The organism is Massilia sp. CFBP9026 (assembly GCF_034045165.1).
Classification (GTDB): domain Bacteria; phylum Pseudomonadota; class Gammaproteobacteria; order Burkholderiales; family Burkholderiaceae_D; genus Telluria; species Telluria arenae.
On the sequence record NZ_JAXCWH010000015.1, the window covers coordinates 55,510 to 112,759 of the forward strand.

The 57,250-nt window shown below is 64.6% G+C and carries 48 protein-coding genes, 2 tRNA genes and 1 pseudogene (1 of these 51 cut by a window edge); 35 read left to right on the forward strand and 16 right to left on the reverse strand.

The window, feature by feature from the left end:
• From SOM28_RS25215 to SOM28_RS25240, 6 genes are all read left to right on the forward strand, one after another.
• Window positions 1-542, forward strand: partial view of a hypothetical protein gene (locus SOM28_RS25215; protein WP_320469839.1) — the 3' portion only. It extends 43 nt beyond the left edge of the window; 542 of the gene's 585 nt are visible here — the last part of the coding sequence; its start codon lies beyond the left edge, outside the window; it ends in the stop codon at window positions 540-542.
• A 142-nt stretch (window positions 543-684) separates the two neighbouring features.
• The gene (locus SOM28_RS25220) at window positions 685-1,035 is read left to right on the forward strand and encodes a hypothetical protein (protein WP_320469840.1); all 351 of its coding nucleotides are present in this window, start codon (window positions 685-687) and stop codon (window positions 1,033-1,035) included.
• 164 nt (window positions 1,036-1,199) lie between these two features.
• Window positions 1,200-1,535: a hypothetical protein gene (locus tag SOM28_RS25225; protein WP_320469841.1), complete on the forward strand. Its 336-nt coding sequence runs from the start codon at window positions 1,200-1,202 to the stop codon at window positions 1,533-1,535.
• Entirely contained in the window at window positions 1,535-1,996 is a 462-nt protein-coding gene (locus SOM28_RS25230; protein ID WP_320469842.1) for a glycoside hydrolase family 73 protein, read from the forward strand. Before SOM28_RS25225 ends, SOM28_RS25230 begins: the two co-directional genes overlap by 1 nt.
• On the forward strand, window positions 1,993-2,538 hold the full coding sequence (locus tag SOM28_RS25235; protein WP_320469843.1) for a hypothetical protein: 546 nt from the start codon (window positions 1,993-1,995) through the stop codon (window positions 2,536-2,538). The genes SOM28_RS25230 and SOM28_RS25235 overlap by 4 nt, the downstream gene beginning before the upstream one ends.
• 142 nt (window positions 2,539-2,680) lie before the next feature.
• Window positions 2,681-3,466, forward strand: a complete 786-nt coding sequence (locus tag SOM28_RS25240) for a DNA adenine methylase (protein WP_320469844.1) — start codon at window positions 2,681-2,683, stop codon at window positions 3,464-3,466.
• 349 nt (window positions 3,467-3,815) lie between these two features.
• Here SOM28_RS25240 and SOM28_RS25245 read toward each other — a convergent pair whose 3' ends face one another.
• Window positions 3,816-4,742 carry a putative phage abortive infection protein gene (locus SOM28_RS25245; protein ID WP_320469845.1) on the reverse strand — a complete coding sequence of 309 codons (927 nt, stop codon included), beginning with the start codon at window positions 4,740-4,742 and terminating at the stop codon, window positions 3,816-3,818.
• A 17-nt stretch (window positions 4,743-4,759) separates the two neighbouring features.
• Entirely contained in the window at window positions 4,760-5,662 is a 903-nt protein-coding gene (locus SOM28_RS25250; RefSeq protein WP_320469846.1) for a site-specific integrase, read from the reverse strand.
• A 229-nt stretch (window positions 5,663-5,891) separates the two neighbouring features.
• On the opposite strand from SOM28_RS25250, the gene dusA reads away from it, so the two are divergent.
• The 4 genes from dusA (at window position 5,892) to SOM28_RS25270 (ending at window position 10,055) form a co-directional block, all read left to right on the forward strand.
• Window positions 5,892-6,884: a tRNA dihydrouridine(20/20a) synthase DusA gene (gene dusA, locus SOM28_RS25255; protein ID WP_320469847.1), complete on the forward strand. Its 993-nt coding sequence runs from the start codon at window positions 5,892-5,894 to the stop codon at window positions 6,882-6,884.
• Between the two features lie 355 nt (window positions 6,885-7,239).
• The gene (locus SOM28_RS25260) at window positions 7,240-9,009 is read left to right on the forward strand and encodes a methyl-accepting chemotaxis protein (protein ID WP_320469848.1); all 1,770 of its coding nucleotides are present in this window, start codon (window positions 7,240-7,242) and stop codon (window positions 9,007-9,009) included.
• Window positions 9,010-9,102: 93 nt separating this feature from the next.
• Window positions 9,103-9,447, forward strand: coding sequence for an energy transducer TonB (locus tag SOM28_RS25265; RefSeq protein ID WP_123071003.1), 345 nt, complete (start codon window positions 9,103-9,105; stop codon window positions 9,445-9,447).
• A 197-nt stretch (window positions 9,448-9,644) separates the two neighbouring features.
• Window positions 9,645-10,055 (forward strand): YXWGXW repeat-containing protein, encoded by a 411-nt coding sequence (locus tag SOM28_RS25270; RefSeq protein WP_320469849.1) that lies wholly within the window; start codon window positions 9,645-9,647, stop codon window positions 10,053-10,055.
• Window positions 10,056-10,073: 18 nt separating this feature from the next.
• Here the strand turns inward: SOM28_RS25270 and SOM28_RS25275 are convergent, their stop codons facing one another.
• The 6 genes from SOM28_RS25275 to SOM28_RS25300 form a co-directional block, all read right to left on the reverse strand.
• A complete protein-coding gene (locus SOM28_RS25275; RefSeq protein WP_320469850.1) occupies window positions 10,074-11,636 on the reverse strand; it encodes a sensor domain-containing diguanylate cyclase in 1,563 nt (520 codons plus the stop codon).
• Between the two features lie 167 nt (window positions 11,637-11,803).
• Complete coding sequence (locus tag SOM28_RS25280) at window positions 11,804-12,472, reverse strand: pentapeptide repeat-containing protein (protein ID WP_320469851.1); 669 nt, start codon at window positions 12,470-12,472, stop codon at window positions 11,804-11,806.
• Between the two features lie 64 nt (window positions 12,473-12,536).
• A tRNA-His gene (locus tag SOM28_RS25285) sits at window positions 12,537-12,612 on the reverse strand.
• Between the two features lie 94 nt (window positions 12,613-12,706).
• A complete protein-coding gene (murI, locus tag SOM28_RS25290; protein ID WP_320469852.1) occupies window positions 12,707-13,564 on the reverse strand; it encodes a glutamate racemase in 858 nt (285 codons plus the stop codon).
• Between the two features lie 13 nt (window positions 13,565-13,577).
• Window positions 13,578-15,113: a fumarate hydratase gene (locus SOM28_RS25295; protein ID WP_320469853.1), complete on the reverse strand. Its 1,536-nt coding sequence runs from the start codon at window positions 15,111-15,113 to the stop codon at window positions 13,578-13,580.
• 38 nt (window positions 15,114-15,151) lie between these two features.
• Window positions 15,152-15,754 (reverse strand): TIGR00645 family protein, encoded by a 603-nt coding sequence (locus SOM28_RS25300; protein ID WP_123070998.1) that lies wholly within the window; start codon window positions 15,752-15,754, stop codon window positions 15,152-15,154.
• A gap of 256 nt (window positions 15,755-16,010) precedes the next feature.
• Between SOM28_RS25300 and acs the strand changes: the two genes are divergently transcribed.
• The 3 genes from acs to SOM28_RS25315 all read left to right on the forward strand — a co-directional run bounded on the left by acs (window position 16,011) and on the right by SOM28_RS25315 (window position 20,013).
• The gene (gene acs / locus SOM28_RS25305; RefSeq protein ID WP_320469854.1) at window positions 16,011-18,011 is read left to right on the forward strand and encodes an acetate--CoA ligase; all 2,001 of its coding nucleotides are present in this window, start codon (window positions 16,011-16,013) and stop codon (window positions 18,009-18,011) included.
• A gap of 251 nt (window positions 18,012-18,262) precedes the next feature.
• Window positions 18,263-18,353, forward strand: a tRNA-Ser gene (locus tag SOM28_RS25310).
• A 229-nt stretch (window positions 18,354-18,582) separates the two neighbouring features.
• Complete coding sequence (locus tag SOM28_RS25315; protein WP_320469855.1) at window positions 18,583-20,013, forward strand: diguanylate cyclase domain-containing protein; 1,431 nt, start codon at window positions 18,583-18,585, stop codon at window positions 20,011-20,013.
• On the opposite strand, the gene SOM28_RS25320 is transcribed toward SOM28_RS25315, so the two are convergent.
• Complete coding sequence (locus SOM28_RS25320; RefSeq protein ID WP_123070993.1) at window positions 20,014-20,547, reverse strand: DinB family protein; 534 nt, start codon at window positions 20,545-20,547, stop codon at window positions 20,014-20,016.
• A gap of 593 nt (window positions 20,548-21,140) precedes the next feature.
• On the opposite strand from SOM28_RS25320, the gene SOM28_RS25325 reads away from it, so the two are divergent.
• A complete protein-coding gene (locus SOM28_RS25325) occupies window positions 21,141-21,902 on the forward strand; it encodes an FxDxF family PEP-CTERM protein (RefSeq protein WP_320469856.1) in 762 nt (253 codons plus the stop codon).
• Window positions 21,903-22,002: 100 nt separating this feature from the next.
• Entirely contained in the window at window positions 22,003-22,824 is an 822-nt protein-coding gene (locus tag SOM28_RS25330) for a sterol desaturase family protein (protein ID WP_320469857.1), read from the forward strand.
• A gap of 3 nt (window positions 22,825-22,827) precedes the next feature.
• Here SOM28_RS25330 and SOM28_RS25335 read toward each other — a convergent pair whose 3' ends face one another.
• A complete protein-coding gene (locus SOM28_RS25335; protein WP_320469858.1) occupies window positions 22,828-24,174 on the reverse strand; it encodes an MFS transporter in 1,347 nt (448 codons plus the stop codon).
• Window positions 24,175-24,313: 139 nt separating this feature from the next.
• On the opposite strand from SOM28_RS25335, the gene SOM28_RS25340 reads away from it, so the two are divergent.
• The 6 genes and pseudogenes from SOM28_RS25340 to SOM28_RS25365 all read left to right on the forward strand — a co-directional run bounded on the left by SOM28_RS25340 (window position 24,314) and on the right by SOM28_RS25365 (window position 30,980).
• On the forward strand, window positions 24,314-25,567 hold the full coding sequence (locus SOM28_RS25340; RefSeq protein ID WP_320469859.1) for a CaiB/BaiF CoA transferase family protein: 1,254 nt from the start codon (window positions 24,314-24,316) through the stop codon (window positions 25,565-25,567).
• A 46-nt stretch (window positions 25,568-25,613) separates the two neighbouring features.
• Entirely contained in the window at window positions 25,614-26,966 is a 1,353-nt protein-coding gene (locus tag SOM28_RS25345) for an amidohydrolase family protein (protein WP_320469860.1), read from the forward strand.
• A gap of 106 nt (window positions 26,967-27,072) precedes the next feature.
• Window positions 27,073-28,638, forward strand: a complete 1,566-nt coding sequence (locus SOM28_RS25350) for a TerC family protein (protein ID WP_320469861.1) — start codon at window positions 27,073-27,075, stop codon at window positions 28,636-28,638.
• 66 nt (window positions 28,639-28,704) lie between these two features.
• Window positions 28,705-29,475, forward strand: a pseudogene (locus SOM28_RS25355) (TerD family protein); the annotation flags it as partial.
• A gap of 67 nt (window positions 29,476-29,542) precedes the next feature.
• Window positions 29,543-30,037, forward strand: a complete 495-nt coding sequence (locus SOM28_RS25360; RefSeq protein ID WP_320469862.1) for a VWA domain-containing protein — start codon at window positions 29,543-29,545, stop codon at window positions 30,035-30,037.
• A gap of 136 nt (window positions 30,038-30,173) precedes the next feature.
• Window positions 30,174-30,980, forward strand: a complete 807-nt coding sequence (locus SOM28_RS25365) for a fatty acid desaturase (RefSeq protein WP_320469863.1) — start codon at window positions 30,174-30,176, stop codon at window positions 30,978-30,980.
• Between the two features lie 13 nt (window positions 30,981-30,993).
• Here the strand turns inward: SOM28_RS25365 and SOM28_RS25370 are convergent, their stop codons facing one another.
• From SOM28_RS25370 to SOM28_RS25380, 3 genes are all read right to left on the reverse strand, one after another.
• Window positions 30,994-32,568, reverse strand: a complete 1,575-nt coding sequence (locus SOM28_RS25370; RefSeq protein ID WP_320469864.1) for a PepSY domain-containing protein — start codon at window positions 32,566-32,568, stop codon at window positions 30,994-30,996.
• A gap of 12 nt (window positions 32,569-32,580) precedes the next feature.
• Window positions 32,581-34,743: a TonB-dependent receptor gene (locus SOM28_RS25375; RefSeq protein ID WP_320469865.1), complete on the reverse strand. Its 2,163-nt coding sequence runs from the start codon at window positions 34,741-34,743 to the stop codon at window positions 32,581-32,583.
• 101 nt (window positions 34,744-34,844) lie between these two features.
• A complete protein-coding gene (locus SOM28_RS25380) occupies window positions 34,845-35,246 on the reverse strand; it encodes a DUF2946 domain-containing protein (protein ID WP_320469866.1) in 402 nt (133 codons plus the stop codon).
• A 185-nt stretch (window positions 35,247-35,431) separates the two neighbouring features.
• Here SOM28_RS25380 and SOM28_RS25385 point away from each other — a divergent pair, with 185 nt between their 5' ends.
• The 10 genes from SOM28_RS25385 to kdpE all read left to right on the forward strand — a co-directional run bounded on the left by SOM28_RS25385 (window position 35,432) and on the right by kdpE (window position 48,114).
• Window positions 35,432-37,045: an ABC-F family ATP-binding cassette domain-containing protein gene (locus SOM28_RS25385; protein ID WP_320469867.1), complete on the forward strand. Its 1,614-nt coding sequence runs from the start codon at window positions 35,432-35,434 to the stop codon at window positions 37,043-37,045.
• A 51-nt stretch (window positions 37,046-37,096) separates the two neighbouring features.
• Complete coding sequence (waaF, locus tag SOM28_RS25390; protein WP_320469868.1) at window positions 37,097-38,119, forward strand: lipopolysaccharide heptosyltransferase II; 1,023 nt, start codon at window positions 37,097-37,099, stop codon at window positions 38,117-38,119.
• 28 nt (window positions 38,120-38,147) lie between these two features.
• Window positions 38,148-39,158 (forward strand): ADP-glyceromanno-heptose 6-epimerase, encoded by a 1,011-nt coding sequence (rfaD, locus tag SOM28_RS25395; RefSeq protein ID WP_123070980.1) that lies wholly within the window; start codon window positions 38,148-38,150, stop codon window positions 39,156-39,158.
• 133 nt (window positions 39,159-39,291) lie between these two features.
• Complete coding sequence (locus tag SOM28_RS25400; protein ID WP_123070979.1) at window positions 39,292-40,065, forward strand: TorF family putative porin; 774 nt, start codon at window positions 39,292-39,294, stop codon at window positions 40,063-40,065.
• Between the two features lie 101 nt (window positions 40,066-40,166).
• Window positions 40,167-40,256, forward strand: a complete 90-nt coding sequence (gene kdpF / locus SOM28_RS25405) for a K(+)-transporting ATPase subunit F (protein ID WP_005668695.1) — start codon at window positions 40,167-40,169, stop codon at window positions 40,254-40,256.
• Window positions 40,256-42,010 carry a potassium-transporting ATPase subunit KdpA gene (gene kdpA, locus SOM28_RS25410; RefSeq protein ID WP_123070978.1) on the forward strand — a complete coding sequence of 585 codons (1,755 nt, stop codon included), beginning with the start codon at window positions 40,256-40,258 and terminating at the stop codon, window positions 42,008-42,010. The genes kdpF and kdpA overlap by 1 nt, the downstream gene beginning before the upstream one ends.
• A gap of 13 nt (window positions 42,011-42,023) precedes the next feature.
• Entirely contained in the window at window positions 42,024-44,123 is a 2,100-nt protein-coding gene (kdpB, locus tag SOM28_RS25415; RefSeq protein WP_320469869.1) for a potassium-transporting ATPase subunit KdpB, read from the forward strand.
• 9 nt (window positions 44,124-44,132) lie between these two features.
• Window positions 44,133-44,717, forward strand: coding sequence for a potassium-transporting ATPase subunit KdpC (kdpC, locus tag SOM28_RS25420; RefSeq protein ID WP_320469870.1), 585 nt, complete (start codon window positions 44,133-44,135; stop codon window positions 44,715-44,717).
• 3 nt (window positions 44,718-44,720) lie between these two features.
• Window positions 44,721-47,429 (forward strand): DUF4118 domain-containing protein, encoded by a 2,709-nt coding sequence (locus SOM28_RS25425; protein ID WP_320469871.1) that lies wholly within the window; start codon window positions 44,721-44,723, stop codon window positions 47,427-47,429.
• Window positions 47,422-48,114: a two-component system response regulator KdpE gene (gene kdpE, locus SOM28_RS25430; protein ID WP_123070975.1), complete on the forward strand. Its 693-nt coding sequence runs from the start codon at window positions 47,422-47,424 to the stop codon at window positions 48,112-48,114. Before SOM28_RS25425 ends, kdpE begins: the two co-directional genes overlap by 8 nt.
• Window positions 48,115-48,639: 525 nt before the next feature.
• Here the strand turns inward: kdpE and SOM28_RS25435 are convergent.
• Window positions 48,640-49,041, reverse strand: a complete 402-nt coding sequence (locus SOM28_RS25435; protein ID WP_123070974.1) for a putative quinol monooxygenase — start codon at window positions 49,039-49,041, stop codon at window positions 48,640-48,642.
• Between the two features lie 93 nt (window positions 49,042-49,134).
• Here SOM28_RS25435 and SOM28_RS25440 point away from each other — a divergent pair, with 93 nt between their 5' ends.
• The gene (locus SOM28_RS25440; RefSeq protein ID WP_320469872.1) at window positions 49,135-50,769 is read left to right on the forward strand and encodes a M28 family peptidase; all 1,635 of its coding nucleotides are present in this window, start codon (window positions 49,135-49,137) and stop codon (window positions 50,767-50,769) included.
• A gap of 39 nt (window positions 50,770-50,808) precedes the next feature.
• Here SOM28_RS25440 and SOM28_RS25445 read toward each other — a convergent pair whose 3' ends face one another.
• Window positions 50,809-53,379 (reverse strand): hybrid sensor histidine kinase/response regulator, encoded by a 2,571-nt coding sequence (locus tag SOM28_RS25445; protein WP_320469873.1) that lies wholly within the window; start codon window positions 53,377-53,379, stop codon window positions 50,809-50,811.
• Window positions 53,380-53,504: 125 nt separating this feature from the next.
• Window positions 53,505-54,035, reverse strand: coding sequence for a GNAT family N-acetyltransferase (locus tag SOM28_RS25450; RefSeq protein ID WP_320469874.1), 531 nt, complete (start codon window positions 54,033-54,035; stop codon window positions 53,505-53,507).
• A gap of 257 nt (window positions 54,036-54,292) precedes the next feature.
• Here SOM28_RS25450 and SOM28_RS25455 point away from each other — a divergent pair, with 257 nt between their 5' ends.
• The 3 genes from SOM28_RS25455 to SOM28_RS25465 form a co-directional block, all read left to right on the forward strand.
• Window positions 54,293-54,763 carry a chemotaxis protein CheW gene (locus tag SOM28_RS25455; RefSeq protein WP_183407589.1) on the forward strand — a complete coding sequence of 157 codons (471 nt, stop codon included), beginning with the start codon at window positions 54,293-54,295 and terminating at the stop codon, window positions 54,761-54,763.
• 13 nt (window positions 54,764-54,776) lie between these two features.
• On the forward strand, window positions 54,777-56,480 hold the full coding sequence (locus SOM28_RS25460; RefSeq protein WP_320469875.1) for a methyl-accepting chemotaxis protein: 1,704 nt from the start codon (window positions 54,777-54,779) through the stop codon (window positions 56,478-56,480).
• A gap of 138 nt (window positions 56,481-56,618) precedes the next feature.
• Window positions 56,619-57,250 (forward strand): IS1595 family transposase (locus tag SOM28_RS25465; protein ID WP_320469876.1); only part of this gene is annotated, 632 nt, incomplete at its 3' end.

Here is a 57,250-nt window from a genome sequence, read left to right on the forward strand (position 1 = left end):
GCGGCTTCCTGCAGGAGGTCCAGCCCGAACATGAGGCTTCGCATATTGAGGTGCACGAGAGCGTACGCATTAACTGGACGGCCTTCAGGGCGACCTCGGAGCGAACTGGCGTCGAGCCTATCGATACCCCTGTAGATGACGCTGCGATCCTGCGGGCCAAGGTCGAGAAGGCGATCGCGCAAACTTACTCGGATGTCGATGCCGTTACCTTTGCTGCCGTGGGAAACCGGGCGGAAGAATACAAAGATGCAGAGGCGGCTGCACGCGCCTTTGCTGCTGCTGGTTACGTGGGCGACGTAGACGTGGGCGTGGCGAGCTACGCGCAGTTCAATCCCACTGGCCAAGAGCAAAACCTTCAGTGGGCGGCTGATCAGATCATCCAGCGGGCCGACGTTTTTGCGCAGGCAAAGCTTGCCATGCGTACTGAGAGGTTTGCGCATCAGGCAGCTATGCGTTCTGCCGCGAACGCCGACGAGCTCGGCGCCGCGGTGTCGGCCTGGGACGCGTTTATTGCTGCGACCCGCACATCTCTGGGGGTGTGAGATGGCGGCTGGATTCGTGACTGTGCGTTTTACGACCCGGTGGCCGTGGAACCCTGCGAGCCTGATGATTGCACGCTGCTCCGGGTCCCGCTTCTTCAGCCACGTGGTTGCGATCTTGGGCGATCGCGCCTACGAGGCCTCGATGACACACGGCTGCAGGGCGACCACGGTCGACCAGGTGATGAAGGGCGTTGTCCAGTACCAGGACATGACGGTATGGGTTCCCGACCTCGGGAAGGCGATCGCATTCGGCGAAGAGCAGGATGGCCGCGGCTATGATTTCTGGGGCGCCCTGGGCATTCCCTTCCTCGCGTCGGACGATTGGAACGACACGTCGACCTGGTGGTGCAGCGAGCTGGTGTTCGCGCTGCTAATGGCCGGCGGTGCGATCCTGCTCGATCCGGCCGAGGCGCATCGGGTCACGCCGAACGACCTGTTCCAGTGCTTCCATCCGAAGCTGCAGCGGGTCGACCTCCGCAGCAGCGAAGCATGAAATAGTCCCATTTCTCCCTAGAAATGGGACCGCTAGAGCGAGAGACTGTGCGCACCCGGTAATCCGAAGTGCGCATGAATTGGACACCATGCCGGGTGACTTCTAACCACGAAAGAACCCTAATGAGTGAACCAATTTCCGGCGCGGCCGCCGGCGCAGCAAGCATGAAAATCATCGGCGGCCTGGTCGGCATGGGCATCGGCGCTGGACTTGCGTCCTTCGTTGTGATGGCCATGACACCGCCCAGCAGCAAGAAGGAGTGGCGCGTGGCATTGGCGTGCACAGTCGTCGGCTCGATCGCCGGCGGCGCCGCGCTCATCAAATACCTCGGCATCGAACACTGGTCGGATGACCTGCTGGGTCAGATCGCCCAGGGCGGTTTCATGTTCACTTGCGGCCTGCCGGCGTGGGTCATCGTTCGCGCGCTGTTCAAGTTCATTGAAAAGCGCCGCGATGCCGACCTGGCTGACCTGGTCAAGGACGTGCGGGAGATCATCTGATGCCGCCCACCGCCTTCATCGCCTTGCTGCTGCCGGCCGCCCAGCGTGTCCACCGAGAGCACGGCATCCCGGCATCGTTCACCATCGCCCAAGCTGCCCTAGAATCCGGATGGGGTTCGCGCGCTCCTGGCAATAACCTATTCGGCATCAAGGCCGACCGCTCTTGGAAAGGCAAGACCGTCGACGTACCGACCCATGAATACGTGGACGGCAAGCGCGTCAACCTGGTCGCCAAGTTCCGCGCCTATTCCAGCGTGGACGAATGCATCGCTGACCGGGCGCGCTTCTTCAAGGTGAACCCGCGCTATGCGGCTTGCTTCGATGAGACTACTGGCGAAGGTTGGGCTCGTGCCGCAGCTGCAGCCGGCTACGCGACAGATCCGAATTACGCGAAGATTCTCATCGCGGTCATGAATGGCCGGAGCCTCCAGCGCTTCGACAGCCAGGAAGCAGCAGCATGATCGTCGACCAGTTGAAGGTCGCTGCGGTTGGAGCGGCCTTGCTTGGCGCAGTAACGATCGCGGGCCTGTCTGGCTACCACTTCGGCGCCGACAATGTCCGGCTTGAATGGGAGCGAGACAAGGCGGAACGTGCGGACGCGGCCATGCACGACGTACGGATCGCGGTGGCCCATAACGAAGCCGAGCGACAACGGGACATCGCGTCGACCCGAGCCACCCTGGCCACCTACCAAAGGAATCTCAATGAAGCTGAAAAGCGTATCGCTGCTGAGCGTGCTGCTGCCGATCGTCTGCGGCTGCGCATCGCAGTCCCTGCCCGCGTGTGTGCCGCTGCCGGCGGCGCCAAAGCCCCAGGTCCCGTCGTCGCTCATGACGCCGGAGCGACCGAATACATCGAGCTACCAAAGCCGACTGAGCAGCATCTTCGAGACCTCGTCCGAGACGCAGACCTCGAGACCGAACGTCTCCGAGAAAAAGTAGGCGCGCTGCAGGACTGGGCGCGCAAGCATGGCTTCTATGAAGTAGGGGCCATCGCCCCATAGTAAAGACAGAGCGCCGGCGCGAGTTGCGCTAACAACCTGCGTCGGCCTCGATCCACTGTTCTAGCCAGTGAACCAAGCAAGGCTCTGCCACCTTCCGGAAGGCGGCGCGAGTTTAGCACAATCGCAACTGTAAGGTTTACTAATGGCAACTCCAATCATTCCATGGATCGGCGGCAAACGACGCCTGGCCGACCACATCATCCCCCAGTTCCCGGCGCACGAGTGCTACGTCGAGGTCTTCGCCGGCGGCGCCGCGCTGTACTTCATGCGGCCGCCGGCGAAGGTCGAGGTCATCAACGACATCAACGGCGAGCTGGTAAGGCTATACCGCGTCGTGCAGCATCACCTCGAGGAGTTCGTGAGGCACTTCAAGTGGGCGCTGGCCAGCCGTGAGGTCTTCAAGTGGCACCAGGAGACGCCGCCAGACACGCTTACCGACATTCAGCGCGCCGTGAGATTCTTCTACCTGCAGCATCATGCGTTCGGCGGCAAGGTGCAAGGGCAAACCTGGGGCACGGCGACGACCACGCCGCCCATCAACCTGTTGCGGATCGAAGAGAACTTGTCCGCGGCCCATTTGCGGCTATCGGGCGCCTACATCGAGAACATGGATTGGCACAAGCTGATGGAGCGGTACGACCGCCCCCATACGCTCTTCTACCTTGATCCGCCGTATTGGGAGACCGAAGGGTACGGTGTCGATTTCGCGCTCGAGGAGTACCAGAAGATGGCGGCCCTGATGAAGCGTCTGAAGGGAAAGGCGATCGTGAGCCTGAATGATCATCCTGAGATCCGTCGTGTGTTCGCGGACTTCCAGATGGACACGGTACCGATCAACTATACGGTTGGCGGCGGGAAGGGCGTTGAGCGCGCGGAGGTCATCATTTACAGCTGGGACAGGATGGCTGAGCCAGCCGGGTTGTTCTGATCGTTGAGAGTGCAGACGTTTGCACTCTCAAAAATTTGCTACACTGTATAAACATACAGGGAATGTGGCTATGCGTTTTAAAACAGCACTAACGAAGACAGATCTGCAGAGAATTCAAGCTCGGGCGGGAAATTCGGACGATATCCGAGTTCTTCTTTGGGAAATTGCGCGCCTGCGTAGTGTTGTCCTTTATGCTGACCAGCTGCAGCGAATAGTCCCTACTTTGCCAGGGCAGCAAGGTTTGGTCCTGGAAACTTTGCGTAGACGCTTATTGGATGAGCCATGTGTTAAGGAGTTCCCGAGATTGCCTTGAACTTGCACAGGCGGTGAATCTGATGAATATTTTCGTTTAATTCAAATGCGATGCCCTAGCCAGCATGAATTTGAGAAGGTGATCAGAGTTGCTTGGAAGGCGATCAAATATCTTATAGGTTTTGAAAATTAGCTTAGGGCCTGGATTCATGGTCCAGCTTTCGTAAAAAAGAAATGCAAGTTCTGCCGTTGAGAGTTGTGACTTCAGGATTTTAAAGAACTCATTTTTTTGAGCTGCTGATATGCTTCCCCTTCTTCCACTGTAAATCCATTCCATTAAGGCGACAACGGAGCTCATCGGAACTTCCAGATTATCGAGTTGCTTTCTCTTAATATTTTTCCACTCTTGTAGGATTATATTCTCCGCCAGCTTGGCGTCACTCTCATCTGCGATGTCACCAGTTGTGAGCAATTCCTGCAAGGCGTTCTTAGGTAGTCTTCCCAAGAACATTCGCGTAACTTCGCTCCCTGTTAAATAGTGCCGGTATATGTTAAATAGCGCTGACTGTCCGCTGTACTCTGGGAAGCCGGAAGAAGATACGAAGCGCAGGTCCGCGACAGTTCCGCGATAAGCGCTCAGCCAGTTGAAAAAGGTACTTTGCGACTCTTGTGCCTCGATTGACTTATTTTGCGCTTCCATTGCAGAGTTCGTATTCTTCATCTCGCGCAGCGAGTTTCTAAGTTCTAAGCGTTGTAGGCGGGCATTTAAAAGTACCAAGAAGACGGTGACAATTCCTACAATCGGGTTGAGCAAGCCGCCTAGGAAGTCGCCAAAGGTCCCCCAGTCGTCTCGTTTTTCTGTCAATGAAAAGAAGCCAAATTTATAGCAATAAATAGCGATGGCTCCTAGTGCAGCAGCTAACACAAATGCAAATGCCAAGTTGCCGTCTCTAAGCATTTTTTGAGCAAGCTGGTTGCTTACGTCCTCTTCGATCTTGCCTATCTCTTTCTCTAAGAATGACATGGATAACCCTTTTTTATTTAGCTGTTATTGTTGCGATGTAAGTCTTTTGCCTTGATTTGAGTATATCGTGCAAGCATCTTCCAGTCGCGATGGCCTGACACTAGGGCAACCTCTTGAATCTGGTAGCCCTGCTCGAACAGTCTAGAAACCCCTTCATGGCGAAGATCATGGAAGTGCAAGTCTTCAATTCCGAGGGCCTTCGTAGCCCTTGGAAAGACCGTGCTGACAGTAGCAGCCTTGACCGGAAAGATGCGGCATTCAGATGTCGGCATGTCAGGCCGCGGCTGGCGTTTGACGATGTTGAAGGCATCGCTGAGCAGCGGGACTTCCTGGTCATTACCCTTTTTCTGTCGAGGGTGCTTTCGGTCTCGAATGATGATGGTGCGATCGGCATCGTTCAAGTCGACCCAACGTAGCATCGTAATTTCCTCAATGCGCATCGCGGATGCGATCGCGAAGTGTATTAGGTCTCGCATTGGCAAGGTCGACCGGTTGTCAAGGTAATCGCAAAGGGCCGCTATCTCGTCCGGAGTAGGGCGCCGCCGACGCTCTGCAGACTTGGTCGAGATTTTTAGATGCGCCATGTTGCTTCGAGCAGCTTGCACCGGTTCGAGCGTGACCGGAAGCTTCCAAAGCTCCTTAGCTGTTTTGAAGACGCTGGCCAAGTAGGTCAGGTCGATGCTAATAGTGACTCCGCCAGCGCCGCCTTTGCGGCGCTCCCGCACGAACTTTGTCAGGTACTCATCCGTGAGCTCGTCAAGCGTCTTGTCACCGTGCTTGCTCTTCCACATCTTGAGGACGGCCGTCTTGTTCTTGCCGAATGGGTGCTCGGCGCCGATCTCCTCCTCATACCGTTCAATCGCGGTTTTTAGGGTAATATTCGCCAGCCCACGCGCATCCTTAAAGCGCTTGGCGTCCATCTCCGCTTCGATCCCTCTAGCCCACGCAACTGCTTGCGCCTTGGTCGGGAAGGTCCCCGATATCGACTTGTGTCCCGTCCGACGGATGTGTGCCCGCCATGAATCGCCGCGTTTTGAGATTGCCGCCATGGAGTAAATTTGGAGTAGTAAGTTTGAGAAACTGCGGCATTTTGCGGGAACTTAAGGGAAATGGCAAACACGCCGCTCAGAGTGAAAAGTAGATGAAATAATGGCTTACGGAAAGCGAAAACTTAGTGTAGCCCCCATGATGGACTGGACCGACCGCCACTGCCGCGTCTTCCACCGCCAGATCACCCGCCATACCTGGCTGTACACCGAGATGGTCACCACCGGCGCCCTGGTCTACGGGGACGTCGAGCGCCACCTGCGCTACGACGACGTCGAGCACCCGATTGCCCTGCAGCTGGGCGGCAGCGATCCGGCCGACCTGGCCAAAAGCGCCAAACTGGGCGAACAATGGGGCTATGACGAGATCAACCTCAACTGCGGCTGCCCGTCCGAGCGGGTGCAGAAGGGCGCGTTCGGCGCCTGCCTGATGAACGAGCCGCAACTGGTGGCCGATTGCGTAAAGGCGATGCGCGACGCGGTCTCGATCGACGTGACGGTGAAACACCGTATCGGCATCGATTACGACGAGGAATACGGCTTCGTGCGCGATTTCGTCGGCACCATCGCCGACGCCGGCTGCAAGACCTTCATCGTCCACGCCCGCAATGCCATCCTGAAAGGATTGTCGCCAAAGGAAAACCGCGAAATCCCGCCGCTGCGCTACGCCGTGGCCTACCAATTGAAACGCGAATTCCCCGAGCTCGAGATCCTGATCAACGGCGGCATCAAGAGCGACGACGAAATCGCCTTGCACCTGGAACACGTCGACGGCGTAATGCTGGGCCGCGAGGCCTATCACAATCCCTGGACCATGGCCGACTGGGACCGCCGCTTCTATGGCGACGAAGCCGGCCGACCGCGCTCAAGGGCGGACGTGCTGGAAGCGATGATCCCGTATATCGAGGAGCAGCTACGCCTGTACGGCCCGCTTGGACTGAAGCTCAACAGCATCACGCGCCACATGCTGGGCCTGATGCAGGGTTTGCCGGGCGCCCGTTCTTTCCGTCAGACTCTGTCCGATTCGAAGAAGCTGGCACTGGGCGATCCGCGCCTGTTACTCGAAGCCGCTGCCAGGATGCCCGCTGCGGCTTGAGACAATCTATCCAAAAGTAACAAAAGGGCGTGCTAAGGCACGCCTTTTTTTATTCCATGTCGACAAATCGATACATTTGATTGTCGAAACAACCACACAAGTTTCAAAATTGCTTGCTGTGTGGAAATAGTCGTTCCATAATGCAGACCTGTTCCAATGTTGCACTGTATCAAGCCTGTTGTTGTGCCGAAACAATTCGGTCGAGCAAGAGATTTTCTGACTAGCGACATGAAATCTTGATTTATCCTGTCGGAAACACTCGAAATCGTGCAGAAACACCGATTTCAGATGCGCTTCGCACGGCGCTTGTCTCTCCGAGCGAGTTTCGATCAATAAAGTTACAGGGAAAACACGAATGAATTTGAACAACATGAAGGTCGGTACCCGTCTGGCCCTCGGTTTCGCACTGATCCTGGTGCTGCTGGTAGCGGTTGCTGTAGTGGGTATCCTGCGCATGGCGCAGATCCAGGATCGCCTTGACCACGTGGTCAGCGTGAGCAATGTGTCGACCGGCCTCGTGATCGAGATGCGCAACAACGTCAACGATCGCCTGCAGTCGCTGCGCGTGCTGACCCTGATGGCCGACCCAGCCGACATGGAACCGGAGATCGCCAAGTTCAAGGAACAGACCGCCCAGTACAACGAAACCCAGCGCAAGCTGACTGCCCTGTTCGCATCGAACGGCAATGACCAGGAAAAGGCGCTGCTGGCCCAGATCAAGGAACACGAAACCGCCGCCATGCCGGCGATCGCCCGCGCTACCGAACTCTATCTGGCCGCCAACGCCATGGACGCCACCCGCGTCATGGTGCGCGAAGTGCGTCCGGTGCAGCGCAAGTGGACCGAAGCCCTGAACGCGCTGGCCGCGCAGGAAGATAAGCAGAACGCCCAGACCAAGGCCGATGCCGAAGCGGCGTTCGACAATGCCCGTAACTTCATGCTGGTGCTGCTGGCCCTGGCCGTGGTGCTGGGCGTGGCGGCCGCTGTCGTGATCACCCGCAGCCTGCTCAAGCAGCTCGGCGGCGAACCTGGCTACACCGCCAAGATCGCCGGCAGCATCGCCCACGGCGACCTGTCGATCGCCATCGAGACCAAGGAATCGGACCGCGGCAGCCTGCTGGTCGAAATGAAAGAAATGCGCAACAGCTTGGTGGACATCGTGGCCCAGGTGCGCCGCGGCACCGAAACCATCGGCACCGCCTCGCGTGAAATCGCCGCCGGCAATATCGACCTGTCGTCGCGCACCGAACTGCAGGCCAGCTCGCTGGAAAAGACCGCCTCGGCGATGGAACAGCTGACCTCGACCGTCAAGCAGAACGCCGACAATGCCCGTGAAGCCAACGCGCTGGCCGCGGCCGCTTCGGACGTCGCCAGCAAGGGTGGCGAGGTGGTGTCGCAAGTGGTGGGCACCATGGGTGAGATCAATGGCTCGGCCCGCAAGATCGCCGACATCATCGGCGTGATCGACGGCATCGCCTTCCAGACCAATATCCTGGCGCTGAACGCGGCAGTCGAAGCGGCCCGTGCCGGCGAACAGGGCCGCGGCTTCGCGGTCGTGGCGTCCGAAGTGCGCAACCTGGCCCAGCGTTCGGCTGCGGCAGCCAAAGAGATCAAGACCCTGATCGACGATTCGGTGTCGAAAGTCGATCGCGGCAGCAAACTGGTCGGCCAGGCCGGCGTGACGATGGATGAAGTGGTGTCCAGCGTCAAGCGCGTGACCGACATCATGAGCGAGATCGCCAACGCCAGCGCCGAACAGAGCGCCGGCATCGCCCAGGTCAACACCTCAATCATCGAGATGGATGGCATGACCCAGCAAAACGCCGCGCTGGTGGAAGAAGCCGCCGCGGCCGCCCAGAGCCTGCAAGACCAGGCTGGCGAACTGGCCCGCGTGGTCAGCATCTTCAAGCTGGAAGAGGGTGAACAGTTCCAATTCGAGGCGCAGGCGCCAGTCGCGACCACCACCGCGGTGGTGGTCCGTCCAGCCGCCAAGCGCTCCGCACCGCCGGCTCCTAAAAAGCCGGCCGCCGCCAGCGCCGCGGTGAATCCGGACGAGGCGGAAGTTGCGCCGAAGCCGAAAAAGGCAGCTGCCACCGTCGGTAACGACGAGTGGGAAGAATTCTAAGTACTTATTACTAGCAGTCATGCGCCGGCCAGTCGGGCGGCGCGCAGCACGCATCACGACATTTAACTCTTAAAAACCTTATTTGGGGAAATCATGAAAAACCTGTCCGCCAAGCTGTTCGTTGCACTGACCCTTACCGCTGCCGCCAGCGCCAGCTTCGCCGCCGAAACCGCGGCGTCGTTCGATCCGAAGAAGTGCACCATCGAATATCCGAAGGCATCGCTGATGAACGAAGAGCAGGGCACGACCTCGGCATCGTTCCTGGTCAACGCGGACGGCACCGTGGCAGAATCGAAGATCGACAAGTCGAGCGGCTTCAAGAACCTGGACCGCGCACTGGTCAAGGGCCTGACCTCGTGCAAGTTCAAGCCGGGCACCAAGGATGGCGCGCCAGCCCAGACCTGGACCAAGGTCGACTACGCCTTCAAGCTGGACTAATACCTTCCCCTTTACACAGCCGGCTTCCATAGCCGGCTGTGTTTTTGCAGCGACTGCTTTTCCCTCCCTCCGCAGTTCTCCCTTCGCTGTTACAAGTTTGTAGCGGCATGTATCGGCTGTAAAGACTTCCTTCAGTTCATCTTTTTGGCGCCCCGTCTGGCTATAGTGGTCTCACACCAACCGAAACGGAGAGCACCATGAAAACCATCCTCGCTACCGCCGCCGCCATCCTGATCGGCAGTGCAGCACTCGCACCAGTGCAGGCCCAGGCCGCTCATCCGCGGGCCGACGTGATCGTCATCAAGAAGGCACCGCCGGCACCCCGCCGCGAAGCCGTACCGGCCGCGCGCCGCGGCTTTGAATGGGTGTCGGGTTACTGGGACTGGAATGGCCGCCGCCACGACTGGGTCGCCGGCCACTGGGAGAAAGTGCGTCCCGGCTATGCCTACCAGCGCGCGCAATGGCGCCAGGACCGCAATGGCTGGCATCTCGAGCGCGGCGGCTGGCACCAGTCGCGCCAGGTGGCCGCGTACCGCAACCGTGACCGCGATCGCGACGGCGTCCCGAATCGCCACGACGCCCGCCCAAACAATCCTCACCGCTATTGATCGCGGCGGGCCAGCGGCTCAGGGTGCGGCGAGATCGCCGCCGCACACCTGGTTGCGGCCCGACTGCTTGGCTTGATAGAGCAGGGTGTCGGCCCGTTCCACCAGCGTGGTGGCGCTGTCCGCTGCCGTCGCGGCACTGCTGGTGTACACGCCGGCGCTGATCGTCACGATGCCGGCGCCGTTGCCGGCATGCGGGATGTCGAGCGCCATCACCGCCTGGCGAATGCGCTCGGCCACCATCCTGGCGCCGGCCGGATCGGTATCCGGCAGTAGGGCCACGAATTCCTCTCCACCATAACGCGCGGCCATGTCGGCCGGCCGCACCAGGCTGTCCTTCAAGGCCTGCGCCACCTGGCGCAAGCAGGCGTCGCCGGCCACGTGGCCGTAGGTGTCGTTGTAGCGCTTGAAGTAATCGACGTCGAACATCAGCAGCGACAGCGGCGCGCCGCTTCGGCTCGTGCGCGCGAACTCCACGTCCAGGGCTTCCTCGAAACGGCGCCGGTTGGCGATGCCGGTCAGGCCGTCATGGTCGGCCAGGACCGTCAGCGCGCGGTTATGTTCCTGCAGCAGTTCGCGCGCCTGCACCAGCTCGTGCTCGAGATGGTCGCGGATCACGATCTGGCGCACCAGGCGCCGGCCGAAATACAGCAGCAATGCAATGGCGACCGAGGTGATCAGGGCCTGGCCGAGCATCGACTTCAGCCATTTTTCCAGGATGGCGTGCTTGCTCTGCGCGGTGGCGACGATCAGCGGATAGGTTTCCAGGTGGCGGTAGCTGTACAGCCTTTCGATGCCGTCAATCTTCGAACGGAGCATGGCGGTGCCGGCCGATCCCAGGCTGCGGTACATCCGATGGACTGGACCGCTGCTGATATCGGTTCCGATCAGCTTTTCGTTGTGCGGCAGGCGGTAGACCAGGGTGCCATCGTCCAGGGTCAGCATGATCACGCCATTGCTGCCCACGTCGAAGGTCTTGTACAGGGTGGAGAAGTAATCGATGCGGATCGTGCCGAGCGCGACGCCGCCGAAGGTGCCGTCCGGATTATTGAGGCGGCGCGAGACCGGCAGCACCCACTCGCCGTTGGAGCGGCTGCGAACTGGCTTGCCGACGTGGACGAAACGATCGGGATTCCTGACGTGGTACTGGAAGTATTCGCGGTCGTCCACCGTGTACAGCGGGAGGCGATCCTGCGAGGTCATCAGCCAGTGGCCGTCGGGACCGAACACGAACAGGCCGTGCAGCTCGTCGACCTCGGTCACCATATTTTTAAGATGCAATTGCAGGCGCGGGCGCCCCGCGCCCTTCATGCCATCGGTCTCGACCCGCTCGACCACGCCGGCCAGTACCGTGTCGACCACCCGTACCGCGCTTTCGGCCTGGGCCGCCAGCGCGTGCGACATATTCGTGGTGGCCACCGCCACCTCGGCCAGTCGCTCCTTGCGCGCGCGCCAACCGTCTGAAACCTGTATGGTCAGCAACAGCAGGCACAGGGCGGCCACGAACAGCACGGCATTGCGTACGGCGGGGCGTTTTTCGGCGGTCAGGCGGGAGATTGCAGGGGCAGTACGCTTATCTGGCATAAATCGGGGAGCCGCCGTTGCACGATGCCAGACTTGGGGCATCGAAAACAGCGAAAAAATTTCTTTGCGGAAAACTCGCCAATTGTCGCACATCAAGCGTTATCTGGCCGCTAAGTTGGCGCTTTTTACATCTGTGTCCTGGGATTGACCCTAAATGTGAAGCTGGCTCAGGCTACGCGCAGGCCGAGTTCGCTGACCAGTTCGGCCGCCTGGCGCGGCGTGATCCAGGCACCCTTGAACAGCTTGATGTCGGCCAGGGTGATGCCGCCCAGGTCGGCTTCGCGCAGGTCGGCGTTGTCGAAGCGCGCCTGTTTGAGGTTGGCGCCGCGCAGGCTGCCGCCCTCGAACACGGCATCGCGAAAATCGCAGGCGGCCAGGTCGGCATCGCCGAAGTCGAGCTGGATGAGCTTCGCCTTGCGGAACGACATGCGACGCAGGTCGGCGCCGACCAGCAGGCAATCCTCGAACTCCAGGCCAAGGTGGGCTGCTTCCTCGAAATTGGCGCCGGTCAGCTTGCAGCCCTTGAAGGCAAGCGAGGCCAGGTGGGCGCGGCGCCAGCTGCTGTTGTTCAGGTCGCAGCTCTGGAAGCGGGCGTCGGTCAGGTCGGCTGCTTCGAAGTCGGCCTGGCGACCGCGGCAGCGCTGCCAGGTGGTCTGACCCAGCTTGGCGGCGTAAAACGAGGTCTCGGCGATGCTGCAGCTGTTAAACGTGCAGTTGCGCAGGTCGAGGCGCGACAGGTCGGCGCCGTCGAGGTCGCATTCCTGGAAGACGAGTGGGGCGTGGGGCAGTGCCGCTTCGACGTCCGCGCGGGAGAGGGCTTGTCCGGTGATATGCATGCGGATCCTTCGGAAAACAAAAAAGGCCACGTGCCGAAGCAGGTGACCTTTTTTGCTGAATACTTGGGGTGGCTGATGGGGCTCGAACCCACGACAACAGGAATCACAATCCTGGACTCTACCAGCTGAGCTACAGCCACCACTGAACTACGTTACTGCTTGTTTTGCTACTTCCTGTCTCGTCATTGCCGAGGCAGAGCATGATTATATAGCCTCGCAAAAAAAGTGGCAACTTTAAATCGTTCGACCGCTTTGCCAATCACGTGGCACGGCGATCTGCGCCTCATGCACCGGTGGATCGATGCCCAGCAGGCTGCGAAACGCCGCCGTCAACGCTGTCGCGCTGGCGCTGGTGTAACCGGTCAGGCTGGCGGGGAGGGTGCCTGGAGCACGAAGGAGTTCTCCGGCGACCAGCAGGCGCGCGAGCTGGCGCGCCACGGCGTCGCCGGTGTCGACCAGGGCTACGTCCGGCCGGCCGGCGTTCTTCAGCAGGCGCTCGATCGAAGAACGCACCAGCGGATAATGGGTGCAGCCCAGCACCAGGGTGTCGGCGCCCTGGGTGAGCAGCGGCATGATGAAGCGTTCCAGCATCGCGCTGGTGGCAGTCGAATCGAGTTCGCCGAACTCGATCTGGTCGGCCAGGCCGACGCAGGGCTGCAGCAGGAACTCGGCGCCGGAATCGAGGTGGACCTGGTCGCGCAGTTGCAGGAACTTGGCGCCGCGCAGGGTGCGCTCGGTGGCCAGCACGCCGACTTTACCCGTGCGGGTGAGGGCGGCGGCGGGTTTGAGGCCGGGTTCGACGCCGACGATGGGCAGGCCGGGGTGAACCGCGCGCAGCTCGCGCACGGCAGCCACGGTGGCGGTGTTACAGGCGACCACCAGCGCTTTCGCGCCTTGCGCCAATAGAAAATCGCCGATCGCCAGCACGCGCTCGACGACGATGGCTTCGGGTTTGTCGCCGTAAGGGGCAAAGCCGGTATCGGCCAGGTACAGCAGGTGTTCGTGCGGCAGCTGCGCCTGGATGTGGCGCAACACCGACAGGCCGCCGACGCCCGAGTCGAAGATGCCAACCGGAGCGTCGGGGAGGGTCATGATTCTACTGGAATCAAGCGACGGTGACCGGCACGCCTTTCAGCGATTCGATCTTGGCCGACCATTCTTTCGGGCCGGTGTTGTGGACCGAGGTGCCGGTCGAATCGACGGCGACAGTGACCGGCATGTCGGTCACGTCGAACTCGTAGATCGCTTCCATGCCCAGGTCTTCGAAGCCGACGACCTTTGCGGACTTGATCGCCTTCGACACCAGGTAGGCCGAGCCGCCGACCGCCATCAGGTAGGCCGACTTGTGCTTCTGGATCGATTCGATCGCCGCCGGGCCGCGCTCGGCCTTGCCGATCATCGAGATCAGGCCGGTCTTCTCCAGCATCATGTCGGTGAACTTGTCCATGCGGGTGGCGGTGGTGGGACCGGCCGGGCCGACCACTTCGCTGCCGACCGGATCGACCGGGCCGACGTAGTAGATCACGCGGTTGGTGAAGTCCACCGGCAGCGACTCGCCCTTGGCCAGCATGTCCTGGATGCGCTTGTGCGCGGCGTCGCGGCCGGTGAGCATCTTGCCGTTCAGGAGCAGGGTCTGGCCCGGCTTCCACGACGCGACTTCTTCTTTCGTTAGCGTGTTGAGGTCGACGCGCTTCGACTTCTCGGTGTCCGGGGTCCAGTTCACGTCAGGCCAGGTCGACAGCGCAGGCGGTTCGATATACGCCGGGCCCGAGCCGTCCAGCACGAAGTGGGCGTGGCGGGTGGCGGCGCAGTTCGGGATCATCGCCACTGGCTTCGAGGCCGCGTGGGTCGGATACATATTGATCTTCACGTCCAGCACGGTGGTCAGGCCGCCCAGGCCCTGGGCGCCGATGCCCAGCGCGTTGATCTTGTCGCACAGCTCGATGCGCAGCTCTTCGAGCTTGTTATTCGGGCCACGCTGGCGCAGCTCGTACATGTCGATGTCGTCCATCAGCGACTCTTTCGCCATCAGCATCGCCTTCTCGGCGGTGCCGCCGATGCCGATGCCGAGCATGCCCGGCGGGCACCAGCCGGCGCCCATCAGCGGCACGGTCTTGAGCACCCAGTCGACCAGCGAGTCGGACGGATTGAGCATGACGAACTTGGTCTTGTTTTCCGAGCCGCCGCCCTTGGCCGCCACCTTGACGTCGACGGTGTCGCCTTCGACCAGTTCCATGTGGACCACGGCCGGGGTGTTGTCCTTGGTGTTCTTGCGCTCGAAGTGCGGGTCGGCCACGATCGATGCGCGCAGCTTGTTGTCGGCGAAGTTGTACGCGCGGCGCACGCCTTCGTTGACGGCGTCGGTCACCGAACCCGTGAAGCCTTCGAAGCGCACGCCCATGCCGATCTTGAGGAACACGTTGACGATGCCGGTGTCCTGGCAGATCGGACGCTTTCCTTCGGCGCACATGCGCGAGTTGGTCAGGATCTGGGCGATCGCGTCCTTTGCGGCCGGGCTCTGCTCGCTTTCATACGCGCGCGCCAGGTGCTGGATGTAATCGGCCGGGTGGTAGTAGCTGATGTACTGCAGTGCTGCCGCGACCGATTCAATCAGGTCGTCTTGGGTAATCACGGTTGCCATGTTCGCTCTCGTTCAGGAGTACCAGGAATGTAATAGTTTTAGTGTTGCTTGTGCGTGTTCATCACGATGCGGTCGGTATAGGCGATCGCCATGGCCGATAGCAGGAACGCGAAGTGGATCACGGTCTGGAACAGCAGCGTCTTCTCGTCATACGACGCGGCGTTGATGAAAGTCTTCAGCAAATGGATCGACGAAATGCCGATGATCGCCATGGCCAGCTTGGTTTTCAGGACCGAGGCGTTCACATGCGACAGCCACTCTGGCTGGTCCGGGTGGCCCTCCAGGTGCATGCGCGAGACAAAGGTTTCGTAGCCGCCGATGATCACCATGATCAGGAGGTTCGAAATCATGACCACATCGATCAGGCCCAGCACCACCAGCATGATGGTGACTTCATTGAGCCTGGTAGGCCGCACGGCGCCGGGAACGCTGACGGCATCGATGATGTGCTTGAGCGAATCGGCGTTGCCCATGGCGGCGCCGATCAGGTCGACGAGTTCGACCCAAAAGTGGAATACGTATACGCATTGCGCCAGGATCAGGCCCAGGTAAAGCGGCAGTTGCAGCCAGCGGCTGGCAAAAATCAGGTTGTTCAGAGGGGTCAGCTTGCGGACAGGCTGGTTGGGCGGCAGGTCGGACATCGGGATGAAACTCCAGGGGGATGCGAAAAAAATTCAGCTCGGCATTTTACACCGGCGCTGTTGGATGAGGTGTGGCACGCGCTCGCACATGGTGCCCGCTTGCACGCTTTACAACGGCTGGCGTTAGAATAAGGGCACACAAGAGCGGGCAAGGCAGTCAATACGCACCCGCCGCAGGGGTTTCCATGTAAGGGCTCAGTAAGCGAGCCCCCCTATGGTATCTGGCATAACCTACTACATTAATATGGAGACTAGTATGGCCGAGAACGAGACCACCCAAGAGCAAACCCAGGGCCTGCAGGAGCACCGCGTGTTCCAGCCGCCGAAGGAGTTTGCCGACAAAGCCACTATCAGCGGCATGGCCGCCTACGAAAAACTGTGCGCCGAAGCAGCCAGCGACTACGAGGGCTTCTGGGCCCGCCTGGCGCGCGAGAACCTCGACTGGCACAAGCCGTTCACCTCGACCCTCGACGAATCGAATGCGCCATTCTATCAATGGTTCGCCGACGGCCAGCTGAACGCCTCGTACAACTGCCTCGACCGCAACCTGGAAAACGGCAACGCCGACAAGACTGCCATCATCTTCGAGGCGGATGACGGCGCGGTAACCAAAGTCACCTACCGCGAGCTGCACGAGCGCGTCTGCAAGTTCGCCAACGCGCTCAAATCGCGCGGCATCAAGAAGGGCGACCGCGTCGTCATCTATATGTCGATGTCGGTTGAAGGCGTGACCGCGATGCAGGCCTGCGCCCGCATCGGCGCCACCCACTCGGTGGTGTTCGGCGGCTTCTCCGCCAAGTCGCTGCAGGAACGCATCATCGACGCCGGCGCCGTGGCTGTCATCACGGCCGACGAACAGCAGCGCGGCGGCAAATCGCTGCCGCTCAAGGCCATCGTCGACGAGGCACTGAGCCTGGGCGGCTGCGACACCGTCAAGGACGTCATCGTCTACAAGCGCACCGGCGGCAACATCAACTTCAAGGAAGGCCGCGACCTGTGGCTGCACGAGCTGGTGCAAGACCAGTCGGCCGAGTGCGCGCCTGAATGGGTCGATGCGGAACATCCGCTGTTCATCCTCTACACGTCCGGCTCGACCGGCACCCCGAAAGGCGTGCAGCACTCGACCGGCGGCTACCTGCTGTGGGCCGCGCTGACGATGAAGTGGACCTTCGACCTGAAGCCCGAAGACGTCTACTGGTGCACCGCCGACATCGGCTGGATCACCGGCCACACCTATATCGCCTACGGCCCGCTGGCCGTCGGCGGCACGCAAGTCGTGTTCGAAGGCGTGCCAACCTTCCCGAACGCCGGCCGCTTCTGGCAGACCGTCGAGAAGCACAAGGTTAGCATCTTCTACACGGCGCCAACTGCGATCCGTTCGCTGATCAAGGCCTCGGACCTGGACGAGAAGGTCCATCCGAAGAACTACGACCTGTCCAGCCTGCGCCTGCTCGGCTCGGTCGGCGAGCCGATCAATCCGGAAGCCTGGATGTGGTACTACCGCAATGTGGGCCAGGAGCGTTGCCCGATCGTGGACACCTTCTGGCAGACCGAGACCGGCGGCCACATGATCACCCCGCTGCCGGGCGCGACGCCGATGGTGCCGGGTTCGTGCACCTTGCCGCTGCCGGGCATCATGGCCGCGATCGTGGACGAAGCCGGCGCCGACGTGCCGAACGGGCAGGGCGGCATCCTGGTCGTCAAGCGCCCATGGCCGTCGATGATCCGCACGATCTGGAACAACCCGGACCGCTTCCGCACCAGCTACTTCCCGGACGAACTGGGCGGAAAATACTACCTGGCCGGCGACGGCGCGATCCGCAACAAGGACACTGCCAACTTCACCATCACCGGCCGCATCGATGACGTGCTGAACGTGTCGGGCCACCGCATGGGCACAATGGAGATCGAATCGGCGCTGGTGGCCAATCCGATCGTGGCCGAGGCGGCGGTGGTGGGTCGTCCGGACGAGACCACGGGCGAGTCGATCTGCGCCTTCGTCGTGCTCAAGCAGGCGCGTCCGACTGGCGAGGAAGCGAAAAAGCTGGCCAATGAGTTGCGGGCCTGGGTGGGCAAGGAGATCGGTCCGATCGCCAAGCCGAAAGAGATCCGTTTTGGCGACAACCTGCCGAAGACGCGCTCCGGCAAGATCATGCGCCGCCTGCTGCGCGTGCTGGCCAAGGGCGAGAACATCACGCAAGACGTTTCGACGCTCGAGAATCCGGCCATCCTGGAGCAGTTGAAGGAATCGGCTTGAGCTACAATCACTGAGCAACCTGCCTGCGGCGGCCCACAAGGCTGACGTAAGGCTTGCCCGCCTACTCGGGAGAGGGGTGGGCATTTTTTTTGTGCTGCTGAGCAGGGCACGTAGGGTGGATGGCTTTGCCATCCACGCGTTCAACTCCATCCCGCATCACCTCAACGCGTCCAACCCCGTTGTCGGCCTTGTACTGCTGGGAATACTTGCTATAATAGGCGGCTTCGTGGGATTCCCACGTCGACCCATCAGGAGAGATGGATGAGTGGTTTAAGTCGCACGCCTGGAAAGCGTGTGTAGGTTCATAGCCTACCGGGGGTTCGAATCCCCCTCTCTCCGCCAGGAATACAAAAAAGAAGGCCACCCCTCGGGTGGCCTTCTTTTTTTTACATATATCCGCAGGAATATATTGCGTTACTGCAATTGTTACCGACTGACTTTAAGAGTTGTCAATTTGTATTTGAACAGCCTCGACCGTGTTAATGTAGAAAGCATAAGCCCACTTCCCTAAACATATTTCATCCTGGCGGTGCTCCATTGAAACATGTGAGCCGCTAGCGCCCATATCGACATGAATCTATTCCCGAGAAAATCGCGCCTCACGATCGGTGATAATTCATTTGCCGCGCCGCATTTGCCGATCGCCGCCGCGAACCAGCCGACCAGATTACTGCTCGTGGACGACGAGCCACGCATGTTGGCCTCGCTGCGCGAGTTGCTCAGCCACCGCCATTTCGACATCGATACGGCAAGTTCCGGCGCCGGCGCATTGGCATGCCTGTCCGACACCCGCTATGACCTGGTCTTGCTGGACCTCAGCCTGGAAGACATGGACGGCCACCATGTCATGGACTTCATCAACCACCACTGCATCGAAACCGATGTCATCGTCATCAGCGGGAACGTCCAGATCGACGCCGCGATCGGCGCAATGCGGCGCGGCGCGCACGACTTTCTACGTAAGCCATTCAGCCAGCAGGACTTGTTCAAGACCATCGACCACGTCCTGACCCAGCGCCGGCTCCGGCAAAGCAACCGCGACATCGCCTATCAGCTCGAGCTATCCGAGCGCACCTACCGCTACCTGGTCGACACCTCGCCGGATCTCATCTATATGGTCGAGCCCGAGGGACGATTCACCTTCGTGAACAACCGCGCCTGCCAGATGCTGGGCTACGATCGCCGTGAACTGATTGGCCAGCATTATTCGGTGCTCGTGCACCAGGAAGACTTCGCCCGCGCGCGCTATGCATTCAACGAGCGGCGCTCCGGCGATCGGGCATCGCGCGACGTCGAGCTGCGCATGACCTGCCGCTCCAATCCGATCCTGTCGGAAAACCCCGACAATGCATCGATCACCGTGTCGCTCAACGCAGTCGGCATGCACCTGGACCATGCCCAGCCGGGCGGATCGAAATACATGGGCACCTACGGGATCGCCCGCGACATCACGGCGCGCAAGCAGGCCGAAGCCATCATCCTTCACCAGGCCTACCACGACGTCCTGACCAATCTGCCGAACCGCCTGTTATTCAGGGACCGCCTCGGACAGGCGATCATCCAATCGAGGCGCAACCAGACCGAGCTGGCGGCGATGTTCATCGATCTCGACCGGTTCAAGCTGGTCAACGACACGCTCGGTCACGGCAAGGGAGATCAACTGCTGCTGCAAGTGACCGCACGGCTAAAAGGCTGCCTGCGCAAGGGCGACACGCTCGCGCGCCAGGGAGGTGACGAATTCACCGTGGTCCTTCCCGACCTGCACACCCGTGACGATGCCCGAGTGGTTGCCGACAAATTCCTGGAATGCCTGAATCTGCCATTCGACCTCGGTGGGAATGAGGTGACGATCTCGGCCTCGATCGGCATTGCAGTCTTTCCCCATGATGGCGAAACGATCGATGAATTGATGCGCCGTGCCGACGTCGCCATGTATCACATCAAGGGCCAGGGAAAGAATGGCCAGGCGTTCTATGTCGATACGATGGAACTGCGCGCCTGATCAGCATTCGTCAGGGATCCATGCGACCAGGTCGGTGACCCCGATATCCACGTTCGCCTGCGATAACAGCGTACTGACCTGGCCACGATGATGCGTCTGGTGATTAAAGAAATGCAGCAGCAGGCTTCCGAATTTCTTGCGGAATGCGCCACGCGAATTCTTGTACGAGACGGGCTGCGCCAGGTCGTCGTCCGATAATTCCGCTGCCAGCGCCTCAATGATCGCATCGAGCCGGGCACGATGCGCTTGCAGTACTGCGAGATCGTTGCTGTAGATATGCGTCAGTCCGGCAGGCGTCGCGATATCCCGCATCGGCTCAAGCGCGCGGAAGGTGGTCGGATGCGCCTGGTAGCGCTGCAGCCAGAGGGTGTCTCCAGCCACGATGTGATTCAGGGTGCCCAGAATCGAGCCGAAGAAGGCTCGCCGGTCGGCGCTCAGCGCGTCCGCCGGCAAGGTCGCTGCGGCGGCATACACCCTGGTATTCATCGAAGCGTTGTACGACGCTAATAGAACAATGTCTTCCCGTATTGGCATGCTTGTTGGTTTCCTGGCTCGGCAGCGGTAAAAGTTGGTAGGGGCTGACCACGGCCGGCTAGCCTGGCGGGCGAGGTATCGATGCCGCTCCAGCACCAGCATGTCGCACACTGCGGGAATAGCGAAACGAAACCTCGGTTCCGACCAGGGATCGCCATAGGATATCGACTGACTGTTGTTTTTTTGCAGCCATACTATTCGTCCAATGAGCTGTGCAATTCGTCTGGCCTAACACCTTGGCATTTGCTCCTGCGAGGCGGATGTCACCTTTTGCCGTGCGGGATTTCCACCATGATCTTGTCGAAAGCCTGTATTGCTAGGCTTTTTCGGCAGGACATTGTGAACGTAAAAGATATTTCCGTGAGGAAATTGTAAAAACATTACATTAGGGCAAATTTCATTGCGAATTCAATATTGAATTTCAACAATCGTGAATCTGATAAAATAATTTCAGTGCAATAATTCTTGATCGTTATCAATTTTATACGCACACAGCATATCGGCATGGCGGGTTAATTCCTCCCGCCAGCCACCGTCCGGCCCAGAAAACGCCGGCGCTTACTCACCGCCACCTATCTTTCTGGAGTCCGCGCATGCGCATCAAACCATTCCTGCTGGCCCTGTTGGCCACCTCGGTGCTGAGCACCAATGTCGCCCATGCGAACCTCATCAAGAACGGCAATTTCGAAGAGACCACTAACGGCGGCAACAAGCAGCTTGCCGGCGGCACGTCCACGAACCGCGCCGACCGTACTACCCTGACAAACTGGGAAAGCGGCTATGGCAGGGACGGTCGCTACAACTTCGTCCTGAATGGCGATATCGCCAACACCGACAAGTCAGCGATCTGGTTGAAGGACAAGTACCGCACAACTGGCTTGAGCAATGGCTACAGCGCCTCTCCAACCGGCGGCAATTTCTTCGCCTCGGACTGGATGTATTTCCCTGGCCCGCTCAAGCAACAGGTCAACGGCCTGACGATCGGCGACAGCTATACGCTGACCTTCGATTTCGCGCTGGCCCAGCAGGTCATCGAGAGGGGCCCGAACAACAATAATTTTTGGGAAGTCGATTTCGGCGGCGCCAAGCAGAATTCCGAATTGCTGAGCATCGTGGACAGCGGTTTCAGCGGCTGGAAGACTGCCACCATGACCTTCACGGCAAGCAGCGCCAGCCAATGGCTGAGCTTCATGGTCCACGGTAGCGGCGCCGGCGCGCCGCCGTTCATGCTGCTGGACAACGTCGCCCTGAATGCCGAAGTGCCGGAGCCGGCAACCCTGGGCATGCTGCTGGGCGGCCTCGGCCTGATCGGCTTCACGGCCCGCCGCCGCAACCGTAGCGGCGGCCAGGCCTGATACGCCAATCCACCGGCTGCAGTCCCCTGCAGCCGGACGCCGCCGGCCCTGGCGGCAGCCTCCGCATCGCGACACCGCTTCCACCATCGCCGCATCCGCCATGAACGTCACCTTCGCCGAATTCGCCATGACGGCACTGCGCCTTGGCATCTGGCTCGCGCTGCTGACGGCGCTGTTCGTCCCGCTCGAACGCTGGTTCGGCGTGCGCCACGAGCAGCCGAATCCCGAGCTGCGCCACAATCTCGCCTATTACTTCATCAGTAGCCTGGTGCCGGTCCTGGTGCTGACGGTGCCGATGGCGCTGCTGGCCTCCGCCGCCCACTACCTGGTGCCGGCCGCCCTCAAGACGGCCGTGGCCGAGCTGCCGCAGGCGCTGCGCATCGGCCTGGCCTTCGTGATCGCCGAGACGGGGTTTTACTGGGGGCACCGCCTCAGTCACGAAATTCCCTGGCTGTGGCGCTTTCACGCGCTGCATCACAGCACCGAGCGCATGCACTTCCTGGCCAATACCCGCAGCCACCCGGTCGACATGGTCATCACCCGGCTGTTCGGCCTGGTGCCGCTGTACGCCATCGGCCTGGCCAGCCCCGGCATGGCCGGCAGCGGCACGCCGGCGCTGCTGATCGCGCTCGGCATCCTGTGGGGCTTCTTCATCCACGCCAACCTGCGCTGGCGCTTCGGGCCGCTGGAATGGCTGGTGACGACGCCGGCCTTCCACCACTGGCACCACAGCCGCCACGACCACATCAACCGCAACTACGCTTCCACTTTGCCGTTCCTGGACCGCCTGTTCGGCAGCCACTACCTGCCGAAGCACTGGCCGGCTGAAGTCGGGACCGACACGCCGTGCCCGCCCACGCTGGGTGGCCAGCTGCTCGAGCCGATGCGACCGGCGCGCAATGCGGCGCCGGTCGCCGATTGAGGTCTACACCGGCCGCCGGCCCGCGCGTTCCGCCGCCAGCTTGACCAGCAGCGCCATGGTGGCCACCACCCCGGCCACTGCCACGACGCCGAAGATGCCCTCGATTCCGAAGCGCAGCCGCGCCAGCTCCGCCACCAGGAAGGAGCCGGCGATCCCGCCCAGCCGTCCGATGCCCATCATCCAGGCCACGCCGGTGGCGCGGCCGCGGGTAGGATAGAAAGCCGCAGCCAGCGCCGGCAGCGACGCCTGCGCGGTGTTCATCGCCAGCCCGGCCCCGAGCACCACCGCCATCAACAGCGCCAGGTCGTGGGCGCTCTGGCCGATGGCGAAGATGCTCACCGCCGTCAGCGCGAAACAGGCCGCGATCACGGCATTGGCGTTGTAGCGGTCCATCAGCCAGCCGGCCAGCACCGCGCCCACGCCGCCCAGCGGGAACAGGGCCGAGACCAGGGTCGCGTCCTTGGCCGACAGGCCGGCGTCGCGCAGCAGCAGCGGCATCCAGTTGATCAGCGCATAGAAGATCACCAGTCCCATGAAATAGGTCAGCCACAGCATCAGGGTGCCGACCAGGTAGGGTCGCGACAGGATCACCTTCACGCCGCCGCCGGCGTCGTTCACGGGCGCGGCCTCGCGCGTCACGAAGGCGCGGGCGTCGTCGGCGGATGGTGAGATGTGGCGCAGGATGGCGCGGATGCGTTCGCGGCCGGCGCCGCGCGCGACCAGGAAGCGCACCGACTCCGGCAGCAGCAGGATGATCAACAGGCCAGCCAGCAGCGGCGCCAGGCCGCCCAGCAGCAGCACGCTGCGCCAGCCCCACAGCGGGATCATCCAGGCCGCGAGAAAGCCGCCCAGGGCGGCGCCGAGCGGGAAGCCGCAGAACATCGCATTGGTGAGCAGGGCGCGCTTGCGCTCGGGGCAGAATTCGCTCATCAGGGTCACCGCGTTCGGCATCGCCGCGCCCAGTCCCAGGCCGGTGACGAAGCGCAGGATGGCCAGTTCGGTCAGGCCGCTCGCGAACGACGACCAGGCGCAGGCGGCGCCGAACAGCAGCACCGACGACGCCAGCACCAGCTTGCGGCCGACCCGGTCCGACAGCGGCCCGGCCGCCATGGCGCCCGCGGCCAGGCCGAACAGCGCGGCGCTTAGCACCGGCGCCAGGGCGGGGCGCGTCACGCCCCAGTCCTGCACCAGCGATGGGGCGATGAAGCCGATCGCCGCGGTGTCGAAGCCGTCCAGCAGCACGATCAAAAAGCACAGGCCGAAGATCAGCCATTGGTAAGAAGAGAAACGGTGTTCGTTCAGGAAGTCCTGGACGTTGACGGCGCCGTCGGCGCGGTCCTGCTGCTGCATGGTGGGTCTCCGTTATTGTTATCCATGATTGCCTGCGTGCCGGACTCTACACCGAATTGGTCGCCATGGCGATGACACTCCGCGGTGCGCTAGACTGTCCGCATTCCACCTGCTGTACTTGCCGTGAAAGGGCGCCAACATGCCGGATAATTGTGACAAGCCGCCAGGCCCGCTCGCGGGCGTGACCGTCCTCGATCTGACCACCATGCTGGCCGGGCCGTACGCGACCCTGCTGCTGGCGGGGCTGGGGGCGCGGGTCATCAAGATCGAAAACCCGAACAGTCCCGACCCGGCGCGCGGCAACTCGCTGTTCCTGGGCCGCGACGGCCTCACGGCCGCGCCAGAACACGACGATGATTTGTCAGTCGCCATCCTCGACCGCGGCCGCAACAAGGAAGCCGTCACCCTCAACCTGAAGCATCCCGACGCGCACGCCATCTTCATGGACCTGGTGCGCCGCGCCGACGTGGTGGTGGAGAACTTCAGCCCTGGCGTGACCGACCGCCTGGGCATCGATTACGCGCGCTGCCGCGACGTGAACCCGAAGATCGTCTATACCTCGATCAGCGGCTTCGGCCCGGATGCGGATCCTACCCGGAACAAGGCGGTGGACATCGTAATCCAGGCCATGAGCGGCCTGATGATGGCGTCCGGCGCCGAGGGCGAGCCGCCGGTGCGGGTCGGCATTCCCATCGGCGACCAGGCCGCGCCGCTGTTCGCCACCATCGGCACCCTGGCCGCCGTGCTGCGCGCACGCGAAACAGGGCAGGGCCAGCAGGTCGACGTCTCGCTGCTGGGGACCATGAGCGCGCTGGTGGCGGCCGAGCCTTTCGAGATGGAGCGCCGGCTCGGGCATGCCACGCGCTCCGGCAATGTGCTGGCGCGCCTGGCGCCGTCGGGCGTGTTCCCGACGGCCGACGGCCATATCGCGATCAGCGCGCCGAAGGATGCCTTCGCCGCCGGGCTGTTTCGCGCCATGGGCCGTCCGGAGCTGATCCAGGATGAACGCTTCAGTAGCCGCGCGGCGCGGGTGCGCAACCACGCCATCCTGCACGAGATGGTGGGCGCGTGGACCGGCGCCATGGACGCCGGCTCGGCGGCTGCCCTGCTGAGCGAATGCGGAGTGCCCAACGGCCCGGTGCGCGATCCGGCCGATGCGGTGCGCGATCCCGGCCTGCTGGCGGGCGGCGAGACCGCCAGGCTCGAACACCCGGTGTATGGCGCGGTGGAAGACGTCGTGGCCGGCGGCCTGCCGATCCGGATGTCGGATGCGTTCACGGGCTTCGACAAGCCGGCCGTCACGCTCGGCGCCAGCAATGCCGATGTCTATCGCGGCCTGCTCGGCTACGGCCAGGAGGAACTCGAGCGCCTGGCGCGCGAGGGCGTCATCTAGGATGGGCTAACATTGCCGGGTTCACCATATCGATGAAAGGACCCCGATGCGACTCCCGACCCTGTTGACTGCGCTGGCCAGCGCCCTGTCTTTACTTGTTGGCGCCAGCGCCATGGCGCAGCCGGCCGCCCAGGTCACTGTATTGCAGGGCGCCCGCATCATCGATGGCCAGGGTGGGGCGCCGATCGAGAACGGCAGCATCGTGATCCGCGACGGCCGCATCGACGCGGTGCAGCCGGGAGGAGCGAAGGCGCCGGCCGGCGCCAGGATCGTCGACCTGCGCGGCAAGACCGTGATGCCGGCCCTGGTCGCCGGCCACGCCCACCTGGGCATCACCAATGGCGCCAAGTCGGGCGCGGGCGAGATCAACGAAGCCAACGTCACGCGCCAGCTGCAAAAGTATGCGCGCTACGGCGTCGGCACGGTGGCGGTGTTCGGCACCGACCACGACTTCATCTACAAGATGCGCGCCGACCAGCGCGCCGGCAAGCTGGCGCTGCCCACCATCGTCACCGCAGGCCACGGCTTCGGCGTCCCGCACGGCGCGCCGCCGATTGCCATGGGCATGGACCAGGTCTACCGCCCGACCACGATCGAGGCGGTGCGCAAGGACTTCGACAAGCTGCTGGCGCAACAGCCCGACCTGGTCAAGATCTGGGTCGACGACTTCGGCGACAAGTCCACGAAAAAAATGGACCCCGCCCTGTACCGCGAGGTGATCCAGCAGGCCCACAAGAACGGACTGAAGGTGGTGGCCCACGTCTACTACCTGGAAGACGCCAAGCGCCTGGCGCGCGACGGCGTCGACCTGTTCGGCCACAGCGTGCGCGACAAGCCGGTCGATGCCGAACTGATCGCCCTGATGAAAGAGAAGAATATCGCCTACATCCCGACCCTGCAGCTCGACGAAGCCTTCTTCGTGTATGCCGACAAGCCGGAGTGGATGCAGACGCCGTTCTTCAAGGGCGCGCTCGACCAGGGCGTGTCGGAATGGCTGGGCGGCCCATCCTACAAGGTCAAGGAAGTGAGCAAGAAAGACCTGGCGATCGCCAAGCAGAACGCGCTGGCGCTGCACAAGGCCGGCATCAGGGTCGGCATGGGCACCGATTCGGGCGCCACGATCCCGCGCATCCAGGGCTTCGCCGAGCACCGCGAGCTAGAACTCCTGACCCAGGCCGGCCTCTCCCCGATGCAGGCGCTGCAGGCCGCGACCTCCGGCAATGCCGCCATCCTGGGCATCGACAAGGAGCGCGGCACGCTTGCCGCCGGCAAGCAGGCCGACGTCCTGGTGCTCGACGCCAATCCGCTGGACGACATCCGCAACACCCGCAAGATCCACGCGCTGTGGCTGCGCGGCGTGCCGGTGGCGGGCGCGGGCGAACAGGCGGCAAGGCGCTGAAATGTTGTCGGGACGGCGTCGTTTTTCGGCGCCGTTCCGTTGCCATTCTCGGTCGATGGCAGCACGATCGCGTACAATGCCCCTTCCTTGACTACAAAACTCAACAATGGAATGGCTCATGGACCCAAATATTTGGGTCGGCTTGCTCACCCTCGTCGTGCTCGAGATCGTCCTCGGCATCGACAACTTGATCTTCATCGCCATCCTGGCGGACAAACTTCCCCCGCACCAGCGTGACAAGGCTCGCCTGCTTGGCCTGTCGCTCGCCATGATCATGCGCCTTGGCCTTCTCACGATGATCTCGTGGCTGGTCACACTCACCGCACCCCTGTTTTCCATCGCGCCCCTGTCGTTCTCGGGGCGCGACCTGATCCTGCTGATTGGCGGTATCTTCCTGCTTGCCAAGGCGACCATCGAACTGCACGAGCGCGTCGAAGGCAAATCGCACGTCCAGAGCGGCAAGCGCGCCTACGCCAGCTTCGCCGCCGTGGTGGCGCAGATCATCGTGCTCGACGCCGTGTTTTCGCTCGACGCCGTGATCACCGCCGTCGGCATGGTCGACGAACTGGGCGTCATGATGGCGGCCGTGATCATCTCGATGGCCGTCATGCTGTTCGCATCGAAGCCACTGACGCGCTTCGTCAACGCCCATCCGACCGTCGTCGTGCTGTGCCTGTCGTTCTTGCTGATGATCGGCCTCTCCCTGATCGCCGAAGGCCTGGGCTTCCACATCCCGAAGGGCTACCTGTACGCCGCGATCGGCTTCTCGGTGGTGATCGAGTTCTTCAACCAGCTGGCGCGCCGCAACTTCATCAAGCAGGAGGAGCACATCCCGCTGCGCGACCGCACCGCCGACGCCGTGCTGCGCCTGCTGGGCAGCAAGCGCGGCGCCGACCAGAACGATGAACCGAAAGCCGAGGCGAAAGCGGCCGAGGAACCGGCGTTCGAGGACGAGGAGCGTCATATGGTCAGCGGCGTGTTGAGCCTGTCGCAGCGCTCGGTGCGCTCGATCATGACCAACCGCTCGGACATCTCGTGGATCAATATCGAGAATGACGCCGACAGCATCCGCGCCCAGCTGCTGGCCACGCCGCATGGCTTCTTCCCGGTGTGCCGCGGCCAGCTCGACGAAGTGATCGGCGTGGCGCGCGCCAAGGACCTGATCGCCGACCTGACGCTGCATGGCGCGATCGACGCGGCCCATATCCGCACGCCGATCATCATGCCCGACGCCAGCGGCGTGCTGAAGGTGATGGAGCGCCTCAAGCGCTCGCACGGCCAGTTGGTGATCATCGCCGACGAATACGGCACCCTGCAGGGCCTGGTGACGCCGATCGACATCCTGGAAGCGATCGCCGGCGAGTTCCCCGACGAGGACGAGCAGCCGGTGGTGCAAGATCTCGGCCCGGGCCGCTGGCGCGTCGACGGCAGCGCCGACCTGCACTACCTGGAGCAGGTGCTCGAGGTAGATGCCCTGGTGGGCGACACCGACGACTACACCTCGCTGGCCGGCCTGATGCTGGAACGCTTTGGCACCCTGCCGAAGGTGGGCGACGCGGTCGAGATTGAAGGCTTCCGGTTCGAGGTGGCGCAGGTGCTGGAGCGCCGCATCGCGACCGTGATCGTGACCCGCATCGATGACGAATTCGCGCAGCCGCTCGAAAAGAGCTGAACGAACGGTAATATCGTAGGGTGGACGGATTTTCCGTCCACGCGTTCAACGTGACTGGAGGCTGACATGAAACAGCTGGAACGCGGCGAGCGCCTGCCCCTGGCGCAATCGGCTCCGGACGGCGTCCTGCAGGCCGGCCTGTCGGCGCAGGGCCTGGCGCTGGACTTCGCCTGCTTCGCGCTCGACGCCGGCGGCAAGCTGGCCGACGAGCGCTACATGACCTTCTTCAACCAGCCGGCGACGCCTTGCGGCGCCGTTGCCGTCGACGCCGGGGGCTTTTGCTTCCGGCTCGCCAGCCTGCCGGCCTGGGTCGAACGGCTCAGCATCGTGGCCAGCACCGACGGCGGCGCGCTCATGTCGCAACTGCAGGCGGGTAGCCTGCGCCTCGTCGGTCCGCAGGGCGAATTCGCGCGCTTCGACTTCAGCGGCCGCGACTTCGCCGGCGAGAGGGCGGTCATGCTGGGCGAGCTGTATCGCAAGGACGGCGGCTGGCGCTTCATGGCCGTTGGCCAGGGCTTCAACGGCGGGCTGGACGCGCTGGTGCGGCATTTCGGCGGCGCGGTCGCCGATGCGCCACCGTCGCCGCCTGCGCCGCTTGCGCAATCGGCGCCTGCCGCACCGCGCGCCGCCGCGGTCGACCTGGAAAAGCGCGTCGCGCAATCCGCCCCGCAGTTGGTCAACCTGGTCAAGTCGGCGACGGTGTCGCTCGAGAAGGCCGGCCTGGCGCAGCACCGGGCCAAGGTCTGCCTGGTGCTGGACATCTCGGGGTCGATGAGCGCCCTGTACCGCAAGGGCCTGGTGCAGCAGTTCGCCGAGCGCATCCTGGCGCTGGGCTGCCGCTTCGATGACGACGGGGAGATCGACGTCTTCCTGTTCGGCCGCAACGTGCACCGCGGCGCCCCCAATGGGCCTCTCGAACTGGTCGAACTACATCGAACGCATCATCGACAAGCATCCGCTCGAGGGCGATACCCGCTACGGCGCCGCGCTCGAGACGGTGCGCCGGCATTACTTCCCGGACGGCGGGGGCGGCGAGCGCAAGGCCGCGGTCAAGGCCGAGGTGCCGGTGTACGTGATGTTCGTGACCGATGGCTCGACCTCGGACAAGCCGCTGACCGAGCGCCAGCTGCGCTGGGCCAGCCGCGAACCGATCTTCTGGCAGTTCATGGGCATCGGCAAGGGCCGCAAGTCGAAAGCCAGGGCCCTGGCCAACTTCGCCGACTCGGACTTTCCCTTCCTGGAAAAGCTGGACGAACTCGATGGCCGCCTGGTCGACAACGCCGACTTCTTTTCTGTGGCCTCGCCCGACGAGCATTCCGACGGCGCGCTGTACGACCTCTTGATGAACGAATACCCGCAATGGGTAAAAGAGGCGCGCCAGCGCGGCCTGATCGCTTGATGGTGTAGGTGAAGAAGGGTAAATACGGGGATAAATACCGCTCTTCTCATCGCTTTGAACCCGTCCAGCAACCGTTATTCTCTCTGCAATATCAGGACGTCCTAGCCCTGATCAACACAACAACAGGGAGAATGCCGTGTTCGAAGGATTCATCCAGCTCAGCCCCACGGGCGTCGCGCTGACCATGGCGGGGTCGTACATCATGACCGTCTTCGCCAGCGAGCTGTATCTGCACCGCTCGCGCAGCCACCGCGCCGTGACCTTCCACCCGATCCTGTGCCAGCTGTTTCGCATGTGGATCTGGCTGACCACCTACGGCGTCACCGCCAAGACCTGGGTCGCGGTGCACCGCAAGCACCACGCCAAGTGCGATACCGAGGAAGATCCGCACAGCCCGCGCATCCACGGCCTGTGGACCATCCTGGGCAAGGGCACGCTCCTGTACCGCAAGGCGGCGCGCGACGCCGACCTGGTGAAAGCCTATGGCATCGGCATCAAGGAAGACTGGATGGACGAGCACTTGTATACCAGGCACCGCTTCCGTGGCGCGCTGTTCTTCCTCGCGGTGGAACTGCTGGTGTTCGGGCCTGCGCATGGCTTCCTGATCTGGCTGTTCCAGCTGTCGATCCTGCCGTTCTGGGCGTCGGGCTTCATCAACGGCATCTTCCACGTGGTCGGCTACCGCAATTTCGAGACCAAGGAAGATTCGCGCAACTTCTTCCCGATCGGGATCGTCTTCGGCGGCGCCGAGCTGCACAACAACCACCACGCCAACCCGGCGTCGGCCAAGCTGTCGATGAAGTGGTGGGAATTCGACTCGGGCTACCTGGTGCTGCGCGTGCTGGCCTTCCTGCGGCTGGCGAAGATCAACCACGTCGACCGCCTGCCGGCCGGCGACGAGCCGCGCATGCGCCGCCACGCGGCGGGCGCCGCCGGCCAGTAAGCCTCATCCTGGCCTAGCCGGCCGGCTCCCCACGAGGCGCGCCCACGACGATTGCGGGGCGCGCCTCGCGCAGTTTACGTCCCAGCCGGCGCCAGCCGATCACCACCCCCGTCACGCTGAGCAGGGTCCCCCCCAGGCTCAGCCCGATCAGCACCAGGTCCCACAGCGGACGCCGCTCGAGCAGGGGCAGCCAATCCCAGGAATGCAGCATCGCGAACAGCCAGCGGCTGGTGCGCTTGCCGCTGTCCAGGCGGCCGAGCACCGCGCCGGTGTGCGGGTCGAGGTGGACCCAGGTGGCATGCGGATCGGCGAACACGATGCGCAGGATCGGCAGCGGTTTCATGCCCCCGCCCGTCATCGTGTGCGCATCGCGCGCGTAGTAATAGAGGTCGTAGTCGCGCAACTGCTCGATCCGCGCCACCGGCGCCGGCAGCAGGCGGGACGCGGCGTCAACCAGCGCCTTTGCATCGAGGATGGCCGCGCGCCCGTCGTGACTGCCGATCACCTGGGGCGCGCCGGCGGCGGCCTGGGCCAGCACCCGGTTTTCTCCCAGCACGCGGGTCCAGCGCAGCTCGCGCACCTTGCCGTTCGACGCGGCCAGCAGCGCCTGCGGCGCGGCGTCGGCATCGGTCAGCACCAGCGGTCCGCCCTGCAGCGCCGCCATGCGCAGTGGCGGCGCGCCGGTGTCGAAGATGCGCCACGGGTTCATCGACATCAGGCCGCTGAAGATCCAGGTGATCGTCACCAGTGCGAACAGCAGGCCGGTGATGTGGTGCCAGCGCATCATGGCTTGCGGATAGGGCGTGCGCGCGCCGCTGCGATAGGGCTTGCGGAAGCGCCAGCGCATGATGCCGACCACGGTCCCGGTGAACGCCATCGCGATGCCCAGGATGGACAGCCAGTTGACGATGTCGGTCCAGTAGGGCTCGAAGGCATTGCCGCGGAAGGGATACAGCCAGTGGATCCAGGCGCCCGCATAGTTCCACAGCTGCTCGCTGCGCGTCGCGTCGCGCACCACTTCGCCGCTGCGGCTCGAGATGTAGAGCAGGGTACGTTCGGCGTCGCCCAGCTCCACCTTGTGCAGCGGCCGGTGCGGATCGAGCGCGCGCGAGTGGGTGAACGCGTCCTCGTCGATCGTGCCCAGGTAATCGCGTTTCACATTCGGTCCGGCGAAGGCGGCAGCGGTGGCCATGGCATGCGCCTCGTCCACGGCCCCCAGGCGCTGTCCGCTCACCGCATCGATCACGATCGCGCCGCTGCCCCTGGGCGGCGGCTTGCGGCTGGCCGGGACGTCGCCGCGCGCGGGCGTCGCCACATACACCGGACGCCCGCCGCTGGACGCGGCCAGGCGCAGCTCGTCCAGCGGGCCGGCGATGCCGGCCGCCGCCAGCGCGCGGGCCGGCGCCAGCAGGGGTGCGTCCGCTTGCAGGCGCGGCAGGTGCGCGAGGCGTTCTTCCTCGGTCAGCTTGGGATAGCCGACGTACATCATGACGATGCCCGAGACGAACCACATCGCGAACAGCAGGCAGATGCCGATGCCGAGCCAGCGGTGGACCAGGAACAGCCAGCGTTTCAATCGTGCTCCCATCGTGCGCTCCCGTCAGAAGGCCATGCGCAGCGACACGTCGGCCGTGCGCGGCGCGCCGAGATAGGCCATCGTGTTGCTGACATTGGCCGCATACAGGCGGTCGGTGAGGTTGCGCACGCGCGCGTCCAGCACCAGGCTGCGGTCGATGCGCCAGCAGAGGCCCAGGTCGACGAAGGTATACGACGGCCAGTACAGGGTATTGGCCGCATCGGCATACACCTTGCCGACCCGGCGCGCGCCGAGGTGGGCCTGCACGGATGGGGTGACGGCGTACGAGACCCAGACATTGGCCACCGTCTTCGGCGTATTGGTCGGCGTCTTCCCGGCCAGCGAGACGCCGCCCTGGTTGTAGTGCTCGTACTCGGCATCGGCATAGGTGAAGTTGCCCTGTACCGCCAGGCGCTTGGTTGGTTGCAGGCCCAGCGCCAGCTCGACGCCCTTCGAGGATTGTTCGCCGACCAGGATCGTCAGGTTACTGTTGACCGGATCCTGGGTCGCGATGTTCTTGCGCGTGATGTGGTAGGCGGCCAGGGTCGCCGAGCCCTTGCCCTGCCAGAAATCGAGTTTCGTGCCGACTTCCGCCTGGCGGCCGGTCGTCAGTTCGCTATTCGTGCGCACGTCGGCGAACGAGGCGGTGGACAGCACGCCCGACGGCGGATCGGCGGCGGTCGCGTACTGGGCGTAGAGATTCATGCCCGGCGTGACGTCCCACACCAGGCCCAGGCGTCCGGTGGTCGGGTGGTAGTTGCGCGAGAGGCTGGCCGGCGTGGTGGGGGTGACGTCGCGCCGGTTGACCAGATCCAGTTCGATGCGCTCGTGGCGCAGGGCGGTGACCAGGTTCAGGGAGGACAGCAGCTCGGTACGGTTCTCGAGGTACAGCGCCGTGGTCTTGACCTCGTTGTCGCGGTCGGGGCGGAACCCCGGCGTCATGTTCGGCACGTCGAAGAAGCGCTCGGTGACGAAATCGTAGGGATCGACGGTGCTGACCGTGGCCGGCTGACTGTTTGGAAAGCGGGTCTGGCGGTTGATGCTGAAGTCCAGCCCGAACGCCCAGTCGCTGCGCCGTTCGCCGATGCGGCCGCGGTAGACGCCGTCGATGCGGTCGCCGACCAGGGTCTGGTCGTGGCGCTGGAGCAGGGCGGCCGAGCGGATGACTTGCGTGTTCGATGGATTGAAGCGGTAGTTCTCGACATTGCGGTAGTCGCGCAGCGCATCGTAGACGTAGAAGGTATTGGTCAGCTGCAGGGCGTCGCTGACCTTCCAGGCGCCGATCGAGCGCAGCCACTGCACGCGCTGGTCGTAGACGCCATCGATGCTGTTGTAGTTCTTGAAGCGGGTGGCCTCGTTCACGCGCAGTTCGCCTTTGATCGGATTCAATAGCGGCGTGCCCCAATAGGGCCGGTCGACGTCTTCCTGCTGGAATTCATAGGCCAGCGTATGCGTGAAGCCGCGTCCGAAATCGGAACGCAGCGAGACTGCCAGTTGGGTCGCGCGGCGGTCGACGCCGTCGACCCAACTGCCGCTGTCGCGGTGGTTGATGTCGATGCGCGCGTAGTGGCCTTCGCCCACGCGGCGGTTCAGGCCAACCGAGGCTTCCTTCAGCTCGTCGGAACCCAGGCGCAGCCGGCCTTCGGCGAACTCGCGCGTCTCGGCCAGCTTGGTGAGATAGTTGATCGAGCCGCCGACCGCGCCGGAACCGAACAGGAAGCTCGATGGCCCGCCAATGGCCTCGACGCGGTCGACGATCCAGCTGTCGACCGGCCGCGCGGCGATGGAATACTGCACGTTGATGCCGTTGAACAGCTGGCTGACCGAGCCGCTGCCGAAGCCGCGGTAGCTGACGCCGATATTGCCGGGGGCGTCGTGGGCGGTGACGCCGGGGATGGCGCGCAGGATCTCCTGCGTGTCCTGGGCGCCGCGCACCTCGATCAGGGCGCGGTCGACCACGGTGACGCTGGCCGGCGTCTCGCGCGGACTCAGGCCAAGGCGGCTGCCGGTGCTGCTTGGGGTGTCGAGCTTGAGCAGGCCGTTGGCGCGTGGGGCCTCGGCGGTGACTTCGACGGTGGGTATGTGCTCGAACTGGTTATCGAACCGGTCCTCGGCCTGGGCCTGCCAGGCGGCCAGGGCGCAGCCGATGGCGAGCGCCATCCTGCGAACGTGTAAGCGTGTCTTCATTGCGAATCCTGTTCGCGCAATGCCGCATCCTCGCGGCGTCGCGCATGGTCTGCCTGCGGCGCATCGCATGCGCCACCGGACATCGTTGTATTAGGGGCGAATCAGGAAAGCGAAGACGGCGGCCCGCGCGACTGCGCGGGCGTCCAGGCGTGCTGCGCGCGCGGCGCGCGGTAGAACAGGGGAGGGTAGGGATCGCGCTCGCGGTCGAGGGCCAGCACGGGTACGGGCTGCAACGGCGGGGCCAGTTGCGGGAGCTGGTGCGAGCAGCACAGCTCGCAGTGCGACATGTCCGGCACCGCGGGCGTGTCGGTCTGCGCCGCATCGTCGATCACCATCACATGGCGGGCGCCGCTGGCGCTGCAGATCTCGGTGATCCAGGCCGCTGCTGGCTGCTGGGTGGCGTGGGCCACGGCATGGGAGATCGCAGGCACGAACAGGCCGAACAGGAACGCCAGGAGGACGGTCCAGCCATACAGCGTTCGGGTTGTTCGGAGCCTGTGCATGTGAAAATTATAGTCCTGCTGATGCGGCGGTGCGCACGGGTGGGCAATTTGTCCTGCCAGACCAATCCTGTTACTATCGGTCGTCAATCCAAAGGAGCGCGCACGTGTAATACCTCATCGATGCCATTTTTTTCGGCCTTCCCAGCCAGGCTGTGGAAGTGTCCAGGCATCCTTGGAGTCTGCATATGACGCATACCATTCTAGCGCTCGACGGCGTTTCCCTGTATCTGCCCGACGGCAGAGCCCTGTTTTCAGACCTGCATCACCAGTTCGACCTGCGCCGCACCGGCCTGGTGGGACGCAACGGCGTGGGCAAGTCGATGCTGGCGCGCCTGCTGGCCGGCGAGCTGGCGCCCACATCCGGCCAGTGCCTGCGCAGCGGGCGCATATCTTATCTCTCGCAACAGGCGGGCAGCGGCGCGGCGGCGTCGATAGCCGTGCTGGCCGGCATCGAAGCGATTACCGCCGCCCTGGCGCGCATCGAGGCCGGCAGCGTCGACCCGCGCGATTTCGATGCCGTGGGCGAGCACTGGGACATCGCCGCCCGCCTGCGCCAGGCCTGCCAGGCGCACGGACTGCCGCAGGTCGATCTCGACACGCCGGTCGCTTCTTTCAGTGGCGGCGAGGCGATGCGGGTGGCGCTGATCGGCGCCACCCTGTTCGATCCGGACTTCCTGATCCTCGACGAGCCGAGCAACCACCTCGATGGCGCCAGCCGCCAGGCCTTGCTGCGCCAGCTGCAGGCCTGGCCGAAAGGCCTGCTGGTGATCAGCCACGACCGCGAACTGTTGCAAGCCATGGAACGCATCGTCGAACTCTCTGGCGACGGCCTGCGCAGCTATGGCGGAAATTACGCGTTCTATGAAGAGGCGCGCCGCCAGGAGCAGGAGTCGGCGCAGGGCGCGCTCGAGCACGCGCGCCGGGAACTCAGGCGCGACGACGAGGCGCGGCGCACGCAGCGCGAACGCCAGGACCGGCGCCAGGCGCGCGGCAACCGCGATGCGAAAGAAGCCAACCAGGCCGCCATCCTGCTCGGCCGCGGCAAGGACCGTAGCGAAGGCAGCGCCGGCCGCTTGCGCCAGCAGCACGATACCGCGCGCGCCGGACAGGTCGAGCGCATGCGCGATGCCGCGCAGCGGGTGGCCGGCGACGCCGCCGTGCGCATCCACGCTGCCGGCGTCGAAGGCGCGGCCCAGCGCCGCGTTGCGCAGCTCGAGGCGGTCGTCCTGCCCTGGGTCGCGCCGCCTTTGGCCCGCATCGATCTGATCCTGACCGGTCGCCAGCGGGTGGGCCTGGTCGGCCCGAATGGCAGCGGCAAGTCGACCTTCCTCAAGGTGCTGGCGGGACGGCTCGATCCGGTCGCGGGCGAGCGCACCCTGCCGGCGCAGGTGGCCTACCTCGACCAGCAGCTGGGCAGCCTCGATCCGCGCCGCCCGACCCTGGACCAGTTGCTGGACGTGAACCGCAGCGCCGGGCAGGACATGCTGCGCACCTGGCTGGTTCAACTGGGCCTGGACGCGCGCACGATCACCCAGCCGGCCGGCCTGCTGAGCGGCGGCGAGCGCCTGAAGGCGGCCCTGGCCTGCGCGCTGTATGCCGACACGCCGCCGGCGCTGCTATTGCTGGATGAGCCGAGCAACCACCTCGACCTGGCGTCGCTGGCGGCGCTGGAGGCGATGCTGGGCGATTACCGCGGTGCGCTGGTGGTGGTGTCGCACGACCGGGTGTTCCTGGAGCGCATCGGGCTGACCCACCGCCTGGCCGCGCTGGATACGGGCTGGCGCCTGGAGGAATGCTGAATCGGCCGCGATTGCTATAATCGTGGGTTGGCACACCACCTGAAGAACACCATGTTGCGCACCCTTGTGATTTCCCCGAACTGGATCGGCGATGCCGTGATGGCCCAGCCGCTGCTGCGCCGGCTCAAGGAGCTGGCGCCGGGCCGGCCGATCGACGTGCTGGCCCCGACCTGGGTGGCGCCCGTCTGGCGGGCGATGGCGGAAGTCGACACCGTGATCGAGTCGCCGTTCAAGCACGGTGCGCTGCAGTGGAAGGAGCGCAAGGCCTTCGCGAAGATGCTCAAGGCGCGCGGCTATGCCGACTCTTACGTGCTGCCGAACACCTTGAAATTCGCGCTCATCCCCTGGCTGGCCGGGATCCCCAAGCGGGTCGGCTACAAGGGCGAGATGCGCTATGGCTTGGTCAACGTGATGCACCACGACGACAAGGCGGCGCCACGCCCGATGGCCCAGTTCTACCAGGCGCTGGCCGACGCGCCGGTGCGGCACTTGCAGCGCCCGGAACGCTTGCCGGAACCGGTCATGACGGTCGCCGCGGGCGAGGCCGAGGCCGCGATCGCGCGCCTTCAGCTGCCGGCGGGCGTCCTGGTTGCGTTCGCGCCGGGCGCCGAATTCGGCCCCGCCAAGCGCTGGCCATCGTCGTATTTCGCCGAGCTGGCCCAGACCATCCTGGCCAATCGCCCGGATGCGCAGATCCTGCTGCTCGGCTCTCCGAAGGACCGCGCGGTGTGCGACGAGATCACGGCCATCGTGCCGCAGGCGCACAACCTGGCCGGCTCGACGTCGCTGTCTGAAGCGATCGCGCTGATCGCGCGCGCCGCCGCCGTGGTCACCAACGATTCGGGCCTGATGCACATCGGCGCCGCCCTGGGGCGGCCGGTGGTGGCGATCTATGGCCCGACCGACCCGCGCCACACGCCGCCGCTGTCGCAACTGGCGCAGATCCTGTGGCTGCACATCGAATGCTCGCCGTGCCAGCAGCGCGAATGCCCGCTGGGCCACCAGAACTGCATGAAGCAGATTCTGCCTGCCGACGTGTGGCAGCCCTTGCAACCCATGCTTGCCGGCGCCTGAGGGCGCGGGCCAATTTGAAGAGGACCTTATTATGATTCTGGTTACCGGTGCAGCAGGCTTCATCGGCGCGAACCTCGTGCATGCGCTGTCGCAGCGCGAGCCGTTCAGCGTCTTCGCCGTCGACAATATGTCGCGTCCCGAGAAGTTCCACAACATCGTCGACGCCGAGATCGCCGACTATGCCGACAAAGAAGACTTCCTGGTGCGCCTGAAGGCGGGCGAATTCGACAACAAGTTCACCGCCGTGCTGCACCAGGGCGCCTGCTCCAACACGATGGAGACCGACGGCCGCTACATGATGAAGAACAACTACGACTACACGGTCGCCCTGTTCGAATTCTGCCAGCGCCAGGGCATCCCCTTCATCTACGCCTCGTCGGCTGCCGTCTACGGCGCCGGCACCGTGTTCCGCGAAGAGCGCCCGCTCGAACGTCCGCTCAACGTCTACGGCTACTCGAAATTCCTGTTCGACCAGTACCTGCGCCGCTACTGGCAGGCCAAGGGCCAGGACGCCGGCAGCCAGGTGGTCGGCCTGCGCTACTTCAACGTCTACGGTCCGCTCGAAGGGCACAAGGGCACGATGGCCTCGGTGCCGTTCCACCAGTACCACCAGTTCCTCAAGGACGGCAAGGTCAGGCTGTTCGGCGCCAACGAGGGGTATGAGGCCGGCGCCCAGATGCGCGACTTCATCTACGTTGAAGACGTGGTCAAGGTCAACCTGTTCTTCCTCGATCACCCGGACAAGCGCGGCATCTTCAACCTCGGCACCGGCCGCGCGCAACCGTTCAACGACCTGGCGGTGGCCACCGTCAACGCGCTGGCCAACGAAGGCAAGCCGGCGCTGTCGCTGCAGCAGATCATCGATGGCGGCCTGCTCGAATACCTGCCGTTCCCGGACAAGCTGAAGGGCAAGTACCAGAGCTTCACCCAGGCCGACATCTCGGCGCTGCGCGCGGCCGGCTACGATGAACCGTTCACCGACGTGGCCAGCGGCGTGGCGAAGTATATGGACTGGCTGCGCGCCCAGCCGACGCGCTGATTTTTATACCGCGTTTACACCCTCCACCGGCCTTTATATCCGGTTTTTACGCCTGAATCGCTAACCTGCTCGTGTTCCATGCGCCGTCCCCGCGACGCCGCATGGCTTCAACCACAACCACGAGCAGGAACACATGAAAGCATCGATTCACGCGCTGGCCGCCACCCTGGCGTTCGCCGGCGCCGCCCACGCCCAAGTCACCGAACCCGTCCAGGCCGCACCCGCGCCGGCCGCAGCGGCGTCGTCCATCGCCTGGAACGTCGCCGTCACCTCCGACTACCGTTACCGCGCCATCTCGCAGACGCGCCTGCGTCCTGCGCTGCAGGGCGGCGTCGACTACGTCCACGCGGACGGCTGGTACGCCGGCGCCTGGGCTTCGACCATCAAGTGGGTCGAGGATGCCGGCGGCGACAGTGAAGTCGAGATCGACATTTATGGCGGCAAGCGCGGTGAGTTGGCTGCCGGCGTGTCCTACGACGTCGGCGTGCTGCGCTACTTCTATCCCGACAACGGCCTGGGCCAGCTGCCGGGCTGGGTCAATGCCCACACCACCGAAGTCTATGCGCAGTTGGGTGTTGGCCCGGCCTACGTCAAGTACTCGCATGCCACCACCAACCTGTTCGGCTTCGTCGACAGCGAGAACAGCGGCTATCTCGACATCGGCGCCAATCTCGACGTCGGCAATGGCTTCACCCTGCAACTGCACGCCGGCCGCCAGGAAGTGAAGAACAATCCGGCCTCCGACTACACCGACTGGAAGGTCGGCGTGAGCCGTTCCTTCGAGCTGGCCACGGTGAGCCTGGCCTATCTCGGCACCAATGCCAACAAGTCGGCTTACACCTCGCCGGTCAACGGCAAATTCACCGGCCGCGACGCCCTGCAACTGACCGTCAGCCGCACCTTCTGATAGAGAACGCACATGGACCTCATCTACCTCGGCGCGCTCCTGATCTTTGTTCGCCTGACCTGCCTGCTGGTGGCCGGTTGCGCACAAGCGGGAGGCAAGCCATGAATCTCTCCTACGTGATCGGCGGCCTGGCCGCTGCTGCGCTGCTGGTCTACCTGCTGGTGGCCCTGTTCAAGCCGGAGGAATTGTGATGACCACCGAATTCATCGTCCTCCTTGCCGTCCTCCTGCTGGTGCTGCTGGCGCTGGCCTGGCCGCTGGGCCGCTTCATGGCGCGCGTTGCCGCCGACGGAAAAGTGCCGGGCCTGGGCTGGGCCGCCGGCATCGAGCGCGCGCTGTACCGCCTGGCCGGCCCTGCCGCCACGGCCGGGCAGGACTGGAAGGCCTACGCGCTGGCGCTGATCGCCTTCAATGCCGTCGGCGCGCTCTTCGTCTACGGCCTGCAGCGCGTGCAGGCCTGGCTGCCGCTCAATCCCGAGGGCATGGCCAACGTCAGCCCTGACTCCAGCTTCAACACCGCCATCAGCTTCGTCGCCAACACCAACTGGCAGGGCTATAGCGGCGAGCAGACCATGAGCATCCTGACCCAGATGGTGGGCCTGGCCGGCCAGAACTTCTTCTCGGCCGCCACCGGCATCGCCGTCGTGTTCGCGCTGATCCGTGGCTTCGCTGCCCGTTCGAGCAGCGCGATCGGCAACTTCTGGGTCGACCTGACCCGCTCGACCCTGTACGTGCTGCTGCCGCTGTCGGTGATCCTGGCCGTGTTCCTGGCCGGGCAGGGCGTAGTGCAGAACCTGTCCGCCCACGTCGATGCGCGCCTGCTCGAGCCCGTGACCTATACGGTCGAGACGAACGAGGCGCGTGCCGAGACCCAGGTGATCCCGATGGGCCCCGTCGCTTCGCAGGAAGCGATCAAGATGCTGGGCACGAACGGCGGCGGCTACTTCAACGCCAACTCCGCGCACCCGTTCGAGAACCCGAATGCGCTGACCAACTTCGCGCAGATGATCGCGATCCTCCTGATCCCGGCCGCGCTGTGCTTCACCTTCGGCCACATGGTGGGCGACATCCGCCAGGGCTGGGCCGTGCTGGGGACGATGACGCTGTTGTTCGTCATTGCCGCCGTTGCCGCCGTCGCCGCCGAGCAGCAGGCCAATCCGCTACTGACCCCGCTGGGTGTCGACCAGGTGGCCAGCAGCCTGCAGGCAGGCGGCAATATGGAAGGCAAGGAGACCCGCTTCGGCATTGCAGCCTCGAGCCTGTTCGCGGTGGTGACCACGGCCGCATCGTGCGGCGCGGTCAATGCCATGCACGATTCCTTCATGCCGCTGGGCGGCATGGTGCCGATGGTGCTGATGCAGTTCGGCGAGGTGATCTTCGGCGGCGTCGGCTCGGGCCTGTACGGCATGCTGGTGTTCGCGGTCCTGGCGGTGTTCATCGCCGGCCTGATGATCGGCCGCACGCCGGAATACCTGGGCAAGAAGATCCAGGCCTACGAGATGAAGATGGCGGCGCTGGTCATCCTGGTCACGCCCTGCCTGGTCTTGCTGGGCACCGCACTGGCGGTGACCTCGGCATCGGGCACGGTCGGTGTGGCCAATCCGGGCGCGCACGGCTTCTCGGAGATCCTGTATGCGCTGACGTCCGCCGCCAACAACAATGGCAGCGCCTTCGCCGGCCTGTCCGCCAACACGCCTTTCTATAACACGCTGCTGGGCGTGGCGATGTGGTTCGGCCGCTTCGCGGTGATCGTGCCGGTGCTGGCGATTGCCGGCTCGCTGGCCGCACGCCAGCGCCTGCCCGCCACCCCCGGCACCCTGCCTACCCACGGCCTCATGTTCGTCGGCATGCTGTCCGCTGTCGTCGTGCTGGTCGGTGTTCTCAACTACGTCCCGGCGCTGGCGCTCGGACCGGTGGTCGAGCACCTTCAGCTGTTCGGAGAATGACATGGAAAACTCGATGGAAAATTCGATATCCCAAAACCCCACCCAGGCGCCACGCGGCTCCCTGAGCCTGTTCGATTCCACGCTGGTCTGGCCGGCGATGATCGACTCGGTGCGCAAGCTCCATCCACGCACCCAGCTGCGCAGCCCGGTGATGTTCGTGGTCTACATTGGCAGCATCATCACGACCCTGCTGTGGTTGCAGGCGCTGGCCGGGCAGGGCGAAGCACCCGCCGGCTTCATCCTGGCCACCGCCGTCTGGCTGTGGTTCACGGTGCTGTTCGCGAACTTCGCCGAGGCGCTGGCCGAGGGCCGCAGCAAGGCGCAAGCCGCCTCGCTGCGCAGCCTGCGCCAGACCGTCACCGCCAAGAAACTGGCCAACCCGAAGCATGGCGCGCCATGGCACGCCTGCAAATCGGATGAGCTGCGCAAGGGGATGTTCTTCCTGGTCGAGGCGGGCGACGTGATCCCGGTGGACGGCGAAGTGGTCGATGGCGTGGCCTCGGTCGACGAGAGCGCCATCACCGGCGAGTCGGCGCCCGTGATCCGCGAATCGGGCGGCGACTTCTGCGCCGTCACCGGCGGCACCCGCGTGCTGTCCGACTGGCTGGTGGTGCGCGTCTCGGCCAATCCAGGCGAGACCTTCCTCGACCGCATGATCGGCATGGTCGAAGGCGCGGCGCGCAAGAAGACGCCGAACGAGATCGCCCTGACGATCCTGCTGGTGGCCCTGACGATCGTGTTTTTGGTGGTGACCGTGACCCTGCTGCCGTTCTCGATCTTCGCGGTAGGCGCCCAGGGCAGCGGCCAGGCGGTGACCATCACCGCGCTGGTGGCGCTGCTGGTGTGCCTGATCCCGACCACCATCGGCGGCCTGCTGTCGGCCATCGGCGTGGCCGGCATGAGCCGCATGATGCAGGCCAATGTAATCGCGACCTCGGGCCGCGCGGTGGAGGCGGCGGGCGACGTCGACGTGCTCCTGCTCGACAAGACCGGCACCATCACCTTCGGCAACCGCCAGGCCGCCGCCTTCCTGCCGGCGCCGGGCGTGACCGAGGAAGAACTGGCCGACGTGGCCCAACTGGCCTCGCTGGCGGACGAAACGCCGGAAGGCCGCAGCATCGTGGTGCTGGCCAAGAACCGTTTCAATATCCGCGAGCGGGCGATGGAGGCCATGGGCGCCGTGTTCGTGCCGTTCACGGCGCAGACCCGCATGAGCGGCGTCGACCTGGGAGAGCGTCATATTCGCAAAGGCGCTGCTTCGGCCATTCGTCGGCACCTGGAGTCGATGGGCGCCGCCTGGCCAGGTGACGTCGAGCGCAGCGTCGACGAGGCCTCGCGCCGCGGCAGCACGCCGCTGGTGGTGGCCGACGGCGCGCGCGTGATGGGCGTGGTCGAGCTGAAGGACGTGGTCAAGGGCGGCATCCGCGAACGCTTCGCCGAGCTGCGCCGCATGGGCGTCAAGACCGTGATGGTCACCGGCGACAATAAACTGACGGCGGCGGCGATTGCGGCCGAGGCGGGTGTCGACGACTTCATCGCCGAAGCCACGCCGGAAGAAAAACTGGCCCTGATCCGCCGCTACCAGGCGGAAGGAAAACTGGTGGCGATGACCGGCGACGGTACCAACGACGCCCCGGCGCTGGCCCAGGCCGACGTCGCGGTGGCGATGAACTCCGGCACCCAGGCGGCGAAGGAAGCCGGCAATATGGTCGACCTGGATTCGAACCCGACCAAGCTGCTCGAGATCGTCGAGATCGGCAAGCAGATGCTGATGACGCGCGGCGCGCTCACCACCTTTTCGATCTCGAACGACATCGCCAAGTATTTCGCGATCGTGCCGGCCATGTTCGTGGCCACCTATCCGAGCCTGGACGCGCTGAACGTCATGGGGCTGGCCAGTCCGGCTTCGGCCATCATGTCGGCCGTGATCTTCAATGCCCTGATTATCGTGTTCCTGATTCCGCTGGCGCTGCGCGGGGTACGTTACCGCGCGATCGGCGCGGCCGCGCTGCTGCGCCGGAACATGCTGGTGTATGGCCTGGGCGGCCTGCTGCTGCCGTTCGCCGGCATCAAGCTGATCGACCTGGCGCTCGCCGCCTTTAATTTGACGTAAGGAGTTGTCATGCAATCGATTCTTCGCCCCGCGCTGGTGCTGTTCGCGGCGCTCACCCTGGCCTGCGGCGTGCTGTATCCGCTGCTGGTCACCGGCGTGGCCCAGGCCGCGTTTCCGACCCAGGCCAACGGCAGCCTGGTCGAAAAGAGCGGCCAGGTGGTCGGCTCGCGCCTGATCGGCCAGTCGTTCAGCGCGCCTGGCTACTTCTGGGGCCGTCCTTCGGCCACCGCGCCGATGGCCAATAACGGCGGCGGCTCGGGCGGCTCGAACCAGGGGCCGCTCAATCCGGCCCTGCAGGAAGCCGTCAAGGGCCGCATCGCGGCGCTGCGCGCGCTCGATCCTGGCAATACGGCGCCGGTGCCGGTCGACCTGGTCACCAGCTCGGCCAGCGGCCTCGATCCCGAGATCAGCGTGGCCGCCGCGCGCTACCAGGCGGCGCGGGTGGCGCGTGCGCGCCAGCTGCCGGCGGAGCGGGTCGGCGCCCTGGTCGAGCAGCACAGCGAGCGGCCTTTCCTGGGCTTGTTCGGCGAGGCGCGCGTCAATGTGCTGGCCCTGAACATGGCCTTGGACGCCGAAAGCGGGCATACTCGCTGAACCATGCCGCACGACCAACAGCGACCCGATCCCGACGCCTTGCTCGCCCAGATGCGCGAGGACGAGCGGCGCGCCGCGCGCGGCCGCCTGCGCATCTATTTCGGCGCCTCGGCCGGCGTCGGCAAGACCTATGCCATGCTGCAGGAAGCGAGAAAGCTGCAGGCGGAAGGGAAGGCGCCGCTGGTCGGCGTGATCGAGACCCACGGCCGTGCGGAGACGGCGCGCCTGCTCGACGGCCTCGAGCTGCTGCCGCGGCGGCGCATCGACTACCGCGGCCGTCAGCTCGATGAATTCGACCTCGACGCTGCGCTCGAACGCGCGCCGGACATCATCCTGGTCGACGAGCTGGCGCATTCGAACGCGCCCGGCTCGCGCCATCCCAAGCGCTGGCAAGACGTCGAGGAACTGCTCGATGCCGGCATCGACGTGCTCACCACGGTCAACGTCCAGCACCTGGAAAGCCTGAACGACGTGGTCGGCGGCATCGCCGGCATCCGCGTCGCCGAGACGGTGCCGGACCGGGTGTTCGATGCGGCCCATGAGGTGATCATGGTCGACCTGCCGGCCGACGCGCTGCTGGCGCGCCTGAAAGAGGGCAAGGTCTACCAGCCGCAACAGGCCGAACGCGCGGCCGGCAATTTTTTCAGGAAGGGCAACCTGATCGCGCTGCGCGAGCTGGCGCTGCGCCGCACCGCCGACCGGGTCGAGGGCGATGTGCGCGCCTGGCGCGAGCAGCAGTCGATCGACGCGATCTGGAAGACCGGCGCCGGCCTGCTGGTGTGCGTCGGGCCGGGACCGCTTGCCGAGCATGTGGTGAGGAGTGGCGCGCGCATGGCGTCCCAGCTCGGCGCCGGCTGGCATGCGGTGTATGTCGAGACACCGCGCCTGGCCAGGATGCCGGATGCGGCGCGCCAGGGCATGCTCGACACGCTTGCGCTGGCCGACAGCCTGGGCGCCACGACGGCGGTGCTGTCGGGTGACGACGTCGCGGCCATCACGCTCGAATATGCGCGCGACCACAACCTGTCGCGCATCGCGCTGGGCCGTGCCCCGTCGCCGTGGCGCGCGCGTACGGCGCGGCGCCTGGCGCGCAAGGCGCCCGGCATCGACCTGATCGAGATCGGCCAACCGGCGGTGCCGCCGGCGCCGCTGCCTGCGGCTACCCAGGACGCGGCCATGCGGCCACGGCCGCCCTTATTGCCCCACTTTCTAGCCGCGGGCGCAAGCATCATGACGGCGATCCTGGCCACGCCGCTGCGGCCCTGGCTCGACCCGGTCAATATCGTCATGCTGTTCCTGCTGGTGGTGCTGTTGACGGCGATCCGCTTCGGGCGTGCGCCGTCGGTCACCGCCACCTGCGTCGGCGTGGCCGCCTTCGACTTCTTCTTCGTGCCGCCGCGCTTCGATTTCGCCGTCACCGACGTCCAGTACCTGGTCACCTTCGGCGTGATGCTGGCGGTGGGCCTGATCAGCGGCCACCTGGCCGCCGGCCTGCGCTTCCAGGCGCGCGCCGCCGTCGAGCGCGAACGGCGGGTGCGCGCGCTGTACGAGTTCGCGCGCGAGCTGTCCGGCGTGCTGGCGGCCTCGCAGGTATTCGAATCGAGCCGCGCCGTGATCCAGAACGCCTTCGGCGCGCACGCCACCCTGCTGCTGCCGGATGCCGAAGGGCGGCTCGGCATGCCGCCGGCGGACGATGGCGGCCCGGCCGCACCGCTGCCAGCCAACGTCGATCCGGGCGTGGCGCAGTGGGCCTTCGACCATGCGCAGCCGGCCGGCCTTGGCACCGACACCTTGCCGGCCAGCCCCTTGTTCTACCTGCCGCTGGTGGCGCCGATGGGCACCCGCGGCGTGCTGGCGATCGCGCCGGAAGGCGGACGCTGGGTGCTGGCGCCCGAGCAGCGCCGCCAGCTCGACGCGCTGGCGGCGCTGGCCGCGATCGCGCTCGAGCGCGTGCACTACGTGGAGGTGGCCCAGGCCGCGCTGGTGAACATGGAATCCGAGCGCCTGCGCAACTCGCTGCTGGCGGCGCTGTCGCACGACCTGCGCACGCCATTGACGGCCCTGGTCGGCCTGTCGGAATCGCTGCTGCGCGGCGAGGCCTTGCCGGAGTCGCCACGGGCGCTGGCGCAATCGCTGCACGACGAAGCGGTACGCATGGGCACCCTGGTCGCCAACCTGCTCGACATGGCGCGCATCGAGAGCGGGGAAGTGCGCTTCAACCTGGAATGGCAGGCGCTGGAAGAAGTCGTCGGCAGCGCGCTGCGCGCCTGCGGCGCCGCCTTGCGCGATCACAGCGTCGCGGTACGGCTGCAGCACGATCTGCCCCTGGTCCGCTTCGACGCGGTGCTGATCGAACGGGTGCTGTGCAACCTGGTCGAGAATGCCGCAAAATACACGCCGGGCGGTTCACGCATCGAGATCGCGGCCAGCCGGCGCGGCGCCTGGATCGACGTCACGGTCTACGACGACGGTCCCGGCCTGCGCCCGGGCAGCGAAGAAGCGATCTTCGAAAAATTCACGCGCGGCGAACGCGAGTCGGCCTTGCCCGGCGTGGGCCTTGGCCTGGCGATTTGCCGCGCGATCGTGGAGGCGCACGGCGGCACGATCCGGGCCTGCGACTCGCCGCTGGGCGGCGCCGGCTTCGTGTTCTCGCTGCCGGCCGGCACGCCACCCGTGTTTGACATGCCTTCGATGGAAAGAGACGATGACTGATGCTCCCTGCGCCTTGCTGGTCGAGGACGAACCGCACATCCGCCGCTTCGTGCGCGCCGCCCTGGAGCAGGAAGGCTGGCAGGTGCACGAGTCGGTGAGCATGGGGCGCGGCCTGATCGACGCCGGCACGCGCCGGCCCGACCTGGTGGTGCTGGACCTCGGCCTGCCCGACGGCGACGGCATCGACTTCATCCAGGACGTGCGCAAATGGTCGACGGTGCCGATCATCGTGCTGTCGGCGCGCGTGGCCGAGGGCGAAAAAATCCGCGCGCTCGACGCCGGCGCCGACGACTATCTGACCAAGCCCTTCGGCACCGGCGAACTGCTGGCGCGCGTACGCGCCACCTTGCGCCGCCAGCGCCAGGGCGGCACGGGCGGCGACGGCACAATCCACTTCGGCGACGTGACCATCGACCCGCAAGCCCGCGCGGTCACCCGCAACGGCGAGCACGTGCACCTGACCCCAACGGAATACCGCCTGCTGTCGGTGCTGGCCGCCAACGCTGGCCGCGTGATGACCAACCCCCAACTGCTGCGCGCCGTATGGGGCCCGGGCCATGCCGAGAGCGGCCACTACCTGCGCATCTACATGGGCCACCTGCGCCACAAGCTCGAATCCGATCCCGCCCAGCCGCGTCACCTGCTGACCGAAACCGGCGTCGGCTACCGCCTCTGGCTCGGCTAACCGCCTTTAATTCCCACATCCCTTTTCCCAACAATTAGGGTCAGAGTCGAATTCTTTGACAATATTCGAATGTTGTCATTTAATTCGACTCTGACCCTAATTTAAGTTTTTAAACAGAAATTGCACAACAATTAGGGTCAGAGTCGAATTGTTTGACAACTTTTAAAAATTGCAGGCTGACGTCCCTCAATAAATTACTCGCGGTTATATTTCAATTCTCACTATTAAGATAGATGGGGAAAGAAAATATCTGCAGACGAAAATAAGGGGCTTGAGTGGATGTTGATTGATGCAGATAAATGAACTCGCCGGCGGCGGCGAGAAATTGCTCAATAATTCTACTCTGACCCTAATTTAGCTTTGGAGAAAGTCGACCCGCAATAATTAGGGTCAGAGTCGAATTGTTTGACAACTTTGAGGAATTGCCCAATAAGTCTACTCTGACCCTAATTGTGGGACCCTAATTGTGGGATTGGGTCATCCGATAGGGGCAGTGGACGGCCTTGGATTGGGAATGATGCGGTGTCAGTGGGCGAGGCCGTGGCCGCCGACTGGTTCGGTTTCGAAACGTTCGCCGAAGCCGGCGATCAGGGGCCGGCCTTTTGCGATGGCGGCTTGCACCGATGGCAGCGACAGCGAGGCCTTGTGGCTGGGCTGGTCTTTCCAGGTCTCGGTGATCCAGATGGCGTCCGCATCCTGCGCGTCCTTCGCGATTACGTAGGCCAGGCAGCCGGGCATGTCGGCGGTGCCGTCCAGCAGGATGGCGATGAGTGCGTCGCGCTGGCCCGGTTGGGCGCGCATTTTTCCGATCAGACCGTACATCTTGGGCTTCTCCATGTCGATGGTAGTAGTGGTGGTGCCGGCGTGCGCGCCGGCCAGCGGCGTGACGGCCAGGGCGACGATGGCCATGCGGCGGGATACGGGCATATGCTTCCTCCTGGCGTCATTGCAGAGTGACCGACAGTATAGAGCCCTGTTGGTTTAAGATGGTCTTTTTCACCACACCGTCACGGAACATCGATGCGACTTCATCCCCTTGCCCTGGCCGCCAGCGCCGTCGTCCTCACCCTGTCACAGGCAGCGCACGCCCAGCAGCCGTCCGCCATCTCAGAAACCGCGCTGCGCGCGCACCTGTCGTTCCTGGCCGATGACCTGCTCGAAGGCCGCGGCACCGGCCAGCGCGGCGGCGACCTGACGGTGCGCTATCTCGAGACCCAGGCCGCCCTGATTGGGCTGCAGCAGATTCCCGGCGGCGGTTATCGCCAGAAGGTCGAGATCGAGGGCAGCAAACTGGTCGAGGGCAGCGCCACCTTTACCGCCGGCGGCAAGACCATCAAGCCGGAACTGGGCAAGGGCATCGTGATGGGCACCAGGAGCGGCAAGGAGAACGTGGCCTTCGATGCGCCGCTGGTCTTCGTCGGCTACGGCGCCGCCGCGCCGGAAGAGAAATGGGACGACTACAAGGGCCTGGACGCCAAGGGCAAGATCCTGGTCATGATGGTCGACGATCCGCAGCCCACCGCCGAGGAGCCGAACCGCTTCGCCGGCAAGGCCTACACCTGGTACGGCCGCTGGATCTATAAATTCGAGGAAGCCGCGCGCCGCGGCGCCGCCGGCGTGCTGCTGATCCATACCACGCGGTCGGCCTCGTACCCGTGGAGCGTACCGGCCAACGGCTTCGCCAACGAGCGCTTTAGCCTCAAGGGCAACGGCAATCCGATGGAAGGCTGGCTGCACGAAGACACCGCGCGCGAACTGTTCGCCGCCGGCGGCCATGACCTGGACCAGCTGCGCGCCCAGGCCGAGCGGCGCGATTTCCGCCCGGTCGACCTGAAGGTGGCAGGCAAGGTCGCGCTGCGCTCGACCATCCGTCCGGTCGAACAGTTCAACGTGGTCGGCATCGTGCCCGGCAGCGACCCGAAGCTGAAGGAGCAGGCCGTGGTCTATTCCTCGCACTGGGATCACATGGGAATGATCGACGCCAAGCCCGGCGACGATCCGAAGGCCGACCGCATCTACAACGGCGCGATCGACAATGCATCCGGCACCGCCGCGCTGCTGGCGATGGCGGCCGAAGCCGTCAAGAAGCCGGCCAAGCGCACCCAGATCTTCCTGTGGCCGGCGGCCGAAGAGCAGGGGCTGCTGGGCGCCGCCGCCTACGTCGCCAAGCCGGTGTGGCCGCTGGCGCAGACCGCCGCCGACCTGAACCTGGACAGCCTGAACTTCGTGGGCCGCACCAAGGACATCGGCGTGGCCGGCGCCGAGCGCAGCTCGCTGTACGAGACCTCGCAGCAGGTGGCGAAATCGATGGGCCTGAAGATCGCGCCGGCGGTTCCCGACCTGTCGGGCGCCTACTTCCGCGCCGACCACTTCGCCTTCGCGAAGGCGGGCGTCCCCGCCTTCAACGTCGGCTCGGCCGTGTTCTCGGGCGACGGCCACTTCGAGTTCGAGCACCACCAGCACGAATCGAGCACCAACATCAAGGGCTTCAAGGAGCACTACCACCAGGTCAGCGACGAATACCGTCCGGAATGGGACCTGTCGGGCATGGTGCAGCAGGCCCAGTTCACGCTCAACCTCGGCTACGCCGTCGCCAATGCGCCGGCCATGCCGACCTGGAAGAAGGGCGAAGCCTTCGGTAGCGTGAAGCGCTGAGGTGAAGCGCTGAGGTGAAGCGCTGATCCGAACGTCGACCTAGGCGGCGCTGGCCGCCGCCAGGATTTTTTCCAGCTCGCCCATGTCGACCGGCTTCACCAGGTGATGGTCGAAGCCGGCAAGGCGGCTGGCCTCGCGGTCCTGGGCCTGGCCATAGCCGGTGACCGCCACCAGTAGCGCCCCGGCGGTGGCCGGCTGCGCGCGCAGGCGGCGCGCCAGTTCGTGGCCGTCCATGCCGGGCAGGCCGATGTCGAGCAGGCAGGCATCGGGCACGAAGGCCTCGGCGCGCGTCAGCGCCGCGAACGGGTCGTGCTCGACCGCGACTTCGTGGCCGGCGGCGCCGACGTACATCGCCAGCACCTGGGCCGCGTCGACGTTGTCGTCCACCACCATCACCTTCAGTGCGCGCGCCGATCCCGCCTCCGCCGCGTCAAAGCCGGCGCCGGGTGCGCCCACGCTGCGCTCGGCGCAGCGCGGCAAGGTCACCGTGAAGGTGCTGCCCTGGCCCTGGCCGGGGCTCTCCACCGCCACGCTGCCACCGTGCAGTAGCACCAGGCTGCGCACCAGCGCCAGCCCGATGCCCAGGCCGCCCTGGGTGCGGTCTGGCGTGCGCTCACCCTGCACGAACATCTCGAAGGCACGTTCCAGTTCGTGCGGCAGCATGCCGATGCCGTTGTCGGCCACCACGATGCGCAAGGTTTTCTCGTCGAGTTCGAGCGCCACCTTCACCTCGCCGGACGCTGGGGTGAACTTGACCGCGTTGTGCAGCAGGTTGCCGACTACCTGCACCAGGCGCTTGCGGTCGCCCATCACCCAGGCCGGCGCCGGCAGCAGTCCGGTCTGCAGATGGTGGCGCTTCTGGCGCAGCGGTTCGCCCACCTGTTCCAGCGCTTCCAGCACCACTTCGTTGATGTCGATGCGGTCCTTGGACAGCGCCACCAGGCCGCGCGTCACGCGCGACACGTCCAGCAGGTCGTCGACCAGGCCGGCCATGTGGCGCGCCTGGCGCGCGATGATGGCGCTGATCTGGCGCGTGCGCGCCGGATCGAGATTATCCTGGCCCAGCAACTGGGCGCCAGAGGCGATCGGCGCCAGCGGGTTTCTGAGCTCGTGCGCCAGCATGGCCAGGAATTCGTTCTTGCGGCGGTCGGCTTCGCGCAAGCCTTCCTCGGCGTTGACGCGGTCGGTGACGTCCTGGATGGTGCCGCGCACCGCCGTCACCCGGCCCTCGTCGTCATGCACCGCTTCGCAGTGCATGTCGATCCAGATGCGGTGGCCTTCGCCGTGCAGCACCTGCAGCTGCAGGCGGCCGTTGCCGCCGTCGCGCGCCAGTTCGCGTAGCAGGGCGTCGACCTTGTCCCACGATTCCTCTGGCAGCAGGGTGCCGCGCTGCTGGGCGTAGGGTGACAGCTCGCGCCCATAGATATAGGGCACCGATTCGGAGGTCTCGACCGCGCCGGTGGCCAGCGTCAGGTGCCAGGTGCCGAAGCGCGCCATGCGGTGGGCGTCGCGCAGCTCGGCTTCCTTGACCGCCAGCGCCTGGGCGCGCTCGCCCAGCAGGCGCGATGCGGCGCCGATCGCCTCGGCCACCTCGGCGGTCTCCCTGACGTAGGTCTGGGTGAAGCGCGGGGGATCCTCGCCCTTGCCCAGCGCCACCGCCGGCGCCGTCAGGCCCTGGACCGAACTGGCCAGCCGGCCGCCGATCTGCCAGGCCAGCCACAGGCCGATCGCGAACAGCAGGGTGACGCCGATGAGCAGCACCGCCAGCGGCTCGAACAGGGTCTGGTTCAGGTTCGCGCGCGGCACGCCGATCGCCACGTGCCAGCCGGTGGTGCGCGAGCGCGAATAGAAGGTCAGCAGGGTCGTGCCTTCCTGCGACACCGAGGGCACGATGCCCTCGCGCGCGCGCAGCAGGGCGCGGTACAGCGGATCGGTGACGCGCTTGCCGACGAACAGTTCGGGGCTGATGTTGCGCGCGAAGATGATGCCGGCGGCGTCGACCACCGAGGCGCGCGCGCCGTCCGCCACCGACTTCGGCGTGAGCATGTCGTCGAAGTAGCCGGGCCGCACGCCGACGCTCAGCACGTAGGCGACGCGGCCATCGACCATCACCGGGACGTCGAGGCTGACCGTGGGGCGCTTGAGCACTGCGCTGGTGAACACGTTCGACACCGAGGGTTTGCCGCTGGCGAATACGGATTCCAGCTGCTCGGTGGGCTCGATCGGGAGGTTGGCGCCATAGGGGCGGCTGGTATTGAAGATCTGCTGTCCGCCGCGGTCGCGCAGGACGGCGCTCATGTCCGGGCCGGCCAGTTGCAGGGCCTGGCGCGCCTGGCGGTGGGCGCGCTCGAAATCGGCGTTTTGCAGCGCATCGAAGGTGGACAGGGTCTGGGCGATCGCCTGCGCCTGCAGCAGCTTGCTGTCGACCGTGTGCACCAGCGCGCGCACGGTCTGCATGGTGTTGCGTTCGTACTGGGCGCGGCTCTTGCGGTATTGGTCGATGAACAATAGCGACGCGCCGACCACGCCCGGCAACAGGGTCGCGAGGACGAGCCAGAGCAGGTAGGCCCGCAGCGGCCTGCGGGTCATGGTGGAGGAGGCGCCAGTCACATTGCTTTCCAGAACGTTTGAACCGGCGATTCTACGCGCAATCGTGCCGATGCACACCCGGCTGCGCGGTAGCGTGTGGCGGGCGCCACGGCAGGTGTAGACGGATTCGTGGCGCCCCCCGCGAATCAGGGGCGGCTGCGGGTAAACAGCGTCTTGTAATAGATCGCCGTTGCATGCCAGCGCCCGTTCGGGGTGCAGGCGTATTCGGGCAGTTCGCCAACCCGCTGGTAGCCGCTCTTGCGGTACAGCTGCTCGGCCTCGGAACCGGCCGCCGTGTCGAGGAACAGCAGGCCGCGGCGCAGCGCCAGCGCCTCGATCTCGAGCGCCTGCATCAGGGCGGTGCCGATGCCCTGGCGGCGCTCGGTGCAGTGCACCAGCAGCTTCTGCACCTCGGCGCGGTTGTTCCCGTTCGGTTTCAGGCACAGGTCGAGCTGGGCGCTGCCGACCAGCTGGCCATCGCGCTCGGCGGCCAGCAGCACGCGCCGCCCGGCGCCGACCTCGTCCGCCACGCCCTGCCAGTAGGCGTCCAGCTGGTCCTGGTCCAGCCCGTTGATAAAGCCCAGCGAATGGCCATCGGCGACGGCGTCGAGCAACAGCGTGGCCAGTTGCGGCCGGCGTTCGGCGATGGCGCGCGGGTCGAGTCGGCGGATGATCATGAGGGGCTCCTGTGGGTGGATAGGGCGCCGGTTGAAGGCGTGACGATGTGATATTTCCCAAGCACAATGTATGCCAGCTTTTGGGTTGGCGATTCGTGTGAACGGGTCAAATCCGTTGCAGCGACACCATAGTTAAATCAAGAAGTCGACGAAATTTTACAGTTGTTAACACTTGTCCATCGACAGCCAAAAACGAAACCGGTAACGTTTTTCCTTTGGGAAATTCAGTAAAACCAGCCAACCGGATCATGGACGATATGGAAACGAGCAACGACAACGAAGTGCTGTCTTTCCGCCTCGGAAAGGAAGAATACGCGATCAGCATCCTGAAGGTGCAGGAGATCCGCGGCTACGAAGCCCCAACCCGCCTGGCCAGCGCGCCCGACTACCTGAAGGGCATCATCAACCTGCGCGGCGCCATCGTTCCGATCGTCGACATGCGCCTGAAGTTCGGCATCGGCGAGGCGGTCTATGACGCTTTCACCGTCGTGATCATCCTGAACATCGAACATCACGTGATCGGCATGGTGGTCGACAGCGTCTCGGACGTGGTGACCCTGACCCCGGACCAGGTCCGGCCCGCCCCCGAGATGCAGGCCACGCTGGACGGCAACTGCCTGCTCGGCCTGGGCACCGTGGACGAGCGGATGCTGATCCTGCTCGATATCGACAAACTGATGCAGTCCGACGAGCTCGGACTGGTGGCGGCGCTGCCGCGCGCGGCGTGAGGAGAATACAAGAATGAAACTGGCAAACCTGAACATCGGCAAGCGCCTGGCGCTGGGCTATGGACTGATCTGCGCCATGCTGGTGGTGATGATCGTGATGAGCAATGCGATGCTGGGCCGGATCAATGCCGGCACCGACGAGATCGTCCACGGCCGCATGCCGCGCATTGCGATGACCAACCAGATGCAGGCCGAGATCAACGATATCGCGATCGCGCTGCGCAATATGCTGCTGACCGACGATGCCGCCGACCACGAGCGCCAGGTGCGCGACATCATGGCTTCGCGGGCCGCGATGGACGACATCCTGGCCAGGCTGAAGGACGCGCTGCACAACCCGGATGCGCTGGCGCTGCTCGACCAGATGCGCAAGGAGACTGCCCACTACAAGACGGGCCAGGACGCCATCATCAAGCACGTCGCCGCCGGCGAGGTGGAAGCGGCGCGCACGCTGCTGGGCGAAGAGCTGCGTCCGCTGCTGGTGCGGCTGAAGAAGGCGACCAGGGAGCAGACCGCCCTGCAGAACGAGATCGCCGACGCCGCGGCGCGCGATGCCGAAGCCACCTACCGCACTACCAGCGCGATGATGTGGGGCTTCGGCGCCGCGGCGCTGGCCCTGGCGGCCCTGGTGGCCTGGTGGATCACGCGCTCGATCACGCGCCCGCTCGGACGTGCGCTGGACGTGGCCAATACTGTCGCCGCCGGCGACCTCACCAGCCGCATCGAAGTCACCAGCCGCGACGAGACCGGCCAGCTGCTGCAGGCCCTCAAGACGATGAACGAGAGCCTGGCGCGCACCGTCGGCACTGTGCGCGTGGGTACCGACACCATCGCGGTGGCGGCCGGCCAGGTGGCCGTGGGCAGCCAGGACCTGTCGAGCCGTACCGAGCAGCAGGCCTCGGCGCTGGAAGAAGCGGCATCCTCGATGGAAGAGCTGACTTCGACCGTGCGCCAGAACGCCGACAATGCGCGCCAGGCCAACGTACTGGCCGACGCCGCATCGAACGTGGCGGCGCGCGGCGGCGCCGTGATCGCGCAGGTGGTGGGCACCATGGACGCGATCAATGCCTCTTCGAGCAAGATCACCGACATCATCGGCGTTATCGACGGCATCGCCTTCCAGACCAATATCCTGGCGCTGAATGCGGCGGTGGAAGCGGCGCGCGCCGGCGAGCAGGGCAGGGGCTTTGCGGTGGTGGCGAGCGAGGTGCGCAACCTGGCCCAGCGCTCGGCGGCCGCCGCCAAGGAAATCAAGGGCCTGATCGGCGACTCGAGCGGCAAGGTGGCCGACGGCAGCCGTCTGGTGGCCGAAGCCGGCGCCACGATGGTGGAGATCGTCGACAGCGTGCGCCGCGTGACCGACATCATGGGCGAGATCAGTTCGGCCAGCCTGGAGCAAACCGAGGGCATCGAGCAGATCAACGTGGCGGTGGCGCAGATGGACGAGGGCACGCAGCAGAACGCGGCCCTGGTCGAGGAAGCGGCGGCGGCGGCGGCCGCGCTGCGCGAGCAGTCGACCAGGCTGGCGCAGGCGGTGTCGGTGTTCCGGATCGACGGCGAGCAGATGCTGGCGGCGTCGACCGCTTCGGTGGACGTGGCGCCGGAGCGGATGGCGCTACCGGTGCGGCCAGTGCTGGCCGTGAACAAGGCGACCGTGCGACCGGCTGCGGCGAAATCGAAGATGACGGCGAACGCAGGGGAGTGGGAGGAGTTCTGAATTCCCCGGGGCGTTCACGACGAGGCAGGCTGCGGCCTGCCTTTTTTTCGAGGCGCTGTCATCGTTAAATATGGATGAGCATTGAACTGCTGAGCTGACCCGCGGTCCAATCCTGGTCGCCATCGCTCGGAGCGCGCCATGAAAGCGCCGAAGTTTGAGGAGTTATTCGCCCAGCTAGCGTTGCTGAACCAGCCGCAGCGTCAGCAGGTGCTCGCCGCGCTGCATCCGGCAGCCGGGCTCGACCGGGTGGTCGCCCTTATCGACGAGATCCGGTCAAAGGGACGCTGCTGCCCGGATTGCGGTTGCGAGCATTGCCACCGCCATGGCCAGGCCAATGACTTGCAACGCTATCGCTGTTGCGCGTGCGGCCGCACTTTCAATGACCTGACCGGCACGCCGCTGGCGCGGCTCAGGCACAAGGGCAAGTGGCTCGAGTATCTGGAAACGGTGCTCGATTCGCGCACGGTCCGCTCTGCGGCCAAGCGGGTCGGCGTGCACCACAACACGACGTTTCGCTGGCGCCATCGCTTTCTCGACCGGGTCAAGGACGACCGTCCCGAGCGCCTGATCGGTATCGTCGAAGCCGACGAGACATTCCTGCTCGAATCGCAGAAGGGTTCGCGCAAGCTCGATCGCCCTCCGCGCAAGCGCGGTGGCAGAGCTGCCCTGCGTGGCATTTCGCATCACCTCGACTGCATCCTGGTGGCGCGCGACCGCAGCGGGCAGACCATCGATGCCATCACCGGCCGCGGCGCCTTGAAGGTGACCCA

Bases quoted from the DNA above. Each gene is read 5' to 3' on its own strand.
- SOM28_RS25225 (WP_320469841.1), top strand. From the start codon at position 1,200: ATGAAAATCATCGGCGGCCTGGTCGGCATGGGCATCGGCGCTGGACTT.
- SOM28_RS25280 (WP_320469851.1), bottom strand. From the start codon at position 12,472: ATGCATATCACCGGACAAGCCCTCTCCCGCGCGGACGTCGAAGCGGCA.
- SOM28_RS25455 (WP_183407589.1), top strand. From the start codon at position 54,293: ATGGAAACGAGCAACGACAACGAAGTGCTGTCTTTCCGCCTCGGAAAG.
- murI (WP_320469852.1), bottom strand. From the start codon at position 13,564: ATGACCCTCCCCGACGCTCCGGTTGGCATCTTCGACTCGGGCGTCGGC.
- SOM28_RS25440 (WP_320469872.1), top strand. From the start codon at position 49,135: ATGCGACTTCATCCCCTTGCCCTGGCCGCCAGCGCCGTCGTCCTCACC.
- SOM28_RS25295 (WP_320469853.1), bottom strand. From the start codon at position 15,113: ATGGCAACCGTGATTACCCAAGACGACCTGATTGAATCGGTCGCGGCA.
- waaF (WP_320469868.1), top strand. From the start codon at position 37,097: ATGTTGCGCACCCTTGTGATTTCCCCGAACTGGATCGGCGATGCCGTG.
- SOM28_RS25360 (WP_320469862.1), top strand. From the start codon at position 29,543: ATGGGCCTCTCGAACTGGTCGAACTACATCGAACGCATCATCGACAAG.
- SOM28_RS25300 (WP_123070998.1), bottom strand. From the start codon at position 15,754: ATGTCCGACCTGCCGCCCAACCAGCCTGTCCGCAAGCTGACCCCTCTG.
- SOM28_RS25245 (WP_320469845.1), bottom strand. From the start codon at position 4,742: ATGTCATTCTTAGAGAAAGAGATAGGCAAGATCGAAGAGGACGTAAGC.
- kdpA (WP_123070978.1), top strand. From the start codon at position 40,256: ATGACCACCGAATTCATCGTCCTCCTTGCCGTCCTCCTGCTGGTGCTG.
- acs (WP_320469854.1), top strand. From the start codon at position 16,011: ATGGCCGAGAACGAGACCACCCAAGAGCAAACCCAGGGCCTGCAGGAG.
- SOM28_RS25250 (WP_320469846.1), bottom strand. From the start codon at position 5,662: ATGGACGCCAAGCGCTTTAAGGATGCGCGTGGGCTGGCGAATATTACC.
- SOM28_RS25340 (WP_320469859.1), top strand. From the start codon at position 24,314: ATGCCGGATAATTGTGACAAGCCGCCAGGCCCGCTCGCGGGCGTGACC.
- SOM28_RS25385 (WP_320469867.1), top strand. From the start codon at position 35,432: ATGACGCATACCATTCTAGCGCTCGACGGCGTTTCCCTGTATCTGCCC.
- SOM28_RS25335 (WP_320469858.1), bottom strand. From the start codon at position 24,174: ATGCAGCAGCAGGACCGCGCCGACGGCGCCGTCAACGTCCAGGACTTC.
- SOM28_RS25330 (WP_320469857.1), top strand. From the start codon at position 22,003: ATGAACGTCACCTTCGCCGAATTCGCCATGACGGCACTGCGCCTTGGC.
- SOM28_RS25325 (WP_320469856.1), top strand. From the start codon at position 21,141: ATGCGCATCAAACCATTCCTGCTGGCCCTGTTGGCCACCTCGGTGCTG.
- kdpC (WP_320469870.1), top strand. From the start codon at position 44,133: ATGCAATCGATTCTTCGCCCCGCGCTGGTGCTGTTCGCGGCGCTCACC.
- SOM28_RS25235 (WP_320469843.1), top strand. From the start codon at position 1,993: ATGATCGTCGACCAGTTGAAGGTCGCTGCGGTTGGAGCGGCCTTGCTT.
- SOM28_RS25345 (WP_320469860.1), top strand. From the start codon at position 25,614: ATGCGACTCCCGACCCTGTTGACTGCGCTGGCCAGCGCCCTGTCTTTA.
- SOM28_RS25240 (WP_320469844.1), top strand. From the start codon at position 2,681: ATGGCAACTCCAATCATTCCATGGATCGGCGGCAAACGACGCCTGGCC.
- SOM28_RS25380 (WP_320469866.1), bottom strand. From the start codon at position 35,246: ATGCACAGGCTCCGAACAACCCGAACGCTGTATGGCTGGACCGTCCTC.
- SOM28_RS25375 (WP_320469865.1), bottom strand. From the start codon at position 34,743: ATGAAGACACGCTTACACGTTCGCAGGATGGCGCTCGCCATCGGCTGC.
- SOM28_RS25275 (WP_320469850.1), bottom strand. From the start codon at position 11,636: ATGCCAGATAAGCGTACTGCCCCTGCAATCTCCCGCCTGACCGCCGAA.
- SOM28_RS25370 (WP_320469864.1), bottom strand. From the start codon at position 32,568: ATGGGAGCACGATTGAAACGCTGGCTGTTCCTGGTCCACCGCTGGCTC.
- SOM28_RS25320 (WP_123070993.1), bottom strand. From the start codon at position 20,547: ATGCCAATACGGGAAGACATTGTTCTATTAGCGTCGTACAACGCTTCG.
- kdpF (WP_005668695.1), top strand. From the start codon at position 40,167: ATGAATCTCTCCTACGTGATCGGCGGCCTGGCCGCTGCTGCGCTGCTG.
- SOM28_RS25260 (WP_320469848.1), top strand. From the start codon at position 7,240: ATGAATTTGAACAACATGAAGGTCGGTACCCGTCTGGCCCTCGGTTTC.
- SOM28_RS25220 (WP_320469840.1), top strand. From the start codon at position 685: ATGACACACGGCTGCAGGGCGACCACGGTCGACCAGGTGATGAAGGGC.
- SOM28_RS25450 (WP_320469874.1), bottom strand. From the start codon at position 54,035: ATGATCATCCGCCGACTCGACCCGCGCGCCATCGCCGAACGCCGGCCG.
- kdpE (WP_123070975.1), top strand. From the start codon at position 47,422: ATGACTGATGCTCCCTGCGCCTTGCTGGTCGAGGACGAACCGCACATC.
- SOM28_RS25400 (WP_123070979.1), top strand. From the start codon at position 39,292: ATGAAAGCATCGATTCACGCGCTGGCCGCCACCCTGGCGTTCGCCGGC.
- dusA (WP_320469847.1), top strand. From the start codon at position 5,892: ATGGCTTACGGAAAGCGAAAACTTAGTGTAGCCCCCATGATGGACTGG.
- SOM28_RS25350 (WP_320469861.1), top strand. From the start codon at position 27,073: ATGGAATGGCTCATGGACCCAAATATTTGGGTCGGCTTGCTCACCCTC.
- SOM28_RS25435 (WP_123070974.1), bottom strand. From the start codon at position 49,041: ATGCCCGTATCCCGCCGCATGGCCATCGTCGCCCTGGCCGTCACGCCG.
- SOM28_RS25230 (WP_320469842.1), top strand. From the start codon at position 1,535: ATGCCGCCCACCGCCTTCATCGCCTTGCTGCTGCCGGCCGCCCAGCGT.
- kdpB (WP_320469869.1), top strand. From the start codon at position 42,024: ATGGAAAATTCGATATCCCAAAACCCCACCCAGGCGCCACGCGGCTCC.
- SOM28_RS25270 (WP_320469849.1), top strand. From the start codon at position 9,645: ATGAAAACCATCCTCGCTACCGCCGCCGCCATCCTGATCGGCAGTGCA.
- SOM28_RS25425 (WP_320469871.1), top strand. From the start codon at position 44,721: ATGCCGCACGACCAACAGCGACCCGATCCCGACGCCTTGCTCGCCCAG.
- SOM28_RS25315 (WP_320469855.1), top strand. From the start codon at position 18,583: ATGAATCTATTCCCGAGAAAATCGCGCCTCACGATCGGTGATAATTCA.
- SOM28_RS25265 (WP_123071003.1), top strand. From the start codon at position 9,103: ATGAAAAACCTGTCCGCCAAGCTGTTCGTTGCACTGACCCTTACCGCT.
- SOM28_RS25460 (WP_320469875.1), top strand. From the start codon at position 54,777: ATGAAACTGGCAAACCTGAACATCGGCAAGCGCCTGGCGCTGGGCTAT.